Raw genomic sequence first — 57,671 nt, 5'->3', positions numbered from 1 at the left:
GAAATTGCTGCCAAACTTGCAGCTGATAATGCTGTTGGACTTGTGGCATGTAGTCAGGCAATGGGACAATCGATCAGAGAAGATATAGGGGCTTTGTTTGCTAAATATCACCTTACCAAAGCAGCCATCGGCCTTAAAATTCTACATTTGACTAAGAAAAAGGGCTGGTTGATTCCTCCACCTCTTCTTGTCAAAAGACCTGAATCCGTTAAGGCGTAATCCTACTCACTCTTCAGCTTCTTATAAAAGAAGGCCTGCAATCACTCGCGGGCCTTCTTTTGCTTGTCCTACTACGACCTTTATTGGAATATGTTATCTATATAAAGGAGGAGGACAACATTAACGTATTTATAGGTTATATGATTCTAGGATTATCCCTCTCGGCACCTCTCGGACCCATTAATGCAGCACAGCTGGACAAGGGACTCCGCGGAGGATTTATGCCTGCCTGGATAGTTGGTTTAGGGGCGGTTAGTGCCGATATCATCTATATGCTGCTTGTTTATTTTGGCCTCATTCATCTGCTGGATGCTCCGTTTGTTAAAGTGTTTTTATGGTTGTTCGGATTCTTTGTCCTCGTCTATTCAGGTGTAAACAGCATTAAAAATACAAGAGAAATTTCAGGGATTGAGATGAGGGGAAACGATGTCTCACTGTCCAAATCTTATCTTTCGGGATTTCTGATGTCCTTGTTTAATCCCCTCTCCATCCTTTTTTGGCTGGGTATATACGGCTCAATATTAGCTAAGGTGGTTAGCGAGTATCCAATGCAGCAGTTATTGATCTACAGTGGAGCGATCGTCCTCGGGATTTTACTCTGGGATGTAGTCATGGCTGCCGCCTCCAGCCTCTTTCGTAAATTTCTAACTGTTCGGGTATTGAAGGCGATCTCCGTTCTGTCAGGTCTGTCGCTGATTGGCTTTGGTTTTTATTTTGGTGTACAGGCTGCCCGACTTCTCTTTTTTCATTAAACCTTGTTTTTTCGCATCCTGATGCCCTTAATCCGAAATTCAGGACCGCCCGGTAAAGAATGATATTCATTGGACTGTTCGTCCGTACTGTGATCCTTAACAGAACCGCCATTCTTGTTATGGTTATGTTGAACAATCCAATCACTCAACGCAATCAGTGAAACAATTAACAGACTGATGTAGAGGCCTGGACGACTGAGCGCGTGAAATAGCGTACCTGCTACAGCAGTAGCGATCAGCACTAAGCCCAGCCAGCGTTTCACCCCATTTAGAAGACTGGGCTTAAGCAGCTTGCGGGAGGAGAGCAATATAAAGGACCAGTTATAGAGGATCATCAGTCCGGCAGCAGTTGTAATGTATTCGTATACTTTTCCTGGCAACCACAATGACATCATAATGGCACCCCCTAAACCTCCAGCTATTAAACAAAGGGCAAAAAACGGATATTTATCCTTCCATTTCTTCGAAAAAACCTTGGGTGCATCCCCTTCCTGTGAAAGAGTGATCATCATCGAGGTAATGGCATAAAGCGAAGCTGTCATCGTGGAGAACCCAGCTATGATCAACACCCCGTTAAACAAATGCGGAACAAAGGTCAGATGGTCGCTGCTGAGCGCGAGCACAAAAGGACTTTCTTTTGGATTAAAAGCTCTAAGCGGCACCATGATTACTGCAAGCCCGATTGATAGAACATACACCGTAGCCAGTCCCAGCAACATCACCTTTCCTGCTTTTGGAGCTTCCTCAGGTTTCTTTAGCCTGTAGGACATAATTCCCAGCACCTCAATGCCACCATAGGCATAAAAAGCAAAAATAAAGGCAGACCACAACCCGATACCTCCAGATGGAAACAACGCTTTAAACCCAAGTGGAACTTTCGGTGAGAACTTAGAACCTCCGATCCAACCCGTCAGAAGTACGGCAGCAATAACAAGGAACATTAGTATAGCCGCCACTTTAATGATGGCCAGAATATTTTCAACCCTGTCAAAGCCCTTATTGCCAAAAAACACAATCAACAGGCTCACAACAGCGTAACCGGCAGCAAACACCCACATCGGTACGGCCGGGAACCAAAATCGTGAGAATATGGACAATGCTGTGAGCTGACTTCCCATAATCAACAGTTCCGAAAACCAATATACCCAGCCGCTCCCGAACCCTGCCCAATTTCCAAATGCTTTTTTTGCATAGGATCGAAATGAACCCTGCTCCGGATCTTCCGCTGTCATCTGAGCCAGTGCATCAAATACGACATATGTTCCAATAGCAGCTAAAATGTAGGCTAGCAGCACTGCTGGCCCTCCCATAGAAATTGCTAGACCTGAACCCAAAAAGTACCCGGTTCCTATAGTGCCAGCAATGCCTAACAAGCTTAGTTGCCACCATTTCAGTTTATCTTCTTCTTCAGTTTTACTGGAAGGTTGCTTCATGAATTCCGTCCTCATCCTGATTAGAATTTGAGATGTCTCTCATCTCTAGAATTCCCTTCAGGCGGGTCCCTTATTTACAGGAATCATAATAAGTAAGCTTCCTGACCAGAAAGGCTGACAGGCTTATAGTTATTCATACCGGGCGCTGTTCTTTTAAGAATAGCTAGGATACCCAAACGTGCTTCTACAATCATTTATCTCACTCCTAAATACTCCAAACCGTATCCAGTAGCTCGTCCACTGCTTGAATTCTGGTCACAGAGGGTGTTTGTATTAAATTCCCTCTGACCATAACCATAGCTACATCAGACAAAGCTTTTATGTTCTCCAATGGGTTTTGCTCCATCATGATTAAATCCGCATATTTGCCAACTTCTATTGTCCCTGTCTGGTGATCGATTCCCAAAATCTCTGCATTTGATTTGGTTACTAGTTCAATAACCTGACTTGCGTTCAGCTTTGTTTGTCGCATGAAATGATCAAGCTCACGCCAAAGATCATAGTGGGTTACATAGGACATAGCGGCATCCGTGCCCACACCATTTTGATATCATGTTCTATAGCCTGCTGTAGCCCTTTTAACATAGAGCCATACACAAGCCGGGCATCTTCCTTAACGGTTGTATTCAACTTTGTCAGGCTCGGATCTAATTTCGCACTGGGATAAGCTGCTTGTAAAGTAGGGATCACAGCGGTGTAGCCCTTTAAGGCTCTGGGATTATTTTTGTACAGCCTGATCATTTCCTCATCCATCTCCGCGCCGTGTTCAATAGTATCCACCCCACCCTTTAATGCAACTCTTACACCTTCGGTACTTTCTGCATGTGCCGCCACACGCATCCCAATTTTATGAGCTTCCTCGCAAATGGCAGCCACCTCTTCTTCCGTCATTTGCAAGCGGCCTGCTTCTCCGACCCTTTTGGCATCGGTAACCCCGCCAGTTACACATATTTTGATTAGGTCCACTCCGTTTTTTACATTGATTCTTACATTTCTTCTCCCTTCCCATGGTGAATCACCGACCAAAGCCAAATAAGGTGCACCGTGGCCATCCGTTACGCTCAGGAAATACCCGGACACCAAAAGATTAGGTCCAATAAATTGATTTGCCTTAATCTCATCCCTCAAAAGAACATCAGTATAAAAAAATTCACCTACGCTACGCATCGTTGTTACTCCGGAATGCAGTGCGGTTAGGGCATTTTTTTTCATCCGTTTCTTCAACACGTTTCTGCCCAGTCTCGTATCCAAAATATGATGAAACGCAAAATTCAGCAGCCCTTCACTGGCAGATAGCGTAAAAGGCTTCCCATCGGCAAAAAGATGAACATGCGCGTTGATGAGACCGGGCATCACATATTTCCCCGAACAATCGATCGTTTGGTAATGGTTCGGAACAGTTACAGCGCTTGCTTTCCCGATCTCTTGAATCAACCCGTTTTCCTGAATCAAAATAGTCATATGGGTATCTGTTCCTTTTATTGCATCTCCATATATAACATTGCAGTCCTTAAACGCATAACCTATCTTCATCGTAGCTTCCCCCGTTTCATGATTACACCTTTCAATAGTGAATTCATTATTCAATATTGGATTAAAAAAATAGGGACCCTCGTAGATGCTTAATGTGCATATCCACTTAGTTGTCCCTCATTGCAGCGTTGTGCGCCAGTTCCACCCCACACCTAAATTCGGCGCATTGACGTTATTCGTTTAAGCTTTTTAGTCCATACAGCCAGTATAAGCTTAATGCCTCAAAAATCCGTTTCCGGCTATCGGCGCTCATCTCGTGCTTTAATAAATCCAGAATCATATTGATGACATTGTTCGCGATGATCTTCAGCAGAATCATATTTTCTTCGGTTCCGATTTCGTATCTTTTATAATGATCCTTAATATAGGGCCTTTTAGTTTCGATCATCAGATCGATCAGCTCGTTTTTGGCATTGCTATATACGGTCCCTTTATTCTTTTCAAAAATAATAACAATCTGCCTGCTGTACTGGGTTAATATAGTTATTTGCTCTTGAACGATAGCTGATTTTTTCTCATTATTAACATCATCAAAAAAAGTCTGGTTATCGATGCGAATATTTTCCACTAACACATTCTTCAAATAGTCCACTAAAGACGGCGGAACAACTGAATAGAACAACTCTTTTTTATTTTTAAAATAAGTATAAATATTTCCAACAGAAATTTGAATTTCATCGGCAATATCATTCATTTTGGCATCAGAGAAGCCTTTTTGGAAAAATACCTTTAAAGCGGCGGATTCAATTTCCTGTTTCACTTCATCTTTTTTAGACTGCATATTGCCCCTCACCTTTAATAATGAATTGATAATTCACTATTAAAAATAATTCAAAAGATTGAATTTGTCAAACCACATTCGTGATTCAGCCATTACAATATCTCGATATAGCCTTCTGTTCCATGCACACGAATTCGTTGCCCGTCTTTTATCAATTTGGTAGCATTCTCCACTCCGACAACTGCTGGCAAGCCATATTCACGCGCAATAACTGCCCCATGGGTCATTAGTCCACCAACTTCAGTAACTAGGCCTTTTACAGATACAAACAATGGAGTCCAGCTAGGGTCAGTAAATAAGGTAACTAATATATCTCCGTTTTCTAGATCAGCATCCTCCATGTTTAAGATGACACGCGCACGTCCCTCTATAACACCGGCAGAAACCGCTAAACCTACAATAGCTTCAGTTGGGAGGTTTTCTCGTTTATACTTCCCCGCAATGATTTCACCTTCAGACGTAATAACACGTGGTGGAGTTAGTTTTTCAAATAATTTGTACTCTTCTTTGCGTTTGCTGATGATCTGGTAATCCAATTTATTTGTGCTTGCAACTTCGCATAGTTCTCCAAAAGTGAGATAGTATATATCTTCTTTTTCAGGAATAACTCCCGATTGTATTAGTTGTTCAGCTTCTTTCAGTAAAGCTTGTTTATAAACGAAGTAGCGATTAACCATACCGTATTTGGGGTATTCCCTATACCCGCTGAAATTCCGGATGAGATCAATCATTCGTTTTGTTTCATTCGCTTTTTGTTCACCATCGGGTAATTGCTTCAATCGATCTAATAGCTCTTGTTCTTTTTTCAAAGCTTCCTGTCGACCTTGCTCAAATTTCCGATGGCCAGCATTAGGTTTAAAGTTTTTGATATTACTGAGAATCATGGGGACAAGTGTAGTTGGTTTTTCGCTCCAACGAGTTCTTGTAAGATCGATTTCTCCGGTACATCGCATTCCGTATTTACTGAGATAGTCATAGAAAGCGTCTTGGGTTTCCTGCCCACCCTCAAAACTAACCAGTTCATTTAAGAAATTATCATCTTTAACCTGCTGTAAATAATCAATGACTTCCGGATATGGCCGAATCACATCAGCGAGATTGAGTAGCGCCAGACCCATTTCTGAAGTAATATTGCCCTGTACAGATTGAGAAAGCGTATCCGCTGCGTTTTTTTCACCTAACCACTCATTTATTTTTTCATTGATCCATGCTGAGGCATCCATAGCCGCCATAATCACACGCATACTTTGTGGGTTGAATAGAATCTTCTTTAATTGCTGCATATCTTCCAGAATAAAATCAAACAACTCCGCCCCTGATTTGGTTTGAATGATTTGTTGCAACTCTTCTATCGAGGCTTGGTTGCTCTTAATGAGGTCAGAAACGATTGTCGGATCATTTTCCAGTTCTACTTGAGAATCACTAGGTGGCAGGCTTGTATTGCTCTTACTCGGAGTAGAAGCCTTTTCATTATCTGCCGAAAATTTTATAAAATCTTCTCGCTCTACGATGGTTATGAGTGCGTCTTTTATGAGGGGATCAGATTTACCTAAGGCTTCTATGATCATTTCTCTGCTGCCAGGTGAAGCAAGACTTGATGTGACATCAACAAACAATCTTCCGCCAGCTGTACGCATAGGTGCAGGAGTCGTTAACAGGTAAAAAGCCAATCCCAGCGGTTTCATGGGATCTGTCATCATTTGTTGATGACCAACAGATACATAAACGTGGTTTTCTTGATCATTCGCTTCAGGGATGGGGAATAAAGTCGTGATCGGCCGACTCTGGACGATATAAAATGTATCCTCGGCCAAACACCATTCGATATCTTGTGGGCAACCAAAATAAGCTTCAATCTGTCTGCCTATCCTTGCTAATTGTAAAATTTGTTGTTCAGTAAGTGTTTGAGTCTCTTGCTGATCGAGTTCGATCTGCCGGGTCTCTGTTCCGCCTTCTTTTAGTCCGTAAATAGCCAATTTTTTGGTTGCTATTCTCTTATCGACAATTTTCTCTTGCTGTACTTTATAACCATCGGCAGATACCAAGCCAGAGACCAGAGCTTCGCCAAGTCCAAAACTGGCATCGATGGATAGCAGTTTTCGGTTAGAAGTAATCGGATCAGCGGTAAATAAAATCCCTGAAGCCTGTGGAAAAACCATCCTTTGAACGATAACGGATAAATAAACTTGACTGTGGCCAAATCCATTTTGCATGCGGTAGATTACGGCACGATCCGTAAATAGAGAAGCCCAACATTTGCTGATATGCTGAAGGATTGCTTCTATGCCGATGATATTTAAATAGGTATCTTGTTGACCTGCAAAAGAGGCATGTGGTAAATCTTCAGCGGTCGCACTAGAACGCACTGCATAAGCATGTTCATCACCCAGCTGGGTGAGATAGTGAGAAACTGCCTTCACAACATCGGAAGGAATTTCTGCTTCCACAATGATTTGCCGAATCTTCTTACTGATTTCACCGATTTGATCCCGATCTTCTACTTTTAGCATAGTTAGTTGATCCAACAAAGCATGATACGTTTGGTTCTGTTCGAGGGCTTGGTGATATCCTACTGTTGTAATACAGAATCCTTCTGGTACTTGTATTCCTTCTATTTGTGATAGTTTCCCTAAATTTAACCCTTTTCCGCCAACGAGCAAAAGCTGTGTATTGTCCACTTCCTGAAAACCGAGAACTAAAGAACGCATTTATTATCGCTCCTAACTATTAAATTGAGAAAAAAATTGACAAGAATTTAACGGTATGATAATATAAATATATAAGATGCAATTATTATGCCTAACTATAGAATTTCAGTCGTGAGTTGATTATATCATCGTGTCTTTTCATATGCAATATATAAGAATCTGATGAGATAAATCAGGTTCTTTTTTTGATTTCAGCTATCATTAGTGTTAAAGCAAATAAACCGTAGCCCCTCAAGTGGCCTACGGTTTATTTGCTTTAATATTAGAATGACGTAATAGGGTATATTATAATCCCTTCACTTCAAACTCATAGATCCGCGCTGCCGTATCGGCTCCCTGCGTAGGTTTGAGAATCAATAATTTTACATAGCGGGCTTTTACTAACGCAATTGAATCAGTCGACTCGGCAGCCGAGTTTCCTTGGACGTTGACGACATCCGTCCAGTTCGTTCCGTCGCTGCTGACCTGAATCGTATAATCACTGGTATTAAAACCGGACCACTCTCCTCCGCTCTCAGCATGCTTGATGACAAAAGCGCTGAGTTGATGTTCGGCGCCGAGGTCGACTTGAAGCCAATGGGGCAGATTGCCAATTGCGCACCATTTACTGTTATCCGTCACTTTACCATCTACGGCGTTAGGTGCCCCTTCCTTTTCCCCGCAGGCATGATCGGCTGTTGCAGTTTTACCAAGTGCCAGATTTTTCACTGCTCCAGCTTCCTTACTCACTGTGATGAGCTCTTTTTTCGTAATTGTGTCTTGGCCCGAGCTGTTAGTTGCAGTCAGTGTCACACTATAAACGCCTTCCTGAGCGAACGTCACAACTGGGTTCTTTGATGTGCTGACCGCGGGGCTTCCGCTTTCGAAGGTCCATGACCATCCTTCTGTCACTTCAGTCGACAGGTCGGTGAAGTTTACGCTCTCGCCTGGAGCGACTAGGGTTTGATCAGTTTTGAACTCCGCAGTCGGCTTTGGATAATCCGGCCAGCTGATCTTCACGCTAGAGGATTGACCTTGCTCGTATCTTCCATTGACGGCAACAACCTTCAATACTGTGATAGTTTCTTTGTCTATTCTTCGCATCTCAGGAACGTAAAACACATGATTTGGTGTTGCACCTATGAACATCTCACTGCCATCTGGAAGCACTCGATAGATTTCGTATTGCTTGACCTGTTGGTCAAGCTGTTTCCACTGTAATCTGGCATCTCCATAAATACCATTGCGAAAATCAGTTTGAGTGACCTTAAGATCGCGAACCGCGGGTAGTGGTTTGATCGGGTCATTAGCATTTTGAATGGAGAGCTGGCCAATTTGAATGTTGTAATTATTAACCTCATTCTTAGAATCAAAATACAGTGACAACGCTACGATCCGTTTCCCTTTGTATGGGGTCAAATTCAATGTTTCAGTTGTCCAGTCTGGCGATGTCTTATCCTTCACATTAAGGAAGATATTTTGATCGGGCTGATCTGCGAATGCAAGACCAACCTTCAGGCTTGGCTTATTTTGTGTTTTGTACGTAATAGACAGCTTTGTGCTTGCTTCGATCTTAAGGTCGGTCTTGTAGAGCTTCAAATGTGTCGCATTGTTAGGGTTCAGCACGCCTGATACCTTCAACGAACTGCCGCCGTAATAGGCATCGGACCAATCGAGCACTGGTGAAAGCGGGGTACCTTTGCTGTCTGCAATCCAGCGCCAGGAGGGAAGAATATCCTGCAGACTCCGGTTGTTCCAGCCTTTATCCCGCACCTGCTTCCCTCTTACAAAATATTTCTGTCCGCTTCCCGTGTTGAAGTTGGTGGTGAAAGGCAGCTCATTGATTGGTGATGATTCGATCACATCGTTAGCGATACCTTTCCAGGCTTGATCACTCGAGGTGTTACTCGGATTCCCGTTTGGACCCACCCAGAATTTATTCTCGCGTACGAAGAAATCTTCCATACTCTCTGCGCTGTTAAAAGCCCAATCGGGGCGGTAAATACCAAGGGAAGTAACGGCAGGATCTTTATCCGGAAACAACAGATTCCAGTTCACCTTTGTATCGTAACCCTTGGCTTCGACATCGATGCCTGCATACAAGTCATATGGACTTCTGCCCAAGCTTCTAGCCTTCTCTGCCGAGCTTTTAAGATCCTTCCACCAAAAGTTCAGGAACATATTGTCTGTAATTTGCTTTTTATTGTCTTGCAGGAACATCGAATTCTTGTCGTTAAGTGCATTTTGCCAACTGATACTGCCCTCATTGGTCATGGAATCATACCATACGATGTGCATAGAATTTGACTTGTGTGATTCCAGATAACTTAGGAAAGCTTTCATTTGCTGTGCGTCGGCCGGCGTTCCGCCCTCAGTCTCCTGGTTAATAAACCAGCCGTCAAATCCGTAATGGCTCGCAACCTGGATCAACTTGTCAGCAGCAGGAAAGGAGCCGTCACTATTCTGCTGAAGCATCTGCTTGACCCATTCATACTTCCCGCCATATACGGTTGGTGGAAAGAACACCGTTCCGATGATCGGCACGCCATTTTTATGAGCCGCGTCGATCGTATCAGCGCTTGGAGGTACGATGATCCCTTCGCCCGCGGAACCACCCCAATAGACCAGCTTGTCAACATATTGCCAATAGGTAAATGTGTTAGCTTCGAATTTGCTTGAACCCTGCGATGGAACTCCGCTTGTTCCCGGGTTCAGTGCTGATAAAGCCATGACTTTTGGCGCTTTGGTTGCATGAGCGTTGACTCCATCTGCTACAAAACGGTCCTGCAGCGGGACTGTGCTCCGGTTAAATGCCGCATCCGGGTCGGATGCCGGACTCCACTGAAGCAATTGCTCCGGAAACCAATAGGATGAATAAGGCTGTTTCGCGAACGCAGTTGTGGATAAGGCTGCGCACATCACAAGTAAGAATATAAAACCTGCCCCAATCTTTTTCATGCCATACTCCTCCAATCGATTGATTAAATGATTGCGCTTACATTTTATCAAGTTGGACAAAGCTATAGATAGTGGATTAATGGCAAGTTCAGGTGCATTTATTACAGGTCGTCAGCCTAGGCTATAATCCCAGTGGGGAATTTGCTCCTTGAAATTTGATATTTATATACAAAAAGCCGCAATTATGCGGCTATTAAATGTATAGGATAAGGTAAAGCGTTCAGTTATTACACTTTTAGGTTTAAAAGAAAATGCCGTGTGTCCTGATAAGCCTCTGTCCAGCCCATCTTAGCATAGAATCGAAGTCCATCGAGTCCCTTAAAATAATAGGCACCGATTAGCCGCTCCTCAAAATTCGGGGTCACTATTCTAGCTTTCTTTTGATAATTTTGATATGTGTTAATGACATCACACCAAGGCATATGCTTGTCGAGAACCGCAAGGTCTATGAGAGAATCGCCATACATGCAATTTCCATCAATAATGCCGGTTATCCGTGTTCCGTTGGACAACATATTCCACTGTTGAAAATCTCCGTGAATAAAGCTTCTATTAGATTCATTATAGGGTACATAGGTCATCAAACGACTATAGATTTCTTCGTATACGTCTCTTTCCAAGCAAGACGTGCGGAAGAGTTCATGCCAATTCTCCCAGAATGTCCCCGTCTGATCTTCCGCATTTACGGCAATGACGAAGTCTTTCCAAGATGAATAGGAACCATTGCCGTCAGGTCCGATCCAACCATAACCGTTAGTTCCCCCAATATCCGCTTCGGCTATTCTTGTTAAAATGCCGATAATTTCTGGCATCAGACGGGTTTGTTCCTCTGCTGTACAATCGGATAGATTGCGACCTTCCATTCGCTCCATGATCAAATAGGTTAACTGATTAGTCCTCCCTAACCCCAAACATTTTGGGAAAGGGATACCTTGGTCGAGTAGCAAATTAGATACAAATTGTTCGGTCTCATATGCTCGTTCCAAATCGCTGAATTTCACAACATAGTCTTTTCCTTCTAAAATAAAAGAAAACACGTTGCTTATATTGCCGCCAGACAACGGTGTAATCTCAGCCGCTCCCTGTCCAAGATGATTCCACAGTACTTTTTCAATTTCACTCATGGTCAATTCCGGTTTTTCGTAAGCCATATTTACTCCAACTCCTGCTTATTTGAGTCTACATATGAATTTATCCGCAGCATATCAAAAACACCCTCATCCTAAATATCTCGTTTCTCATACTCAAAGGGTTCATCACATGAGTAAATTTCATGGAAAAATCCTACATATGGGATATCGTCTTCTAGACATTTTATACGATATGACAGCTCTTCATCGCATTCCGGGTCTTCACCATTGTTCCGCATTACCTCGAATGCATCAACGATGTTTTCCATGAGGGTTACTTGGATAAACAATGGCAATGTGTCTAACATCGAATCTTCGATCCTGGTCTCGGATCTGTAGCCATCAAGGACTGTTTTAAAATAATCATCCATAAACTGTTTGCGTTTATCAGTGTCTTGTTCAAATTGTATCCAGCCCACTCCAAGTGTCCAGAGATTTGCCAGGTCATACATATACCAACAAAAGCAGGAGTTATCGAAATCAAAAACAGTTATTTGCCCTGTATCAAAATCGATCATATAATTCCCATCGCAGTAATCAAAATGAACCATCCCAAAAGACTCGTGATTCCTGTCCATCCCTTCTAAGGTTGTTAAGAGATCTACCAGTTTCTCTTTCAACAGAGATAACGAGTCAGGTATTAGCTTATCTATATAATCGGCATTGTATTTATCAAAAAAATAATACCGGGAATGGACAGGTGTATAACCCTTCGATAATTGATGCATTTTTCCAAGAACTTTGCCACAGTTATAATAGTATTCCGTAATAGGAACGCCTTCCCGATACTGATAATTATTTTCCGCGAGCATACCCCCCTTGGCCTTTTCAAACAAGCAGACAAAAAAGGTATGATTATTAAGAGTTATCGTTTCCAGCAGATTCCCCTTCTGGGAGTTGACCACATTCGAAACACTGCCTCCATGCTCGTACAAATACCTGATATATTCCACTTCACCCAAAATATCTTCTCGGCTTCTGTCACTTAAGAAGGCAATTCTGATTATTTTTGCTTCAGAATCAGCTTTATCACAGTTATATGCGACATTCCGTCCTCCTTCATGTGCATTGATAAGCCTGATTTCATAACCTTCCAATCCGTACAATTCATTCACTAATGGAAGTAAGTGTGTATCAGCGATTTTAATAACCTCGTTATAATTCAGAATATCTCTCCTCTCAACTTCTTCAATATATGGATAGTTTACCAGCTCCAGCTGATAAACTGGATGGAGAAAACAACTATAACTGAACTATCCTGCTTCATTAGGTCATCGTTCCTAGGTACACACGAATTAAAATATCTTGGTCATGGTTACCGAATCCAGCCCCATAAAGTGTCAAACCACCAACATTAACAGCCTTCTCGTCAACTGCGAACCGAAGCGTCCAGAATTGTTCCCGTAGCAAAATATCTGCGACAGTAATGTCCGACATCCTTTCTTCATCAATAAATGTGCCCGAAGTGTCAATGCGGAGCGTCTTCAATAACCCGTATTGATTTACATTCCGATGCCACCAATCCGGAGTATATATGCCTCGTGCCGCTCTTCCAAAGTCTGCCGGACTGGTCCAAGTTCCAAGCTTCACACCGTTAAATAAGAACTCAATATCCGAAGGCCAATGATCTTTCAAGCCTGGCGCTTCAGAAGCAATTTCCATTGAAATCTCGATGGCCTCGGGCATTTGACCGGGAAGTAAGTAGTTAGGCGTTTTGTACTCTACGTAACCTCTCCCAAACCACAAAATGCCGGCGTTGACCCGCTCGGGATCGAGAAAATAGCGGGGATCGTCCCAAACCCCAATCTCTTTCTCTTGTGTCCCAAGACCACATGTAGGATGGACATCAAACGAGGTATAATGACCGACTGAAATGCTCTGCTCTCTGATCCTCGGAGTTTGAGTGGCAGTGGGGAGTTCGATTTCAACTCTTTTTTGTTTAAGGAAGCACATTTTGTGTGTTCCTCCGTTTAGGCGTATCCTGTGACTTCCTGTAAGTCCAGCTTGTTCGAGCTTTCGGATATGCATAGTAACTATGGAAGGGCTAAGCTCTAACTTAGCCGCGATCTCCTTCACATTCATTTCATTATCTGCAATGAGGCTCATAATCCTCCATCTGACTTCGCTTGCCAGCGCTTCATACAACGACATGAATTTTGCTTCGCCGTTTGCTTTGATCATCATCATAATCACCTGACCTGTGCTTATTGAAATTACATATATATTAATTTAATAAATATAACGTATATCTTCAACCCCGATTCATTGAAAACCTATAAGCAATAGTGTTTAATTTTCTTAGTAGTTAAATATATTGAATTCTTATTTATATGAATTTATTAATGAGGTGGAGAAATGAAATACAATAACCCGGTCATCAAAGGGTTTTATCCTGATCCCAGCGCATGTAAAGTTGAAGACACTTATTATTTGGTCTGCAGTTCCTTTCAGTATTTTCCCGGTGTTCCGATTTTTGAAAGCAAAGATTTAATTAATTGGACCCAAATCGGTCATTGCTTAACCCGAAAGAACCAGATTCAACTGGATACTGTGGACAGCTCCGGTGGTGTATTCGCCCCCACCCTGCGGTACAATAATGGACGATTCTACATGACGACCACTAATGACACTCTGCGCCAGAACTTCTATGTCTGGACTGACAATATTTACGGCGAATGGTCTGATCCGATTAATGTAGATCAAGGCGGTATTGATCCGGATTTGTATTTTGAAGACGGCAAAACGTATTTCATGAGTAATGGGACAGACGATTACGGAGTTAATGGTATAGTCCAATGTGAAATTGAAATTGAAACTGGGCAGAAGCTGTCGTCAAGCCGTTCAATCTGGCAAGGATCCGGTGGGCGTTATTTGGAGAGTCCTCATTTATACAAAATTAATGGACAATACTATCTACTAGCTGCTGAGGGTGGAACCGAATATGGGCATATGGTTACTTATGCAAGGGGCAATTCTCCTACTGGCCCATTCGAAGCCTACCCGCATAACCCCGTATTGACTAATCGAAATTTAGGCGGTTACGAGCTTCAGGGAGTTGGACATGGAGATTTGGTACAAGACCATGAGGGGGATTGGTGGCTGTTACATCTTGGATTCCGGCAGACTGGCCAGTATCTTACCTATCACCATTTGGGGCGCGAGGTTTTTCTAACTCCGATTACCTTTGGCGAGGATGGATGGTTTACAGCAGGTCATGAAGGTACCACACTTATAAGTTTTGAGACTGATCGTATTGCGGACACAGTCATTCAGCAGGAGAAAAGAGTCTTTACGTTCGAGAACACAGATTGGAATTTAGACTGGTGTTACCTGCGTCACCCGGTTACAGAAAATTATCGGTTAGAAGCTGATAAAATAAAGCTTAAAGGAACTGCAGTTACGTTAGATATCCCGGCTACTCCGACATTTATTGGTATTCGTCAAAAAGATTTTAACGCAATTATTTCGTGCCAAGTCAGCCTTACGAATGGTGAAGCCGGAATTACACTTTACATGGACGAAAATCACCATTATGATTTGGCCTTGCGTAAACATCCAGAGGGTTATGAGATTATCGAACGGCTGAATATCGGAGATATCAAATCCATTGAAAAAACAAAAAATATAGGTCAGTGCAACCATGCTTCATTAGTTGTCAAAAGCAGTCCAACGCATTATCAATTTTATATCCAGGTAGACGGTATTGAGATCTTACTCGGAGCTGCGCAAACCAAATATCTATCCTCTGAAATAGCCGGAGGATTCACAGGTGTGCTTATTGGTTTGTACGCCACTGGAGAAGATCAAGATTATAATGCGATATTCACAAGCTTTAGCTGCCTTTATTCTTAAACCTTCAAATTAAAATGAACTGTTCAAGGCTAAGGGTCTTATAAATAAAAGAGGGGTTAACCCCTTAATTATGGTTAACCCCTCTTTTATCAAAACCAACAAGATCCTAAGAAAAATTAGATATCCAGCTTCCTTGTACTTAACGCTTTTACCATTACAGGATCTCTATGTGAAAAGAACAAGCTCTCTTTTGTGTCTAACAGCGCAATTTGTTCTATATCCTCTGAGTTTAATTCAAAGTCAAAGATATTAAAGTTTTCAATTATTCTTTCTTTCCGGACAGACTTTGGAATCACAACAACTCCTCTTTGCGTCAACCAGCGTAAAACCACTTGGGCAACAGATTTATTATATTTTTGAGCTATTGATACTAAAACTTCGTTCTGAAACATGTTGTTTTTACCTTCAGCAAATGGACCCCATGATTCAATCTGAACATTGTTTTCTTTCATGAATGCAGCACTTTCAATTTGTTGGCAGAATGGATGTGTCTCAACTTGATTAACTGCAGGAGTTACTTCATTATGAATAATCAAATCAATCAGACGATCGTTCTGGAAGTTACTTACGCCAATCGCTCTGATTTTTCCTTCACGGTACAATTCCTCCAGCGCCCGCCAAGAACCATGCACATCGCCAAATGGCTGATGAATTAAATACAAATCCAAATAATCAAGTTGCAATCTTGAAAGGGATTTTTCAAATGCTTCCTTTGTACGTTCGTATCCTGTATCTTGAACCCATAATTTCGTAGTAATAAATAGATCCTCTCTTGGTACTCCACTCCGTTTGAGGGCTCTTCCCACCGCTTCTTCGTTTAGGTATGAGGCTGCGGTATCTATCAGTCGATAACCTGACATGATCGCATCGTAAACAGCTTGTTCACATTCAGCTTCATCATGAATTTGAAAAACCCCAAAACCAAGTATCGGCATTTCAACACCATTGTTCAAAATAACTTTTTGCATAAAAAATCCTCCTATTAGTTGATGATATAGCTCTATTTAAAAGTGTGAACTATCAATATCCAGTTTTGACAAAGCTTCATTTAGACTATCTACATCTTCCTTTGTTAATTTGAGATCAGCTCCATATAGGTTTTCTTCTAATCTGTTTAATTTTGTAGTGCCTGGAATTGGAATGATATATGGTTTTTGAGCTAATTCCCACGCGAGTACGACTTGAGCTGGTGTTGCATTTTTGCTTTTTGCAACTTGAGTAATTAAATCTAATAACACTTGATTATGATCAATCACATCAGGTTTGAATCTTCCCATGAAACTTCGATAGTCACCTTCATCATATTTGGTTTCCTTGGTATATTTACCACTTAAGAAACCATTTCCTAATGGACTGTAAGCGATAAAAGCAATTCCTAACTCTTCACAAAGCTCAAACAACTCTTTTTCCGGTTCACGCCACATCATGGAGTACTGATTTTGGGTTGCAGTAATCGAACATACAGCATGTGCACGTTTCATATAATCAATCGGTGCATTAGAGACTCCCCATGTTTTAATCTTCCCTTCAGCTATTAAATCTTTCATTGTTTCTGCGACAGCTTCAGGTTCGACATTCGGATCCACTCGGTGCTGATAATATAAATCAATGCAATTGACCTCCAACCTTTTTAATGAGCCTTCTATTTGTTCACGAATAGAATCTGGTGTGCTATTCAAAATAAGTTGAGGTTGACCGTCTACAGCTTCTTGTCCTAAAATTCCAAATTTAGTTGCAATCACAACTTGATCTCTTAGTGGTGCAAGGGCTTCGCCTACTAATTCCTCATTGGAATCTCCATAAAAAGCAGCAGTATCAAAGAAATTACATCCTAGTTCAACTGCTCTGCGAATTAATTTAACCATTTCATTACGATCGGCTGGCTTTCCATAGGCATGATCCATTCCCATACAGCCAAGCCCTATTGCCGAAACTTCCAAGCCACTATTTCCTAATTTACGCATTTGCATCTGTGATCTTCCTTTCGCATGAAGTTCAGTCAAAGTTCAACGTTCAAGTAAGCTGCATTATTGTTCAGCACGTTAATCCAGCTAAATTAGTTTGGGTACTATTTTAGTATGCAACAATTTTTCACAAAACAGATATCATAATAGTATTAAATCATTGCCTATTCCTCTCATTTCATTGAATCCTCCCTATGTATGAGTCACTTTATATCGACTACAAGGATTTCAAACCAAATCTTAAGATTAGATAAATATTGATTCTGCTCCCTTTAAAACAAATTCCCCACAGGTAATAATGGATACAAACCTACTATTGGAGTGAACAGTAATGATTAACATACTCGTAGTTGAAGATGATAAGCATGTAAGAAGACTTCTTGAAGCTGTTCTGAAACGCGAAGGATATGATGTTGTAACTGCTGAAGACGGAGTTAAAGCTTTGGAGGTCCTTGATTCACAGCATATTGATCTAATCATTCTGGATATCATGATGCCTAATATGGATGGTTATGAATTCGCCAAGGAAGTAAGAGATGCCGATAGCTTGGTCCCCATTCTTATGGCTACAGCAAAACAGCTGCCTGAAGATAAGAAAAAGGGGTTCCGGATTGGAACTGATGATTATATGACCAAACCCATTGATACCGAAGAAATGCTGCTCAGAATCCAAGCACTGCTTCGCCGTTCGCAAATCGCAAGTGCCCGTAAATTAGTAGTGGGTAAAGTGATCCTTGATTATGACGCATTGACAGTAACCCGGGAGGACGAGAAACAAACGCTTCCGCAAAAAGAATTCTATTTGTTGTATAAGTTGTTGTCCTATCCTGAACGGATTTTCACGCGCATCCAGCTTATGGACGAGATATGGGGCATGGAAAGTGAAAGTACGGATACAACCGTTAATGTGCACATCAATCGCCTGCGGAAACGGTTTGACGCTTATCCAGAGTTTGAACTGGTTTCCGTCAGAGGTCTTGGATACAAGGCGGTGCGAAGCCAGTGAGCAAAATAAGTAACAAGCTCAGCAACAGAATCAGCCTTCCCATCTATTTTTCTCTTATCATATTTTTCATCTTTCTTATTACCGTTGTGATTACAGGACTACTCTTCTTTCTCGCACAGGTTTTTGGTTTGTTGAACGAAGAGCTTGCCCAGGATGGATTCGTACTACCCATAATGGTATTAATCGCTTGTACAATTATCGGTACCACGATATCAGCCATCACAAGCCGGAAAATGGTAAAATCCATCCGGATATTTATAGAGGCCACAGAGCGTCTTGCCAGTGGTGACTTCTCCATGCGGCTCCAGCTCAAAAGCCCGCCAGAGTTTGAAATTCTATCAGAGAACTTTAACCGTATGGCTGAAGAGCTTGGGGGTATCGAAATTCTGCGAACTGATTTTGTAAACAATTTTTCCCATGAATTCAAAACACCGATTGTATCTATTAAAGGGTTTGCTGAAGTCTTAAAGAATGATGATCTTACTAAAGAGGAACGTGATGAATATCTAGATATTGTCATTGAGGAATCGACCAGACTTGCCTCCCTTGCTTCGAATGTACTGGAGCTGACGCAGGTTGAGACGCAAAAGATTCTGACAAACAAAATGCGGTTTAATGTTGGGGAACAAATTCGCCAGTCTGTGCTTTTACTGGCTGCCAAATTTGAGAAGAAGCACCTGAAGCTGAATGTTAATATTCAGGATTATGAACTCTCCGGCAATAAAGAGCTTTTAAATCAGGTTTGGTTAAATTTATTGGATAACGCGATCAAATTCACTCCTGAGCATGGTGAAATTGAAGTTAAGATGAAGAAAAACGAAGATAACCTGGTGATTCTAGTTCATGACTGCGGAAGCGGTATTCATCCTGAGGCTCTTCCCAAGATATTCGATAAATTTTATCAGCAGGATACTTCCCACTCGACTGCAGGCAATGGACTTGGATTAGCAATTGTTAAAAAAATCATTCATCTACACCATGGAACCATTTCTTGCGAAAGCATTCCATTACAAGGAACCACATTTACAGTTACGATTCCGATTGGAATGTAGTGCGAGCCCTGGAGAACCTCATCGTTCTTTCAGGGTTTTTTTATTTTTCAGAAAAGTTAACTTTCAGTTTATCTTCTTTCGTTATCATTTAAGCAACGCCACATAAAGGAGTCAGATGTATGGTAACTATACTTAAGTACTTAAAACCGAAGGAATGGGCCCTAATCGGTATCAGCATCCTATTCATTGTCACACAGGTATGGCTGGATCTGGAATTGCCCGGTTATATGAGCGAGATTACTCGTCTTGTACAGATACCAGGGAGTGAAATGAGCGAAATCATTGCAGCCGGAGGCTGGATGTTGCTCTGTGCCCTCGGCAGCTTAGCCACATCAATTATAGTGGCAGGGATCGCCGCTAAAATTGCCGCCAACTTCTCTTCAAGATTACGCTCCAAATTGTTTGATAAGGTACAGTCTTTCTCTATGGAAGAAATCAACAACTTCTCTACAGCTAGTTTAATTACCCGTTCAACAAATGACATTACACAAGTGCAAATGCTGATTGTCATCGGTCTGCAACTGCTGGTGAAGGCTCCCATCCTTGCCGTTTGGGCAATGCTCAAAATTACAGGCAAGAGTTGGCAGTGGTCGCTTGCTACCGGTGTCGCCATTGGGGTATTGATTCTTATTGTCGGCATAGTGATCGTGCTAGTGCTTCCGAAATTCCAAAAATTGCAGCAACTGACTGATAATCTTAATCGTGTTGCAAGAGAGAATCTTACCGGCCTTCGTGTCATTCGTGCGTATAATGCGGAAAGTTACCAGGAAGATAAATTTAGCGTAGCCAACAGCGAGCTTACCCGAACGAATTTATTCGCCAATAATGTACTGTCCATGATGATGCCAAGTATTTCTCTGATTATGAGCGGTTTAAGTCTCGCAATATATTGGATTGGTGCTATTTTGATTCAAAATGCCAATGGTACGGCGAAGATGGGCTTATTTTCAGATATGATTGTCTTCTCATCCTATGCGATGCAGGTGGTTATGGCATTCATGATGCTGATCATGATTTTTATCCTGATGCCTCGTGCCCATGTATCCGCTAAAAGAATCAATGAAGTGCTGGATACTAAGCCAAGCTTAGAGAACGGATCACTTACTTCCTCCAAGGCAAATCGGTTGGGTGAGGTCGAATTCAAAAATGTCAGCTTTAAATATCCGGATGCAGAAGAATACGTTATTGAAGATATCAGCTTTACGGTGAAAAAAGGAGAAACTGTAGCCTTCATCGGTTCAACCGGATGCGGAAAAAGTACCGTCGTGAACCTGATTCCTCGCTTTTATGATGCTACAGCAGGTGAAGTGTTGGTGGATGGAATTAATGTTAACCAATATGAGCAAACTGCACTGCGCAATAAAATGGGATATGTATCTCAGAAAGCGATTTTGTTTGGCGGCACGGTGAGCTCTAATGTTGCTTTTGGCGATAATGGCAGTGATCTGTCCTCTGATGTTGTTGATGCCATTTACACCTCTCAAGCTTCAGATTTTGTTGAAAAGATGGAAGGAAGCTACGAGGCTCATGTCTCTCAAGGCGGTACGAACTTGTCTGGCGGTCAAAAACAACGTCTTTCCATTGCCCGAGCCATTGCCCGTCGTCCTGAAATATTAATCTTCGACGATTCCTTCTCAGCGCTTGATTATAAGACGGATCGCAAATTGCGAAGTGAATTGAAGAAAAAATCCAGCGGTACAACGATACTAATCGTTGCCCAACGGATCGGTACAATCAAAGATGCAGACAAAATCATTGTACTGGAAGCCGGACGAATGGCAGGCATGGGAACACATGATGAATTGATGCAGACCTGTGATGTCTACCAAGAGATTGCTTACTCACAACTTTCAAAGGAGGAGCTAGCTTAATGAACAAAAGCAAAGAGCAACTCAACACGTGGAGCAAACTTCTCCACTATTGCAGAAAATATATCCCTGTAGTTCTTATAGCTATTATTAGTGCAGCAATCGGTACGGTTCTGACTCTGCTTGGACCGGATAAGCTTTCGGAGATGACAGACTTGATCACGGCCGGCCTCGTCACCGGAATTGATATGGAAGCAGTAACTTCTATCGGCCTTTTCCTTGTATTTATCTATATCCTTAGCGCTGTGTTATCTTTGGTACAAGGATTAATTATGTCCGCAGTTACGCAAAAGGTCTCCAAAAACTTAAGAGCCGATCTCTCACGCAAAATGAACAAACTTCCGATCTCTTATTATAATAATTCTACAACCGGTGACATCCTGTCCCGGGTTACCAACGATGTGGATACGATCGGGCAAGCTTTAAACCAAAGCGTAGGCACATTGGTAACTGCCCTTGCCCTCTTTACGGGATCCATCATCATGATGTTCAAAACAAATGTAATCATGACTATTACGGCGGTAGTTGCAACTATCATTGGCTTTGGCCTCATAGCGGCAATTATGAAAAAATCCCAAAAGTATTTTCAAAGTCAGCAAGAATACTTAGGGAAAATCAATGGCCATGTGGAGGAAGTATATACAGGACATACTGTAGTGAAAGCCTACAATGGTGAATCACAAATGCGCAATACATTTGAATCCCTGAATATGAATCTCAAAGATAGTGCATTTAAAGCGCAGTTCCTCTCCGGTCTTATGATGCCGATTATGATGTTTATAGGCAATCTAGGTTTTGTGGCCGTTTGTGTAGTTGGTGCTGTACTTGCTATGAACGGAACGATATCCTTTGGGGTCATTGTAGCCTTTATACTGTATGTCCGTTACTTTACACAACCGCTCTCTCAGATTGCTCAAGCCGCACAAAGTCTGCAATCGGCTTCCGCGGCAAGCAAACGTGTATTTGAGTTCCTCGATGCTGACGAAATGGACAATGAAAGTCATAAAGAAAGACATCTTAAAACTGCTGTGGGCAAAGTTGATTTTGAACATGTGCAATTTGCTTATGAAAATTCAGATAAACTTGTGATTAAAGATTTTTCTGCAGAGATTAAGCCTGGGCAAAAAATTGCTATAGTCGGCCCTACCGGCGCAGGTAAAACTACACTGATAAATCTTCTAATACGGTTTAATGAATTAAAGGGCGGAGAGATTTATATTGATGATACCCCCATCAGCAGCTTAACAAGAGAAAACATCCATGATCTATTCTGTATGGTCTTGCAGGACACCTGGCTTTTTGAGGGCACTATCAGGGAAAATCTGGTGTACAACAAAACAGGTGTAACCGATAAAGAAGTTGAAGATGCTTGTAAGTCGGTAGGCTTGCATCATTTCATTCAGACCTTAAGTGCCGGTTATAATACCATACTAAATGACAAAGTTAATTTATCCACAGGCCAAAAGCAACAGCTTACGATCGCCCGCGCGATGCTCAAAAATGCCCCAATGCTCATCCTCGATGAAGCTACAAGCTCAGTCGATACAAGAACAGAGCTCTTGATTCAGCAGGCAATGGATAAGCTCATGGAGGGAAGAACCTCTTTTGTTATTGCGCATAGACTCTCAACCATTAAGAACGCCGATGTGATTCTGGTTCTGAAGGAAGGCGATATCCTGGAAAGCGGCAGCCACGAAGAACTACTTGCCAAAAATGGTTTTTATGCGGAGCTTTATAATAGCCAATTCGACCAAGCCTCTTAAAGCCTAGTTGACACTGTGAATTATATAACGAAAGTCAAAAGGACCTACTCATTGTTCTTATCCAGAACAATGAGTAGGTCCTTTATTTGCTATGAACACATATCATCTACTGGCAAGGAATTCATCAAGCTGTTTTTGCTTTTCAGCAATGACTTTATCTAGGCCAGCCGATTTTTGGGCGGCGATAAATTTCGGCAATTCTTTGTCCAGATCAACCGAGCCGGTCTCAAGCATCTTTTGATATTCTCTTAGAACGTTTGCTAGTGCTCCGACTTCGGATTTGACTGGCTCGCTGTCAAAGGTGAAGCCCAGTGCCGGCGATGATTTAGCGCCTTCGTTGAACTTTTTGAACTGCTCCCACTTGTCTGGAGCTTCCGAACTCCAGACATAGTTCAGGAATTGATTTCCCAGCTCCCAAGCGACGCCCGGTGCGTACTGTCCTGACTTCTCCGTCTGCGTCATAACATTACCATTAAGTGTAAAGTGTGTACCTTCAATACCGAAGTTAAGCAGATTAATAATTTCTTGATCTGTATGAAGCAGGTTAATCAGCATCATGGCGCGTTCCGGGTTCTTAGACGTTGATGAGATGGCTAACATGGCGCCGGTAGTCTCCGATGTGGCGACCGTTTTACCTGTTAAAGTAATTTGTGCAAGCTTGCCATCAAGTCCTGTCGCGGATGCGATTTCTTCTGCTTTGCCTGGCTTAAGAGGCTCTACAGTGGAGAATACGTTGCCAGTCTTATAAGCATCAAGGGATGACGTTTGGGAAGTGGCCGCATCTTTGTTAAGATACCCCTTCTGGAAGAAATCACGGGTTACTTTTAATGCATTTAAGTATTGGGGATACTCTTCGGCCGGTTTGACTGTCGCTTCCGTGCCATTCTTATCGATAGCGCCAGGTATCGTCGTATCACCTAAAAAATCCAATTCCACAAAGGAGTGAGAGGCGAACGTGCCACCCGTTGTATACAGCGGATACATGGTTGGCTTCTTCTCTTTAACGATCTTATAAACAGCATCTAAATCTTCGATTTTTTGCACTTTACTCATGTCGATGCCGAGTTCATCGGCAATGTCCTTCCGGTACACAATGCCCCCTGACGATGCCAATTCTTTATTAGTAGGGACTGCATAATTTTTGCCGCCGATTTTGGAGCCATCTAGAAAAGCTGGATCCAAGCTATCCTTAATGCCCTGGCCATACTGATCGAGCAAGGGACCGAGATCTAAGTAAGCACCTTTGGCAACGTTCTTTGCATACCCGTTCCATGAGGCTGTAAATAGAATGTCTACGGGCTCTCGAGAAGCGATGATGAGGTTAGTCTTATCATCCCATGCTCCCCAATCGATTGGTGCGATATCTACCGTCGCGTTGATTTTTTCGGTCAAGATCTTGTTCAGCGCTTCCTCGACGATAGCCTCGTCCGCCTGTGGAGCTCCTTCGTAGACCAGCTTTAGTTTATAGGGCTCCAGCTTCGAGGGCTCATTGGATGTGTTATCGGTGGTTGAGTTCGCTGATGAGCTCGGTGTGGCGCCTTCTTTTCCGGCATTATCCGGTGTAGCGTTGTTCGAGTTGTTTGAATTGCCGCAAGCCGTAGTGGCTAATGCTGAAATAAGCATCAGTGTGAGAAGCAGTGAAGCCTTGCTTTTCGTATCCTTCATTTTCAAGTAATCCCCCCATAAAATAAAATGATATGCTAAACCATATACTGGTTTTAGCCGTTTCCGTGCCCACGTAAGTGATCGGCAATCTTAGCCTTTAACGGAGCCTACTGTCAGGCCTCTGATAAAGTATTTCTGGAAGAACGGGTAAGCAAATACGATAGGTCCAACACCTACAACCACCATCGCCATACGCACGGTTTCACTTGGGAAGTTGATCATTCCGCCAGCTCGGGTAATTTCAGCCATCGCGTTCGGGTTACTGGATAAGTACTGGATGTTGACCATCATCTTGTAAAGAAAGTACTGCACGGATATATTGTGGTTGTCTGTAATAAACATTAGGCTTAGGAACCAGTCGTTCCAGTATGTCAGTGTTTGGAACAGTGCAACGGTTGCTAGAACCGGCAGAGATAATGGCAATACAATTCGGATAAATATCCGTAGCTCCCCTGCCCCATCTATTTTTGCTGACTCCAGCACAGCTTCAGGTACGGTCTCCTTAAAGAAAGTGCGCATGATCAGTACCCAGAATGCGGACATGATCAGCGGCATGATCAGTGCCCAAAGTGTATCTTTTAATTCCAGCATCTGTACGTATACCAAGTACCAAGGGACTAAGCCGCCGGAAATCAGCATCGTTAGAAAAACAAAAAATGTAAAATACTTTGCCTGCGGAAAATTATTCCGTGAAATGGGGTACGCATACAGAGCTATTATGATGACACTTAGTATCGTACCTATCACCGTGACGGTTAGTGAGATTCCATAGGAATGAACGATTTGACTGATATCTTTCATTAGGAATCGATAGGCTGCCAGATTGAAATTTTCGGGCATAAATCGATATCCGTGTGTCATAACGGACTGCTCATCGGAGAACGATACCGAAAGAATCAGCAAAAGCGGTAGGATACAGAGCGCCGAATAGATGACAAAGAAGATGTTGATGAGGGTTGACGCCCATCCCGACAGCTGATTCTTTGGATTGGACCCAGATAAGGATTTACTCATTGTATTGGTCATAAGGGCTCCTCTCTTAGAACAGCGCGTTCTCTCGGTTAAAGCGGCGAACGACCCAATTAGATACAAAAACCAAGATGAAACCAACGACTGATTGGAACAGGCCTGCTGCTGAGGAAAGTCCGATATCCCCAACGGTCAGGAAGGTGCGGTAGACATAGGTATCGATAACGTTTGTCACAGGGAACAATGCCCCCGATTCACGTGGCACTTGGAAGAATAGGCCAAAGTCGGCATTGAAGATCCGGCCAACCTGCAGCAAAGTCATAATCGTGAGGACAGGCATGATCAAGGGAATCGTGATTTTCTTGATCTGCTGCCACTTGTTTGCCCCATCAATTGTCGCGGCTTCGTAGTACTCCTCGTCGATACCAATGATTGCTGCCATGTACACAACCGTGTAGTACCCCATGTTTTTCCACGTGTTAATGATCGGCAAAACGATCGGCCACACTTCTTTCGTGAAGTACCAGCGTACGGAATCAAGACCAAGCGCCGGCAGCAACGTGCCGTTGAAGTATCCTCGCTCGTCGCTCATGAACCCATACACTAAGTACGAGATGACGATCATCGACAGGAAGTATGGCAGGAACATGATCGTTTGGTGTAGCTTCGAGAGGAAGCGGTTCTTCATCTCGTTAAGCATCAAGGCGAACCCTAGAGGAAGCGCCATGTTCAATACAATAAACAGCGAATTATAAAGCAATGTGTTGCGAATGATGATGTACGAATCCTTCGAGGCAAACAAATATTCGAAATTCTTCATCCCTGTCCATGGGCTTCCCAGGATTCCGTCCTGGTAATTGATTGTTTTAAAGGCAATAACGATCCCGAACAAAGGGATGTAGTTATTTATTACAAGCAGAACGATTCCCGGCAGCATCATTGCGTAGAACATCCAGTAAGTACGAAGATTCTTCACGATGGAAAAATTACGTACAGTACGTATTGGTTTCTTATTTGTAGGAAGCGGCATAGCTTTCAATAGAGTTGTTGCACTCCTTTCACTGTCTTACACACTCCCCACACCGTTGTTTAGGCGGTAATGGGGAGTTCAGGTTTTCACTATTGAGCCGTAACGTCAATTGTGACGTTACTTATTGAGGTTCTGTTCCCCACTGAAGAGCGCCTGCGATATAGCCAGTTGTATGGCTCCAATCGGTGTAAGTCGAATCGGTCGGATCGAAGGAGTAATCTCCCGTCTGCGTGTAGTTCGTCCAATCGGTCTTGTTCACGCGGATCTGAAGCTCAATGCTGGCTCCAGCTGCCAAACTTCCGGCTCCGCTCGTAAAGCCGATTTCCAGATAATGATCAGCTCCTGTCAAAGGAGCCGGCAACTTGACGAAGTCGCCAGTTACGTTGCTACTGCCGACAGTGGACCAATCGCACCAGAAATTCTGGTCCTTCTCCCCATCGATCGTGTAATAATAATGAAGCTTCACGTCGGACAGATTGATGGCAGTGGTACCGGTGTTCTTCAGCTTTATCCGTGGGCTCAACGAATTGCTCGTTGCCGTAACAGGAGAATTGTACTGCTGCACTTTGATAGATCCACTTTCGGCAGTGGGGGTATCGACCACGGAGACCTCAAGATTCGCACTTGCTCCTGCGCTAAAGTTGAACGTCAGCGTCGTTGTTCCCACCGGTTGGGCAGCCAGATATGCCTTCTGAATCGTCACTGTCGTGCCTGATACGGTGTAGTCCGTACCAGCAACTAGGGCAGTCGTGCCATTATTAATGCCGATGAGTGTGTTATCGTTCAGCGTCAAGGTCACCGGAATGTCGGTCTGATTCGCGATTTGCTTGTCAAAGGCAGCGGTCGTCGGACTGATCGTCGAGTTAATAACCGACGAATCGTTCACAGCAACGGATAGCGTAGCAGATGAACCGGCGTTAAACAGGAAAGTGAGGTTCGCCTTGCCGATTGGCTGCTGCGCGAGATAGCTCTTGTGTAGAGTGACCGTGTTGCCCGAAACGGTATAGTCCGTGTCCACAACGAGAGATGTCGTACCGTTCTTAATGTCGGTGAGCGTGTTGCCGTTCAACGTTAGAGTCACCGGAATATCAGCTTGATTTGCTGTTTTCTTATCAAAGGCAGCAGTCGTTGGACTAATGGTCGAGTTGCTGCTATTTCCGGTTGCGAATGCGGCAATGAATACCAACCCTGAATTCCAATAAACGGTATGTTCATTTGTAGTCCATTCTTGGAAGTTATCGGTATAGTTTTTGGCTGCAAATCTTGATATCTGGTTTCCTACGGTTATGTCGTTGGAGTATTTATTCGGTCCTCCGACAAGATATCCCTTAGGTACACCAGGTAATCCATCTGTTCTATACATGATGCTGAACGGATATTTCACGCTGTTATCGCCGTAACCTGATACAAAAGATACGCCTACCGGGTTCTGGCCAAGAATCCAGTCTAACTGACTATTGTTAATCTCATTAATGATAGCGCGGTTGCTCTCAAAAGTTCCCAGTAACTTCGTACCGATGATCATTTCCATCGGTGTGTCCGCAACCTGCATGGTGATTCCCCAATAGTAGTTACCATCTTTTATGATGCTTTTCCAAGGGCTATCGTTATATCTGCTCACTTTGTCATTGAACCATTGCTGGAATTTATCCGAATACCAGCTTAAGACTCCGGAGTCCGGATTAGCGGCTTTCAGATAACTGAAGAAGCCTGTATTCCAGGTGTTTGCCCAACCACTGGCGAAATCAAGGGTATCCTCAAAAAATATTCCCATATCGGTGTAATTCGCCAGGAAATAATCATTGTATTCGGCATCGCCGGTCGATCGGTACAGGGAGCCTGCAGCCCACAGACGATTCGAAGCGTCATCCGTCACATCGTAAGGCCATCTGCCCGTGTTAGGCGTCCGAATATTTTCCGGATGTGCTTCCAGGTACCCCCATGCGTCTATTGCCGCATCCAAGCAACTTTGGGCAAAAGCCGGATCAATATTCTGATAAATTAAGTAGGCATGTGCCAATACACCGGCTGCGGTAGCTGTATCGGCGGTCGTTTTGATATCAGTCCGCGAGCTTACCGTATCCTTATCGATAATTTCTCTGTCTACCATATTGTCGTCATCCTGAAAGGTCACTCGCGCATAGAAACCGCCAGTTGCAGCATCCTGCATTTTGAGCATCCATTCCAGTTCCCACCTTGCCTCATCCAGGATGTCGGGAATGCCGTTTCCGCTCTCAGGAATATTAAATTGATTGTCTGTAAATTTCTCCGGCATCATTTCATAGGCCCAGAAGAGATCCGACAAGGCTTTGGCTCCTGCGTTAACGTACTTGCCTTTATCGCCCGCATCGTACCATCCCTTGGAAACATCTTTTTTGATGGAAGGGTTGGACATTAAAGGTACTGCGGTGTCAGGAGTAAAATCTGTTCTTTGATAATTTTGAGTGTATGGGCTGGTAATATTAATCCCGGTTCTCTGGTAATAGAAGTATCTCGTTACGTCATTTAAAAAGGGTTCATAGATTTCGTTAGCTTCGCCGATAGTGAACTTGGGCGAATTCTGAAGACCCTGCACTGAAACATAATATTTTCCCGGAATCGTTAAATTTGTGAAATCGGCGGTAAAAATACGCTCCCCGCTATCGATAGCATCATAATTTTTGGTGAGTACAAGCGTTCCGGAGTAAGCTGTCGAATTATTTGTGGCGTTAATAATGTTAAACGTAGTACCTGCATCGACCGTGAGCACATCCTCAAAACCGGTTACAAGCGCTTGCTTTACTCCATCTACGGGATACCCTAATTGATTGACCTTGATGGGGGCGTACTCTTTCTCCTTATCGGGAGACGTAACCCTAATGTCATTAAGCCACACTTTTAAAGGTTGAAAACCATTATTCTTGATGGATAATGCATCTATGGAAGATACATCAATTCCTTGGGAGACCTGAATTAGATCCTTTAACGGGATCTTCACATGGGTCCAACTTGTAGTAATGTTGACGTAGTTGTTAATGTTTACTGTAGTGGTAATTTCATTGCCGGCAGCTCTTTCGAATACCCGGTCTTTGAAGCCCAGTAAAAAGGACTCTCCGCCCGCATTTCCTTTGATATTAAACTCAAGGAATCCATTTGGATGGTAAGAGGTAAAGTCATATGCTTTCCAGCCGGCAACCGTAATTAAAGCGTTGTACCAGGAAGGACTGGTAGGCGTCTTCGCATTCAACAATAATGAAGGCAATCCATTGTACATTGCTGTAGAATCAATGGGAAGCTTGCTGTTCTCCGTCTCCAATCCAAACCCGCTATCTCCTGCCCAGCCGTCGGATATATTACTGAATATTTGGTAATCTAGTAAGTCTCTCCACCCTGCAGGCGCTTCTGGGGTTGCCGCATTAGTCTTGATCGGATTTGAAAAAAAGATAGTCACAAACATAGTTAATGCCAGAAACACGCTTACTTTTTTCCTCATTACCTCTCCTCCTAAAAAGTTTTGTGAGCATAAACTGCTTCGCTCCGCTTCATACAAAAATCAGTTCGAAAGTTTACACTTAGTTAGTGAGAGTTACTCTATGATTAACTTCGTATACCATCACCTCTTTTTTTGAAAACGCTTTCTAATAAAATCATTTTAATTCACGAAGTTAATCCTGTTATATAGAAGAAATAAAGGAACATAGAAGAAAACAAGCCACAATATTATGGCTTGTTTTCCATGTACCAATTATTTACTTCTCTCGTGATTACGTCGCCGCCATTCTTGTAAAATTGGGCTACGAACTCATCAAAGTAGGAGATCGGCTTCTCGCCATAAATGATGCTCAGATAACTCTCCGTTGCGAGTTTCTGCAGGAACACTCCGTGTTTCTCCATCCCGTCCGTTAAAGGTCCGTGGTATCGGTTTGGGATTTCGAGTCCCTGCTCGGCAATCGCCACCCCAGCCGCCGTAAGTTGAGCCGAATTTAAACCTTTAATGGCTTGTTCGATCGGCGTCGTCACTATGGCTTCCGAATTTTCAGATAATTTTCTGATTGCATCCGCATTCATATAAGGCAAGGCTGGAGCGCCACCTGTCAGCGGATAGAGCATCCAGCGCATATCCATTGAAGACCCGTCCGCAAGCGGCCACTTATCATTTGGCACGCCTTCAGTCGCGAAATTGACAGTAATGACCTTGTCGTTCATGATCACATAATCGTAACCTTCGTGAAACCCTTTTGCGAATCGGGGATCGAAGTACGGGTCATCCGGGCCGAAATTTTTGGCAAGCAATTTGTTATAATAAGCGAACCAGGCTTCCATATTCGTGAAATCCTTGCTGAACACCGTGTAGATACCGTACAACGGCTTTTGTGCCTTGCCCTTTAACCCATCTGGTCCGGCAGGAAGGGGGTAAGCCTGCCAAGCCGCTTCGGGATCGACCTTCACTGTATCGCCGAGCGGCCAGGCTCCCATCCAAAACGGGCCGAACATGACACCGGCCATTCCGTTAACCGCCAGTTCGGACGCTTGGCTCGGGTCCTGCATGCCTGCATCCCTGTCCATATAGCCCTTCGCCATCCAGGATGCCATCGTTTCCAGGTATTTCTTAGCATCCGGGTGTACGGCGCCAAAGATCAAGCTGCCCTTCTCGTCTTCATTCCAGAACAGTTTGATGTCAGACGTGCTAATCATCTGCCTTGAAAAAGCTCCGGCAATCGCATCTGTCTGCCCCATCCAGCTCCAGGGACCTTCCTTCAGCGGAACCGCTAGACCAACTTCGTCATCTTCGCCATTCCCATTAGGATCTTGTTCAGAAAATGCCTTCAGCACGTTCTCCAACTCACTTATCGTCGTAGGCGGGTTCAGCGACAGTTTCTCAAGCCAATCCTTACGGATCCACATGACCGTTCCCTCATCTCCTGCACTAAAACGGGGAAGTCCATATATCTTGCCGTCTTTGGTCACTTCTGCCATGGTATAAGCGTACTTCTCCAGCGCTTCTTTTAGCTTAGGATGAGCATACTTCTCGATGGCATCATCCAGCGGAAGCAACTTGTCGGCTTTGAGCAGATACTTCAGGATGTCTCCTTCAGCGCTAAGGGTGTCCGGCAGCTTGCCATTCACAGCCAGCGCGAGCCGAATTTTGGTATCTGCATCTTCGAACTTGCTGACAATCCAATCAAACTTCGTGACGATTCCCAGATTATCTTCCATCCAGCGGGTATGCACGTTGTCTGTAAGGCTTTCATCTGGCTTGAATGCGTTAGGCCGATTCTCGTCTACGATTCCTGTTGTGATCGTTATAGGCGGATCGTATTTAAAGTCCCATACCGGCTTCTTTTCCCCATTGGATGTACTATTCTGTGCCGTTTTCCCTGTGCTACTTAAACAGCCGGAAACTAGCAGCACTCCGCTCAGAACTGCCCATAGAAAGATGGCCTTTCTTTTTTGCTTCTTCACCGGCCCAATCCCTCCATTCCCGATCGGTATCTGTCCCTGAATTCCTGCGGCGTCACCTGATAATAGTCACGGAATTTCCGAATAAACCAGTTAGTATTGGGATAGCCAATGCTTTCACCAATATGGTAGATTTTATTATTTGTATGCTTGAGCATCTCGCAGGCTTTGAGCATACGCTGCTCGTAAATATATTGGGATACGGTAGTGCCTGTACACTGCTTAAAGATTTTTGACAGATGGTTAGGATGTACGAAGACGCGTTTGGCCAGCAAAGTAAGTGACAAGTCCTTGTCCAGCTCCTTCTGGATGTAGAGTTGCGTCTTCCGGACGATCACCTGGCTGTGGTCCTCGGTCTCCTCCCCTAGCTTATCGCGAAGTGTGCGTAGTAAGTCGAGCGCCCAGCTTTCCAGCTGCGACGCGTGCAGCATTGCTTTTCCTTTTACGAAAGCCGATTGCTCAGGAGTGAGCATTTGGGCCAGCGTCCTGCCACTGCGATTCGCGATATACTGGAAGGCATTGGAGAGAAAGAAAAAGACGTCGCGCATGAGGTAAGGTGAACCTGTATGCATAAGCGGTGACACGAACGCTCGGATCTTAGCTTCCGCCGCTTCCCATTGCTCCGTTTCCAAAAGATGTGTCAGCAGAGGCGTTTCATAGAGCTTGCGCATAAGACGCGCTTCCTCTTCATTCCGCTCTGGCACCTGCCCATCCGAAAAACTGTCACTATCCAATCGTGATTTAGCTGTCATATAACTAGCTTGCAGTTCTTCCGGGAATAGACAGTCGGTTTCTCCTACAGAAATTTCACCTTTAAGCAAACGCTGTACTTCTTTCTTTAATCGCTCTATCCGCTCAAGCACCCATTCCGGTTCGGGTGGTGCTCCTGATAGGTCGTATACCAGAGCGAGCAGGTTTCCTTCATCATCCGCAGCCGACCAGCAGTCATAGCGGTCCATCAGCAATTCTTCCAGCATGTTTGTTATCGCGAACCGGATCAGTGACTGCGAATAGAGATCTTGTCCGTCGAAAGGGGAACCCAACCGGACAAGGCACATCGAGACATGACCTGGTATTGGAAGAGGGAGGTCAAACAGCTTTAACTTCTCCGCAAGCGCCTTGCCATTCAGATTTCCGCTGAGCACTTTGAGCAACAACCCTGCTTTCAGTTCTGCACTATTGTCTCGGTAGATACGGAAGCCCTGTTCGATTGATCGCTCCTGCTCAAGCTGCTTAATGATCCGGCCCATTGCCGTAAGTAGCTGCTCGTCCTTCGCGGGCTTCATCAGGTAATCGAGCGCTTGCAGCTCAATCGCTTTTCGGGCGTAATCGAAGTCCGCATAACCTGTGAGCAGCAGGCACTTCAGCCCTGGAATACGAAGCCTGGCCTGTTCGATCAGTTCCAAGCCGTTCATGCGTGGCATACGGATATCCGTCATAAGGATGTCAATGGGGAAGGAGTCTATCAGAGCAAGTGCCTCGCTCGCGCTGTAAGCCTTCCAAACGCGGGAGATACCAAGTGTCTCCCATGGAATCGTATCTGCCAGACTGTCCGCATAATGTTTCTCGTCATCAACTACAAGCAGGCTATTCAATGCTCTTCCTCCTTCGTTTCTTCTTTCATCCCCTGTCTCCAAATCAGCCTCACGTTTAGACCACCCAGTCTGGACGGGCAAAACTCAATTTGAGCGTCTGAACCGAAGTTGCCTTGCAGTCTTTGATATACGTTCCAAAGACCGCAGCCTGCATATTCGCTGGCCGGAATATGAAGCTCCATTTGCAGTTGGTCCATCCGTTCTTTATTTAATCCTTTTCCGTTATCCACCACTTCCAAGTGCAATTGGTCTTCATTGACGTAAACTCTAATTTCAACCCGGCCTGGATATTCGACGTTCTCAAGTCCATGCACGATCGCATTCTCCACGATTGGTTGGATAAGAAGCCGGGGAATTCGCAGCTCCGCCAACTCTTCAGGCAGTTCGATGCTGTAGGACAGTGTCTCATTGCGAAGCCGTAGAATCTCGAGGTGAATGCGCACGAACGCCAGTTCTTCACCCAGGCTGACTCCTTGATTATCCATTCGCGTCGTATACCGGTAATAGTCGGCCAGATGATACGCCATGTCTATAACTGCCCGATTCTTTCCCATTTTGGTCATATTAATGATGAAACCCAAACAATTGTACAGAAAATGAGGATGGATCTGTGCTTGTAGCTGTTTTAGCGTGGCATCGCGCGCAAGGATACGCGATTGTAGGACATTCTCGATGAGATCTTGGATCTGCGTCGCCATCTCGTTAAAGTTCTGCATCAGGAACGTGAATTCATTGTTTGATTTCTTCGGTAGCCGGTACGCGTAATCGCCCTCCTTAATCCGCTGCACCGCACGCACAAGTTGGAAGATAGGTCGATGTACGTTCCAGTACAAAGCAGACGCGGCGGTAATACAGGATAGGAGCAAAATAATCGAAGAAGCTCCAAATAATAACCTCTGTTGCTTGATAGGTCCGATAATCTGGTTAAGTGGAACAGAATCGACGAGATGCCACTCAAGAATATTGGAATAATAATAGGTAATCAGATAAGGCCTGTCGTCGAAGGAATGAATTAAAAAACTTGAATCCCGGCTATTGATCCTGTCGCCTAATTCCGCGATAATTTGGTCCATCTTGGGCCCATCTGCGGATCGGCTGGCGATGATGGCATGTCCTTCTTTGTAAAAAAACGGGTTGTCAGAGTGACCAGATTTGTAGGTATCAAGCAAATTTTCAAAGCTCCACTTGTAGAGGTTAATGCGAACGGCAACATCCAGATCGTCCGGACGGGCTGGTTTGTAACCCGTAGTGACATAAGTTCGAGTAAAACCGGAGCCAATCTCCAAATCTTCGCTGTAGCTCCACCCTAGCGAAAATCGGCTATCAAACTCTTTAAGGTCATATTCATAGGAGGGGGAAGAAGAAATACTATCGTCTCGTTGCGGGAAATAGACGGTCACGTCATTGCGCCAGTTGCCCGATGCGCTGGCCAGTGACAGCTTCTCTTGGATCAGCAGCCTTGTCTTCATTAGGGAATAATCGCTCATGTTGAGGTTGTAAAGGTATTCCAGCACGTTCGTGTCAACGAGCATAGGTGCGGAGACTAAGTCGAACTTCTCAATGCTGGCATCCAGTTGTGCCACGAAAAGCTCCATCCGGTTCAGGCTGGCTTTGATAAGCTCCTCCTGTATGACGTTGATGCTCTTAGAGGTAGAATAATAGTACAGCGCCACGACCGGAGTTAGCAGAATCAGCAACAACACTAACATTTTCTGAAAAATATTAAATTTGATCCGCATGGGATTTCCATCCTTGTTTTGTAATTACACCTCAACCTGTATTTTACAATGGATAGAAAGCGTTTTCTATACAAATTCTTTGCGTTTCAGCAAATTAAAATAACCTCATTCCCAATGAACTCTACTTAGGAATGAGGCTGCGTTAAAATTTGAAGGCATTATCAACCGTTATTTTAGGACTCCCCAAAAAGAATCTCCGCATTAAATATCTTGCGATCCTGCTATTTCCCATCAGTTTCATGCAGGCTAGCGAGAATTTTTTAACCCCTTTAGGGGATTTAACGGTCATGCTGATTATCAACTGTTGAGCAAAATGCACAAAACGAATTTCCCGATTACGAATGGGCTGCAAACGATCTAAACACTTGTATTCATGATTTGGCTCTAATTTTGATGCAACAATAAGTTCAGCAGCGACCAGCGCTGTTTCAAAAGCCAAGGACAATCCGATAGCTCCGAGTGGTGAGGAACAATGTGCAGAATCACCGATTAGAATACAACCCTTATTATGCCAATTGTCCACCATGAAAGTCTCTGATTGGATAGAAACAAACGATTTGAAATCAATGATCTTTTCAATGTCTTCTTTAAGCTCGGGAAAGGCCTTTATGAATTCAAGCTTTAATGGTTCGATGCCTTTGCTTTTTATGGAATTCCATTGGTCTTTCTTCATTGTAAAACCTATCTGCACACAATCAGAGGAATAAGGAAGCCCGATGAAGTTACTAAAATCAGACAATCTGAAAAGGAGTTTTTGATTTAGCTTGAACTCATTAGTCGATATTTTGCACCAGATTAAATCAAAATCTTCTTTTTTATACTTAAAAGAAAAATCGCTTGTCTTCCTAACCGTGGACATCCGTCCATCCGCTCCGACTACTAAAGAAGCATGGATCGCAGTCATTTGTCCATCTACTAAGGCGTTTACTCCGACTGTTCGATTTGCACTTTTAATAGTTGAAGTGACCTTTGCGTTAAAAATGAGCTCAAAATTACTATAATCCTTTGCCAGATCATAAAGAAAAGTTAACAGGACGGATTGTTTTATTTTAATTGCGTAAGGTCCCTCCGGCATTTCTTTTTCATAATCAATTTGAGTGATATATTTCTTATTATTCCATATTTCAGCATTAAATAATTTTATATGCTCATACTTTTCAAGACGCTGTTCCAGATTCAACTCTTTCATGAGCCTTACAAATCGAGGCTGAAGAACTTCTCCTCTGAACTTGCGATTAAAGCTTGTTTGACTTTCCAGTACGGTAACTCTAATTCCGTTTTTGGCTAACAGCAGCCCTAGAAAGAGACCAGAAGGTCCACCACCAACAATGCAAATCTCCGTTTCTTTATTCATTCCTATCACTCTGTGGGTAAAGTAGCAGCCCGTTCATTTTTCACTACTGGAACCCTAGCCGATAATCTAAGAAAAAGAGAGATTAAAAAACCTAATAAAAGAATAGAACCTAATATAGTAAAGGATAACGAATAATTTTCTGTTTTTAGTAATTTCAAAGCTAATATCGGGCCTGTGCTAGCGCCTAGGAATAGAATAAATGCATTGAATGAAATCGCAGACCCTCTTGCATTTCCCCCTAATTGACTGACGATTGAGATGATAACGGGAGTTACCAGCGCGATACCAGCCACAAATACAACGCTCATTAGGACAAGAAGTGGCAGGTTCGTACTAAAACCTAGAGCAAGCAACCCAATTGCAGCTAAAGCTAAGCCTCCCCTTAGAACAGCGGCCATTCCAAGTTTTTGAGCAATTCTTCCGGAAAAGGGTGATAAAAGCATCCCCGCGATTCCAAATGCACGAATATAAAGGATATCCTGTGAGGAAAGACCAAACTTAGCTGAGCTTAAATAACTTCCCAAAACGGTGTACATGCCAACTAAAGTTAATAGAAGCATAAAGGTTATCGCAAAAGCCAAAAGCAATTGTGATTGTTTTAGCAGAATTGTCATTTGTTTAAACTTCCGCAGAACATTTTCTTTCGGTCTTTGCATTTCATCTTTAGGAAGGAACCTCATTACTATCACTGAAGTAATACCATACACAATTCCCAAAATAAAGAAAATAGCACGCCAGCCAAGAGCTTCGTTAACAATCCCACTAAAAACCTGGCCTACTATACCTGCCATTAACAGTCCTGAGCTTATAAATCCAACGGCTGTTAGTCTTTTATGAGGCGGGAACATCTCCCCTGCATACACTAGCGCAATAGGTGCAAAAGCAGCAGCCACTAAGCCTTGCACTCCTCTGAGCATAATAAGCCCGTAAAAACTATCCACAAATCCTAATGCAAGCGTAACTACGGTTAACCCAATAATGCTGGCTACTAAAAATACTTTACGTCCATATCTGTCTGAAAAAGGTCCATACAAAAGACAGCCCAGAGCATAACAAAGAGAAAATGAACTCCCAATCCAAGCCGCCTCACTCGAGCTAATCTGAAAGGCATGTGAAAATACTTCGGATAATGGAATTGTAATATACATGCTAGTTAAAATAACTAATCCACACCAAAATAAAATAATCGTCATTAATGAATAGTTCTTATTGTAATTCTGAACGTCTATCGTCTGATTCATAAAGTAAATATCCCCCGGTTTACTATTAATTTGCAACAGTGATGCCTTCCAAGACATGGATCAACAAATCGTTTATGTAATCCGCATCCGGAATTTGTTTATAGATGAGAATTTGAAAGTATATGGGACCATAAAGCAGATCTAAAGTTATATCAAGGTTGATTGCTGGTTTCAATTCTCCCATATCTATGGCTGCTTGGAGTAATTGTTTGGCTTCATTTCTTTTTGTCATTAAAAACAATACGTAAAAATCTTTCGCGATTTCTTCGCTCTCTGTAACTATAGTTAAAGTGGATTTCCCGATTTTGCTATTGAGGATACGAGCTAAAGCTTCAAGCTGTTGTTTGAAGTTATCCTGAATGGATTTATTACTATCAAATTCAAACTCTGATTCTACGGTCATTAGAAAAGCGTCCAGTACAAGACGCGCTTTATTTTCCCACCATCTATAGATGGTTGTTTTGCCTACTCCAGCTTGTGCTGCAATCGCCTCAATCGTTAAAGTTGAATAACTGTTGGATTCTAACATTTCAAGTGTTGCAGTAAGAATCTCTTTTTTACTTCGAGGTTCTTTGTTTTTCACGTTCATATTCATTTCACCTCCTAGATGTTATTTAAGTTATTAAAAGGATGTAATTATAGAACGATACGTATCGTTTCATTTGTTACACTATCTTATATCATTTTCATAAAATTTAAAATAGTTAATTTGAAAATTATTATTTTCTGGATTTAGGCATGCGGTAGATGACGAAAAATAACTTGCGCATACAAAAATTAACGCTTCGGAATGGTCCGAAGCGTTAGTTTTCGTGGATATTTGCAATTAAGGATTCGATGACTGATTAAATATGTGCGATATGTACAATATGATCCTTTTTATTTAAATTTTCACATATAAATCATGGATATCAAAGCTAAGTTAATCATTGTTTTTTCTTTGTTCTTTTTCTCTTGATTTTATCAACTATAAACATAATAAAAATAATAACAAAAATAATTACGATAATTATACCTACTGGTGATTCGAAAAAAATGAGCATGAAAAATAGTAATACCGTCTCCCAAAATGACCAGTCAAAATCAACCATAGGTTCCACCTTTCTAATAATCTTGGCGAAGTGATTAAATTTTAATGTTCGTGGGATTTGTCCCGAGAGTAATACTTGTAAGCGCTCCTATTCTATCTTATCAAGAGTCCCAGGCCACTCATTACATAAGGACGAACAATGTCCACAAGTAAATCGGTCTGATCAGCCTCCCCCTCAATTAACCAAGAAAATGCAGCGCCATAGATCGCTGAACCTGTCATTGCTGAAATGATCTTTGTATGTTGGCGGTCTGCAATATCGTATTTATCCCCTCTCAGAAATATGTTTTCAATGATTTGCTGCAGCATATTTTTCACTTTCTCATCCACCAGCTTAGCAATGGATTTGGAATCCATTCTGCATTTCTGATAAAAATCAACGATGTACTGATGAGTCAACAAGATCAGCTGGTTACATATTTCATCTGAAAACTCCCGTGCATTTATTACTTGTTCAGGAATCATTTGATGAAAAGACTGTTCTGTAAATTCATTGAGTAAAGCATATTTATCTTCATAATGAGCATAAAAAGTAGCCCGGTTTATCGTAGCTTTCTGTGAGATATCTTTTATTGTCATTGAATCAAATCCTTTAGTCTGTAAAAGATTTCTGAAAGCTTCTCTTATTAACAGGCGAGTCCGTATTACTCTCGGATCTTCTTGATGTACCATCTGAATATCCCCTTTCTAAAACATCAATTATCGGAATTTGTTGTCTATGCAACTCTTTTCTTACACTGACGGTTGTAAGCATAAACTTGCCATACTATTATCTTATCAAACAGATGTTGCTTAAACAATCAGTGACTAGTTAGTAGGAAGGAATGATAATAGTGAATATAAAACAAAATAGACTTCTAATATTTGGCGCTGGCGTAATTGGCAGTTTATACGCTCTTAGATTTGCACAATCGGGGTTTGACGTCACTTTACTGGCTCGGGGAAAAAGGCTGGATGAACTTAAGCGGAAGGGTTTGAGATACAACGACAACGGAAGGATAAAGCAACTATCCATTAAGACGGTCGAAAAGCTTGCAGATGATGACATCTATGATTTTATCTTTGTTCCTGTACGATATGATCAGGCAGAATCTGCCCTGTCTGCGATCAAAAATAATCAGAGCAAAACAATAATTACACTGACCAACACTATTGGTTATAATTCCTGGCTAGAGATCGTAGGTGATCGGTTACTTCCAGGTTTCCCTGGTGCAGGTGGAGACATTAAAGAGGATATTTTATACGCTCAATTTGGTTCCAAAACTTATTTTGGTGAAATAAATGGACAAACGACCGAAAGAGTTAAGGAGCTTGCTTTGATATTCGAAACAGCTGAAATGCATTATGAAATACAAAAAGATATTCAAGCATTTCATGTTTCACATGCTGCACTCGCTGCAGTCAACAAGCATTTTTATACGAATGAAGGAATGGTAGATATTGAGACAGCAATAAGTGAAAGCATTCTTAGCAAAGTAGCTACAGATATCAAACAAAATCTTCACTTGGTAGAGCAAGCTGGAATCCCTGTAATCCCGACCGAAACGAAGTCAATGGGAGAATTGATGGAAGAAGAGATTATATCCCGGTATCGGCAGATGCTGAGTGATGAATTTATCATTGATGTTAAGTTTGGAAACCAAGCTATCAGCAGAAAAGCAGAAATAATGTTATTGGATGAAAAGTTTCATGAGAAGTTTTCGTTTTTGTCCAAGCAAATTTTTCCATAAAAGTTATCAAATGAGTTCATAGCCCATATTACTTAATACTAAAACAACGTAAATATGGAGGTGTTAGATTGCCACTGAATCAAGATCAGCAGATCTTTCAACAAAGTACAACAACTCAAAACTGGGGAAATATTCAGGGACAGACCTTAGTTGCGGGCCAGGGTAGCTTGAGAAGAGGAATGAACTATAAGTTAGGCGCACAGGCTATGGCACAAATCAATAATTTATTAAATAAATGGGCTGAATTAAAAATATTGGGGAGTGCCGAAGTTTCACTTCTTCTCCAAGTACAGATACAAACGCCCCTGGATCTATTCGACGAAGCCGGGCTAGCTGGACGACTTCAAGCCGTTCTTAAAGCGGCGGTAGCGGCTGGATTAAGCATGAATATGACCGTTAAAGAGTTATTGAAAATCCTGAAGAATAAACCGTCAGGAAATGGTTTATCCGGTGAATTGATTGAGCTATTGTTAGAAGAATCAGAGCTCGAAGGTTATTTGTACGCCCAATTTGCGGTTGGTTTTATGGCGTATGCCAATTTTGTTATGCTTGGTAATTTACATAAGACAGCTACTCTAGGGGAATCTGGATTCCAATTTGTCTATGAGGCGGGAATGGGATTTATTGCGGGGGGTGGCTATAGAGGTGGCATCAATTTTAAATTCCCCGATCCTGCAAAACTGGTCAATCGTTATGGGAACGGCTTAATTGAGGGCATTGTTAATAAAGCTATTGACACACAGCAGGAACAAGCATTAATGCTCGGTACTATGCTGAGGATAGGAGTGAAATCAGCCTATGAGGTCAGTAGACAATTAAATGAAGGTACCGGGAGCAATACCGAAAAACTAGCGCAAACCGTTCTTACATTTATTGGGGGGCAATTCCAATCGTTGTTCTTCTTGACTATGAATGTGTTCTTTAAGGAAGAGATTCTTCGTTTAATTGGCCTTTCTTCTTTACCAGCTGAACAAACCACAGAAGTCATTCAAACCCTGAAAGGTTTTAATTCTTTTCAGTTAGTGCCGGATAACCATGAAATCTTTGTTCGTTTAGATTCATTATCAGCATTAATTCAAAACGAACAGCTTAAGAAGGAGTTTGTCCGAAGTATTTCTGCTTTGTGGGTATCAGCTTTGTTGCTCCCCCTTGCAGTGGAAGCGGCAGATAAAGCAACCATCCCTACTTTTACGGCACAATTGTCTTACCAACCTCCTCCCGCTGTCAAAAGTGCAATTAATACAGATTTGAACCGTCCGTCTGACACAAATTTGAACCAGGGTGATCTTCTTTCATTTCAACTTGATAAACCTTTGACGATTGCCATTCAACATGTAGATAGCGTTCGGGAGATAGCAGCAATTCTGAAACCTGCCGTTTCAGGAACTGCCCAAGATGCAATGAAGTTCTTATTTAGTCCCTCATTTCCTTCGACTACAGGGGAAAACTCTTATAGATCAACGCTTGGAGCCATAAACCAAGCTTTCGATCATTATGTGGATACGGAAATAAGTGCTAGAAAAACTGCAATCTCGAACACTTTGGCTGGCGAGGAAGAGATTAAGATACTGTTTGAGCAAGCCCTGATTCCCTGCATACAACTGACTTCTGATGTTCTGATTCCAGAGATCGTTAATGGATTTCAAAATTTTGATATGAAAACTATGCAAGAAGCATTATCCAGCGTATTACTCACAATGCTTGGAAGAAGCGTTATTCATGTCATGGACGGAATTCAGACTTCAGTTAATGAACAAATCGAGGGTCTTCTTCGCGAAGCTGCAGGTCAGGCTGCAAATGTTCTTGGACCACTTGGAGCTCAAGATATTTTAAAGAAACCGTTGGAGGCAGCTGTTAAAATTATTGCGGAAATGGTAGCGCCTTTGACACCTGAAGCACAAGAACAGCTTTTTGAAAATGCTCTAAACATATTTACTCCAATAAAAGGTAACGCCGTGGACTTCGCCAACCATTTGCAAAGCGATCCGATGTGGATGCCTCAAATGGCTGAAATAGAAGCAATAGCCAAAATATTGATAAATCATTTAACTGATCATATGATTCAATTCGCTCTAAAACTGATTCCAGCGTTGTTTCAAGCCTTGATCGATGAACTACTCGCCATAATCGAACACTGGCTAAATGAAATAGCCAAGATATTAAATACTATTACCGATTTCATAACTAAGCTGATGCAAGAAAAACTAATGAAAGAACTGATTGAACCGGTAATGGAAATCGCTGAAAAAGCCGCTGACATATTAACGTTTAACATTTTTTCTCTAATCGGTGCCGGTAAAGTAAAAGATGAATTTTTCAAAGGGTTAAGAGGAGCAGTCGAAGCTATAATTCAAGAAGCAATCATCCCTCCTGTTGTTATGACAGTGAAAGAAATCAAGTTCAATCCTCGTAAGCTCGTGGATCTTTGCCGAGACGTTTCCGACTTTACTTTTACAAAATTTTCTGAGATTTTTAACGATTATATTTTTGGGGAGATCCAGAATCAACTTGAAAAAGGTTTAAATATGAAAAATTTCAAATTGGATATTAAAGTCCCGGTTTCTTTTTCGATTGACTTACCATGGCCTTTAGGGTCACAATCCTTTTCTCATACGTTTAGACTTACAGATGTCCTCATTCCGTCATCAATCGTTTTGGACATTGTAATGAATTTAATACGTAACAATCTAAAATTAGGAGGAACATCTGAGTATCTTTTCCAAATGGTTGTAGCAACTATCGATAATTTAAAAAAAGTAGATCAATATAAATTGGATATGGCAGATGCTTTGAAAAAGTATAGTAATTAAAGGAATATTCAAGATTCCATTCCCCTTATATTGCATTTTATAATACAAAAAAGGCAACCAGTCATCCCTGTTTTTTCGGCGACTGGTTGCCTAAATTTGTTATTTTTTGTCCCTGTTCTATTCCTTAACGACTACGGTCATTTCTTTGCTACGTGTGATCCCGCTGCTGTTCGCCAGCTCAGCCAGATTCATCGTGATTTTGAAGCTGCCGTCACCGTCCCAATTATCATTTCCGAAAGCAAAAAGAGCTGGAGCCAAGTGAACTTGGCTCCAGCTCTTTTGTGGTGCTTACAATTCCATTACTCTGTAAATTAAAGCAGCGGCTTCCGCACGTGTGGTCAGGCTCAGTGGTCTGAAGGTACCGTCGGTATAACCGTTGACAATTCCTGTCTCCCGCAGGTACTCAACCGCATCCATCGCGTAAGAACCGATTTGATTCTCATCGGCAAAAGTTGCTGCCTTGCCGGAGATATCCGACTGGAGAGCAGTTAAGCTCAGAGCGCGAAACAGAATAACAGCCATTTCTTGGCGGGAAATAGGTTCTTTTGCGGCAAATACGCCTTCGCTACGTCCGTTAACAAGCTTTAGCGCCTGAGCTGTTGAGACAGCTTGGTAATACCAAGCATTTGAACTCACATCTTTGAAAGTACTGCTACTCTCGGCTTGAAGTTCTAGCGCTGATACTAACAGTTGAACAAATTCCGCTCTTGTAATTTGCCGGGCAGGCTCGAATTTGCCCCCGCCTGTGCCATGAATAAGATCACGGGAAGCCAAAGTTTCCAAGATGACTGTGGAGCCTGAATCAACATCGGAGAAGTGGATATTTGCATTAGCTGCAGCATAGAGTCCAAAATCCCTTGTTGTAAACGTTGTTTTGCCTGTTCCTGATACGTATTTGGAGTTTTTGACCACTTCGGCCACTCCCTCACCGGTAACAGAGTAGACGATGGCTTGATGTGGGACTTCATCAGGGTTTAATTCATATCCAAATGATACCTTCATTGCCGCAGAAGGGCTTAATGTTTCTTTGGACTTACCGTCAACCGTCATTGAGATCCGGAACAAAGCATGCGTTTTCCATTTCTCTTGTAAGGCAACTGGAAGGGTTGACGCATCAACAAAATGGATAGATAGCTCCAACTGCCGGGCACCCTCTGGAATATTCTCACCTAAAGTGTTAATTGGAAGTGTTATTGTGGCAGCACCTGCTTTTACAGTTAGGGAAGTAACATTATCTTTTAGTTCGGGAATGGGCACTTGAAAAGCCACACCACTGGCAGTCGCATCCTCTTCAGCAAGCTCAAGTACTAAAGCTCCATCTTGCACTCCCTTCATCGCTTTTTGGAGTTCTCCTGTGGGAAGCTGTGCAATTTTCATTCCTTCAGCACCGGGTGAACCCTGAATGCGAATACGGCCCGCTGAAATTATATTCACTGGATTAACTATTTTTCCTCCACTACTCTCATTTGTGTTGCCACTATTATTGCTGCCGGACGAATTGCCGGGCGTATCTGTTCCCCCACCTTCTTCACTCCGCACTACATTCAAAGTGTATGTCTTAGTTGTTATGCCGTTCGCAGCGGTAACTTTAACATCGATTCTGTTATCTCCTACCTTAAGCTCACTTCCGCCTGTTACCGTCAATTTGGCTTCTGCATCAGAAGGTGTCCCAGTTACAGCCACCGCTGTCTTGGAAAAGGGCACATTTATTGTATAGGTCAGTTTCTTACGGTCAAACCCAGGGATGTCTGTACCGTCCATACTCAAAACGCTCAAATCGGCATTATCACTCAGTGGGGTCTCTTCTTCACCTTCTACGTTCATAAACTGGAAGGTGCGGAAAAGTGAGGCGTCCTTCGCAGCGCCAATGCCTGATCCCCATTCAATATATCCTTTTCGACCCGCGCCATCATTATCGTTAACCAGCATGGAGAAGCTTAAGATATCGCTCGCCGCTGGACGGATCGGGCTTATTTCGCTCCAAGGTAGTGCCAATGCATATGATGTAACCTTGGTCGCCTCATCTCTGGTCACACTTAAAGTTCCCTTAGTCAACACTCCGGTAGCTGCACCTTTCATAGACAGCCAACGATATATTTGCGGCCCCTCTGGGGTTTGCGAGATTCCGTATTCATACCAGGATTGACTATCGCCCGGTACACCGGGAGCAAGACTGAACTGAATACTGTCATTTTGCCAAATATTAATCCCGGCGGCATTATGGCTGAATACATCATCGCGGATATCGGCGGTCAAATAAATGTGTTCTTCATCCCAGCGTAGTTGCGCTGTTCCACTAAGATCATCCGCACCCTTATATCCGTTGAGCAAAGGGGTTCCGTCCGCAAGATCAATCAGAGCTGGACTTCGTGTATCGGACTGATGCTGCATCCGGTTAATATCTATGTTTTGCTTGAGGTGAACTGTCTCATAACCTTCAAGGTCAACTGTCAACGCAAGAGGATATTTAACCCCTTCAGAGAATCCCGGCAGTGGAATTGAATAAGTAAATCCACTATTTGGGGCAATTTCAGACAATTGCGATTCACTACCGCTGATCTGACCAGTCTCTTCCCCTAGGGTCCAGGAAATCTTTTTAATTCTCAGAGGATCCACACTGGAACTGTTCGTAAATTGAAGTTGTAGCGACATGCCGCCGTTATTACCATCTGTAATATGAGGAGCAATTTTTAAACCTTGAAAATATAGTCGCAGATCATCTACAGGGGCTTCTGGAAGCGTAGCAGGATCAAGTCCGGGTCCATTATAAGCTCCAATATTCGGTGGAGTTGCTGCTGAAACGGGATTGCCCCAGTAGTCCCGCCCACCGTTGTCTGCAATGACAGCACCGGCCCCAAGTGCAGGAGACCCCTCTCTCAGCTTGTAACCGTCCACTGTATTCCAGCCCATTCCGGCGGTGCCCTGAGCAACTAAGAGTGGATTTGCTGTGATAGGATTGGTATTTTCCGGCTCGCTTACTGGATGGTTGCCATATAATAGATTATGGTCGAAGCTACCGTTCACCCCTGGCAGATTATAACCTCCTTGACCAAGGTTGTAGACCAGATTGTTCCTAAAAGAATATGGAGCGTTAATATTTCCTGCGTCATCCCATTCATGATCGATAATTTTGGTGTTTTGCCCAGCTCCGATATAGATAGTATTGTTATAGATTTGTGTATCTGGCGTAACCCCGCCTGCAAAATTAAACGTATGCGTTAGATCATTCTGGCTGATGTTGTATCTGACTACATTGTTAGAGGAGCCTGTCAGCACGCCTGGAGTCAAACGGGCATCGACAAAAAGCATGAATCCGCCTTTGTTGCCATGGCTGTAATTATATTGAACCACACTGTCCATCGTATCGATATCCAGATTGAAGCCTTGACCATCTCCCTCTGGTTTGTTCGTGTTAAAAGACTCATTGAACTGGACGATATTATTCTTGCCGCGAGTCGGCCAAATTGCGGCAGATCCGTTAAACTCGCCTTCTTCGGAATAATTTCCGCCTTCCTCCGCTATGTTATGCTCAATCACCGCTCCATCCGCACCGAAGGTGAGAATACCGTCGCTGTCGGCTTGTTTGACATAATTTCCACGGATCGTAACATTGACCGTAGCATAGTCTGCTCCGTTAAAACGCTGATCCCATACCACAATACCGGTCCGGCCTATCCGTTCCACTGTATTGCCCTCGATCCATACCCCATCGAACTTGTCCGTGCCCGTCGTTCCGCCCACATATACGGAGATACCTCCAAACGCATGTGGGCCACCTTCGGCTCCGGAAACCGTTGGATAACGGAAACTGCTTGATACATCATGGACATAGTTATCCTGAATGCGGATATTACTTAATGTTCCTCCATTAGCATTCTCCACCATAATACCTTCCCGGTAAACACTTCCCCTCTCGGAAGCATAATTAGTGACCTCAAGATCCCGAATCACCCAGTTCGAAGCGTTACGTAGGTATACAGCTGCTCCGGCCATGCCTCCACCGTTGATAATCGGTTTGCTTCCACTCCCATAGGCAGATATTGTAATCGGTTCTTCATCTGTGCCGCTGCCCTTAGGATATAATTGTTCGTTCCAGATTCCACCCTTCTTTAACAAAATACGATCCCCAGCTTCAAAGGTAGTCTGATTCACTACAGAGAAGGTCTTCCAGGCAGTCTCCGGTGTTTTTCCATCGTTGTTGTCGCTGCCTGCAAATGAATCCACATAATATTCTCCGTCTCCACCGCTGCTCCCTCCATCTCCAGGCAAGCGGTTGGATAAAGTGACCGATCCTAGTTGCATCAGCCAGGGTGCGGAATCACCGCTAAGCTCGATTTTTAAATAATGAATGCCGGAAGGTATCCCTTGTGCCGGAGTATAATTCGTCCCAGTCCAAGCCGCATCACCAGTGGCCTGTGGAGGTTCATGAACAACAGAAAGTTCTGTCCAAGTGGATGCATCCGCCGAACCATAGAACTTGATAGTCCCACTAGACCCGGCAAAGGAATGCATGCGGGCTGTGAAATGTTGCAGATTATGCAAATGGTACACGAGTGATTCTGCTGAGTCTGCTGTTCTCACCGCACGAGAATGATCTCCACCAAAAAAAGCGGGATTACTTGTATCTAAAGACCAATTTGTACTGTGTGCATAAAGCTGTGCAATGTCGTCAAGCTCATCAACAATCGTTTGTGGTGCAAGCGACAGATTGGAGAGTGTAAGGTGCCCAAGCTGCATCAGCCAGGTATCGAGGTCACCACTGACTTCAATTTTGAGATAATTGACACCATCCGGCAGCGCCCCCGAGGGTGTATATATTGTTCCGTACCAGCCAGAACCGGTTGCGGTGGGACTGTCGTTGATGGCTGGAAGCTCCGTCCAGATATCTGCATCTGGCGATCCGTAGAACTTGATAACAGCCGTGGAACCAGAGAAATAATACGCTTGAAGCGTAAACGACTGAACTCCAGTCAAAGGGTAAATGGCATAGCCAGTCTCCGTGGAGGTTCTGACCAGCCGGGCTGCATCTCCTCCGAAAAATTGAGGATTACTACTGTCAATCAGCCAGTTCTCGGACCTGTGTTCCGCTGCCGGTAGGGTTGAGAAATCATCGGCATTCGTCTCTTCAGCATGGGCAGAAACGCCCATTACGGGAAGCAGCGCTGTGAAGATCAGCACCATTATAAGCAGTGATTTTGCGAGTTTTTTGAACATTATTGTATTATTCCCCCTTGAACATTTATTGGATGGTATGGTTTGCGAGATCTTCAGCCATCGGGTAATTCCATTCCACGACAGCTTCGGACAGCTTTTCGTCCACAATGGATCTATACTTCTGCTGCGCCAAATTCAGTGCGATGGCATCCTTCACATGATCGAACGGCTGAATAGCTGCATCATCTGCCGACAGGCAGTAAAGTAGGTGGATAGCCCCATTTTCAGTAAACAAACCGCTAAACTCTCCCGGCGCCAGTTGCTCTGCGGTAAGCAATACCTTTGGATTTTCCAGAGCTGCTGTTCGCCGTGAAGCACTTGTTATTTTCACCTCGCCAACGTTTACGCCAAACTCTTTTGCCTGGTCTTGGAAGCCTGTGCCTGAAGAATCTGTTGCTGCTGTCGCTGTTGCTATTGCATGGAGCTTTTCCATTCTTTCTAAGGCTTTTTGCTGATCTTTGTACTCTGTTTCTGGGCCAAAGGGAAGCGTTGCCCATTCCAGACGAATCGTTCCCGGCAGAGAATATTTCGCAATTAGATTTGCTGCATATTCCAATTTCACCTGTTCGTCTGAAATCACGATACTTCCGTTACTGCGCATGGCCTCAATCGTGGCATCCTCAAGGTTGCTCATGTAATAACTGAAATAGGCCTGCGCCTCCAGATGAAGAGGACCATACACCACCTCCTTATTCGCTGCTGCCTGACTCCGCCGATTATTCTCGCGCTCCATCTCCTTGAGAAAACCTTCAAAACTGATATCCGTTACGACTCCTGCTTCTTGAGCAAGCTGTAGCTCCATCCGCTTCGTCAAAAGCTGAGTTTGAGCTGTATTGATCCATTTCTGCATTGGATTTTCGCCGGAATAGTAGGCAGACCAGAAGTCTTTTGAATAGTCGGCGTTGTAAGTTTGTTTAAAATAATCAACAATCAGTGCCCGATTCATTTGAAGATGCCAGTTGAACTCCGCTGCTGTGGCCTCCTGCCCGTTAAGGGTCAGAAGCATTTCTTCTGCTTGTGGAGCTTGCAACTTCTTCGCACCAATCAGCAGCAGGCTTCCTGCTAACAGAGCGGTCAGAATAACGATTAGCTGATTTCTTTTGGAATGAAGTTTTAGAGTCATAAGTTATTTCCTCCTCTCTCATCCTCGATGTTAAGCGCTTTCATTATCTTCGATATTAGACATGTTCACCTTGAAATAACAGGCGAGAAAGCTGCGAAATGGTTTGCCATTTCACGATTTGACTGTAAAGCCCAGTTTTCGCCCCATAAAAAATGCTGCGGAGAATAGAGAAGTTACGTATTCGAACGTGGAATGTTGTACAATGTGCAGGAATTCAGCGCGTTTGTCGGGATTGAGCAGCAGATTGTTGTATATCAAGCATGATATCCATGCAATTACGGGATCAGAGTGATTTATAGAAAAGTCGATTTGCAATCATCACTGATTCAGTGTGTTCCTCAATTTTTTTGATTGTAAAATCATCTAATAAAAACAAAGACAGTCCGGAATTTTCCAGACTGCCTTGCATTGTTCTTAAGACTGATCTGTGCCCGAAAACATACAGAAATTCAAGGCTCCACCTTTGACAATCTCGTCATGTGACAGAGAGTGGTGCTCCCATAGCGATCCGTTCCAGTGGACGGATTTACTGTACACATTGGCGGGGCTGTTGTTCTCTGCTTCAATGATCCATTGCTGCCCATTTTCAAGCTGAATAGTTACCTTATCAAAAAGCGGGCTGCCGAGCACATATTCAGGAATTCCGGGACTTAAAGGGTACAGGCCGATGGCGCTCCAAATAAACCAAGCACCCATGCTGCCGTTATCTTCGTCTCCGGGTAAACCATCCATCTGGCTGCTGAACAGTTCGGCCATGGTTTTGCGGACCCAATATTGCGTTTTGGACAGCACACCCAGTCTGGCAAATATATAAGGAATGTGGAAGCTCGGCTGATTGCTGATGGCAAACTGCCCCAGATCGGCGGAGGCCATTTCTGACATTTCGTGTATTTCCAAACCATAGGATCCCACTTTAAATACCGGTTCCTCGGTCATCAACTGATCCAGACGCTGGACAAAAGCCTCTTCACCACCCATCAGCCCGGCTAGTCCCGGGAAGTCGTGGGGCACTGCCCAGCTCCCCTGCCAAGCCCCGCCTTCACAAAACGGATTACCCCACTCCAGAGGATCAAATACTTCCTGCCAAGTACCGTCCTCATTGCGACCTCTCATAAACCCAACTGTCAGATCAAACAGCAGCTTATAATTCTGTGCCCGAGCCATAAAACGCTCATAATCATCCATTTTGCCAAGTGTTTTGGCCATCTGCGCAATACAGAAATCTCCGTATACATAATCCAACGTGTTGCTTACACTTTCATGGAAACGGTCATGCGGCAGATAACCATGCTGCAAGTACAATTCAAGGCCCCTTCTGCCCAGCTTCTCGTCCACTGATGGACGATCTGCATGCTTCAGAAGACCTTCATACAGTACCTCTGTATCAAATCCGCCGATGCCCTTAACCACGGCATCCGCAGCTGCGGCATCAATCAGTGTGCCGGGCATGGCACTGCGCTCCCCTGGTGACAGCCACTTTGGCAGCCAGCCGCTCTCCTTGTATGCCAATGTCCACGCCTGCATAATCTCACCCAATAAAGATGGGAATAGGATACTGTATAAAGGAAGGCTGGTTCGGTATACATCCCACAGCCCGATATCCGAATACATCGGACCCTGGCAGATGCTGCCGTTAAAGGGGCTGTAATGGATCTGCTCGTTCTGCTCATTATATTCATGCCACGTTCTCGGGAACAGGCAGATTCGGTACATGCAGCTGTAAAAGGTGCGGAGGTTCTCTTCATCTGCGCTTTCAGCAACAATGCGCCCCAACCGTTCTTCCCAGCTTGCCTTTGCTCTATTCAAGATCTCTCCGAAGCTGTCTTCCCCAATCTCTCGGTTCAGATTAAGCAGCGCCTGCTCTCCGCTAATAAAGGAAGTCCCGCACTTCACTCCCACTATGCCAGATTCCGGTGCAGCTATTCCTACGTAAGCGCCCAGTCGTTCGCCAGTCCCTTCATGGGTCTCCAGTGGCTGATAATCTCCGTTAAAGATTCCCGACTCCTCCATGTGAAAATCCCTATCGAACTGGAACACGAAATACATCGCGAAATTATCGGGCACCCCGGCGGTATGGCCTCTTGTGTAGCCGGTGATTCTACGTTTATCCGGCTGGAAGGTGAGATGTGACTCACCTTTCAGAGGTGCTATAATAAGCCTGTTCTGCTGCCTCTCAGCGAAAGTTATTCTTATCGCTGCACAACGTTCGGTTGGAGTCAGCTCCAGCCGGGTGCGGTAACGTTGAAGAAACACATCGAAATAGTGAGGGGACACTTGCATCTCTTCCGTTTTGAAGGAAGAAGAACGTGAACCGGGACTGAGGAGCAGTGGACCTGTCTGCGGCAACAGGGTCAGATGCCCATAATCTCCGATCCACGGGCTGGGCTGATGGGTCAGCCGGATGCCCTCTAGGTGGCGATGGCGCGGGTGGAAGAACCAGGTTCCACCTGCTTCATAGGTTTGCGGGCACCAAGCCGCCATACCAAATGGCATCGCTGTAAGTGGCAGTGTATTGCCATGTGAATACCGGAAATCTGACTCCGTTCCCTGTAATGGATTTACATAATCTAACCAACCCAAATAGATACACTCCTTTAGCCAGTTTTCACCGGCTCTATATTCTCCGCTCTTTACTGATACCGGTTAAGATAATCGGAATACTTGAACATCTCCAGCTTCCACCCGCACAGTCAGTTTTGTAGTTGTGGGTTTCAATAGATTCATTGGTTGAATTTCAGCGCTGCCATCATCAAACCACGGTTCGACAGAAGTATAAACAATACCCAGCGTAACGTCAGCCTTAACCGCCATATCCCCTTCATTATGAACAAAAAGAAATGCCCCTCGGTCCTGCTCACCTTCCCACTCGGAGAGATCCGCGCGGACACCGCCGCTTGCTTGTACATACGGCTGCAGCTTTAGTTCCTTCTGTAATAGATCCCGCACCAGCTGAAGCGTTCCGGGATGTCCATCCTGCCAGTAGGCAGCCGCAAGCAAGGTACCGAACCATACGGCACGCCCGTTGCCATAAGCGGCGGTAGTCAACACAGGCATGCGGTCCTCGGCAAATTCAGCCAGTACCTTCACATGGCTTTCCAGCTCGATATCCGATTTGTAATAGGATCCGTGCGCCGTATCGTCTGCTGCCGATTCCTCCGCCTTGCTATGCTCCATAATATTCCGCAACGGAATCGCTGTCCGTGATTCGAACGCAACCTGATGATAGCTGTGATCCAGGTTCTCAGCGGAATGAATCCAAGTCTCACGGACCCCGAACACCTGGTCAAATCCATAACCGGGCACCGTATAGCTGTGGCAGCCATTCTCTGCCTGAAGTGCACCGAACGAGCATTCCGAAATCAAGATCCCGCCCTTTTCCACCCACTGGCGTAGGATGTCACACAGTTTGCGGTTCAAATATAGAGGATAAGGCATCCACAAGCAGTGGTATTGCTCCAGTGTCTTCACGTTAACATCCGTCTCATGCAGAAATTCAACTTTATAATTGAGCTCATGCAGTAGTTTATGGGCGCCTTGTAAGGAATCGTTGTAGGTGTCCAGATGATCATGTGCCGCAAAGTTAGCAACCTGGTTCTGCGGACTGAACAGAATGGCAATCCCGTCTCCGCGCCGTTTTGCATGCATCAGCTCTTGCTTATTGTTTTGCACCAGCTTATTTAGATGAGCCATATCCTTGTACCATGGGGTTGGACTTCCGTCCAAATATACACTGCCCCATGCAGGGGCCTCCTGTCCCAATATCTCTGGTCTGTACTGCCAGAACAAATATCCCGTGATGCCACGAGCGAGCGGGGTCAGAATATGCCGTTTCATTTCCCGCAGTTCCGGCTGACGCGGCTTCATTGCAGTATTGCCTGGCAAAGCATGAATCTCCGAATTGATAATGGGTTTACCTTTGGCGGCAGAGATCAGTAGATCAGCAGACCAGGCCGAGGACCCAAGGCTATTGCCTGTCAAGTCACAGGGCTCAGCCAGCTTGAAGTCGTCCGAACCCGCTGTAATCATATTAAAGATAGGGGCGGGCACAGTGTGGGCCATAACAGGATGCAAAAGATCCAGTGACTTCACTATATCTACCCGGCTCCGCAGCTCATCCGTTAAAGTACCGGACATGAACAGGCGCCAGTCCACCAGATCATTAAATACGCCTTGTCCACGCGGTGCCTCTACTTCCTCCCAGCTCCCGTAAGTCCGCTGCCATGATTCATTGAGGGCTTCCAAAGTAACATATTTATTTTTTAGCCATTCTTGGAACACCCACAGCGATTGCTCGCAATAACACACCTGGTTGTCAAAAGACAACTTGCGCTTGATTCCTGTGGTTAGTTCAGGCTCATTCCATAAATCCCAGACCCAGAGCGCCGGATGATCCTTAAAAGTCTTCACCGTCTCCGCCAGAAACTTTGCCTTTTCTTCGGCGGCAGCTGGATGATGATAACAGGGCCCCGGCGCTCCGCCGATCTGGCGGCAGTTAATCGCCCTTGGTTCCAGAATGGAACCGTCCGCTGTAACCATTTTGGAATCAGGATATTTTTTATAGAACCAGGCCGGCGCCACGTCGAAAATTACATTCAAAATGACCTTCAAACCATTCCTCTGCGCAATATCCATTAGCTCCTGAATATCATCGAAATGATAGGTCCCTTCTTTGGACACACTCGCGCGCCATTGTACCCAATATTTCACACAATTGAAGCCCTGTCCGGCAATATTGCTTAGGTCTTGTTCCCATTGATCACGGAAGGGGGTCGGGGAACGGTAATATTGAAACCCAAATGGAATAAATGAATCTTGCATCTAGTGTACTCCTCCTACAACGTTCAATTTCGATCTCTCTATGTTTATAAAAGCGCTTACTGCTCTTTTACGCTTAAAGTCTATCACAGTGGATTTTGCAAAAGTTAGGATGGAATCCTATGAAACGGTTTGCGAAGCTGTTGAAATGTTTGATCCTTACGCTACGTGGCAGTCACTGCGCAGAGTCACCGGGGAATATACTGCGAAATCGTTTGCGATCCTGACAACCTCAGAAATTATACCTCCTCTTTAAGAGGTTTCATGTTTATAATGGCTGTAAGACATATTAGAAACTACTTCGAGGTGAAGCCAATGTTGAAAGCGCTTGTAGTGGATGACGAATATCTGGTCCGCATGGGCATCACCCAGACCATAGACTGGGCAGAATACAACGTCGAGATCATAGGAGAAGCCAGCAATGGCGAGGAAGGATTGGAGCTTGCCCTAGTGCACCGTCCAGATGTGATCATTACCGATATTCGTATGCCGTATATGAACGGTCTTGAGCTCATCGAAAAAATACGGGAACAGGACATGCTCGTAGGGATTGTCGTGCTCAGCGGTTATGACGAATTTCAATATGCGCAGGCTGCTTTGCGTTATGGCGCCTCCACCTATTTGCTAAAGCCCATTAATATAGAAGAACTTGCAAATACAGTTCGAAGCGTCGGGGATGAAATCCTTGGCAAAAAGCAACTCTCCAAGCGGTATTCACAGCTTAATGAGGAATTGGCCTCGATCTCCAAGCAGTTCTGGCAGGATTTGCTGCATGACCAACTGCATGACGAAGAGTTTATTTCAAATAAGATAAAATTACTGGAACTGCAATTGGAACCTGGAAAAGCTATCCTACCGCTGTCCATTACCTTTCCTCCTGATAACGGCCTTCAAGGAAATACTGTAGGCAAAGCGCTGGAGGATGCAGCGGCGACTATTCTGGAAGCGCATTCTTTTGAGCAACTGTGTCTATTCCGGGACAGCCATCTGGAGTGGGTTATGATCCTTCGGACCGGGGAACCAGAGCTGGCCGGAGATTCTGCACGAAAATTGGGCAAACAACTATCTGAATGGAGCCAACAGCACTTCGGCCAGGCCTTAAGCGTCGGCATAGGTAAACCTGCGGGAGAATGGAACGGGATCGTAGATTCATACCGGCAGGCTGTACTTGCTGCGCAGCGTGCCCTTTCTGGCATTGAACGTGTGCTGTATGCTGAAGAAGAGGCTGGGGCTCGGTGCCGGCGTGAAATCAGGGACGCACTCGCTTTTATTCGGGAGCACTATGCCGGAAACATTACCGTTGAGATGGTTGCTGCGGCGGTCTTCGTCAGTCCAACCCATTTGATGCATCTATTCCGTAAAGATCTGAACAAAACCTTTTACGAATGTCTGACGGAATACCGTATCGAGGAAGCCAAACGTATGCTGCGCAATCCGAAGTATCGGGTGTACGAGGTTGGCAATCAGGTCGGCTTCACCGACTCCAAATATTTTAGCCAGATCTTCAAAAAAATGACGGGCATCCCGCCGAGTGAATATGCAAAAACCTATGGGTAAGCGGAGACTAGCCAACCGGATGGATTCCTGGATGAGGCGGTTCAAGATCAAAAGCCGGATTGTTGTTGTTCTGTTAGCAGGACTGTCTCTGCATCTGGTGCTGATGCTCGTTATTTTCAATTTTTATTCCTATACCTACCTGCAAAAGGATCTGTACCGCCATATCGTTCAGACTCAGCGCCAAATTGGGCTTAGCGTGGAGCTCATGGTCGATGACATTCAAATGTTGTTTCTGCGGTTTCTGGTGAACAGTGATATCTACCAAATCATCAATAATGATTCCCTGCCGTCAGCTGATAAGGAATCGCGAATCGGAGCTATCATCGACGGTATGCTGGCCCAGAACGACCTGGTGGGTAACGTGATTATCAGCACCAACGATAATATGCTTTATTCTTACCAGTCTAAGGAGCAGATGCTGGAGGTGCCTGAAGCCCTGTTCATCAAACGAATTCAGGAGAGCAGCATGCCTGTTGTCGGTGAGATCAAACGGGATGGAGAAGGCAATGCGTATATTCCATTCGGCCAGCAGTTCCGCAATTTCAATACAGGGCAAAATATCGGGGTCGTGATCATTTATGTCAGGGAGGCTGCTTTGGCGGACCTGTATTCCTCCAGCTTCACTGGCATCGGCTACTCCTTCCTGACTTCCGACAATCGGATTATTTCTCACCCCGACAAACGGCTCTTGGGCAATTTTTTGGAGGAAAACGCCCCTCTTCGCCCAGGTAAAAAAGAAGGCTATCGTACCTGGTCAGATAACGGAAATTCCTACATCATTGCTACTTATCCTTTGAATCCCCGGTTGGAGACACTTGGGGTCAGCTGGGAATTCACCAGTGTGATTTCCAATCACAAACTGCTCTCGGGAATCGCCAAAGGCAATCAAAATGCGCTTCTGTTCGCCAGTGTTACCTTTATTGTGCTGCTGATTTTTTCCTTCTATCTGGCAGCCAAAATCACCCGTCCACTGCTGAACTTGAAGAAGAAGCTGAGCCTGTTTGGCAAAAAAGATCTGGCCGCTGTTTATGAACAGCGCGGTCAGGTTGATGAGATTTTTCAGCTTGAGAACAGCTACTATCAGATGGTGGAGCGGATCAGCCAATTAATGCTGGAGAAAGATGAGGAGAAAGAAAAGCAACGGAAAGCTGAGCTGACCGCACTTCAATCACAGATCAATCCCCATTTTCTCTACAACACACTGGATGCAATTGCCTGGATTGCCCGACTGAAGAAGCAGCCCGATATCGAACGGCTGATTTCTTCATTAGCTACCTTTTTTCGAATCAGCCTGCATAAAGG

Annotated in this window: 38 protein-coding genes (2 of these 38 only partly in view); 11 read left to right on the top strand and 27 right to left on the bottom strand. The window is 43.9% G+C overall.

From position 1 onward, the window contains the following. Together MHI25_RS15970 and MHI25_RS15965 are read left to right on the top strand one after the other, a co-directional pair. Positions 1 to 219, top strand: the end of a protein-coding gene (locus tag MHI25_RS15970) for a DUF3231 family protein (RefSeq protein WP_036677170.1). 303 nt of this gene lie to the left of the window's left edge; the window shows 219 of its 522 coding nt (coding positions 304-522); its start codon lies beyond the left edge, outside the window; its stop codon occupies positions 217 to 219. A 119-nt stretch (positions 220 to 338) separates the two neighbouring features. Beyond that, positions 339 to 971 (top strand): LysE family transporter, encoded by a 633-nt coding sequence (locus MHI25_RS15965; protein WP_076303795.1) that lies wholly within the window; start codon positions 339 to 341, stop codon positions 969 to 971. On the opposite strand, the gene MHI25_RS15960 is transcribed toward MHI25_RS15965, so the two are convergent. From MHI25_RS15960 to MHI25_RS15920, 9 genes are all read right to left on the bottom strand, one after another. Continuing rightward, on the bottom strand, positions 968 to 2,404 hold the full coding sequence (locus MHI25_RS15960; protein WP_340393549.1) for an amino acid permease: 1,437 nt from the start codon (positions 2,402 to 2,404) through the stop codon (positions 968 to 970). The two genes, MHI25_RS15965 and MHI25_RS15960, sit on opposite strands and share 4 nt — an antisense overlap. Before the next feature lie 205 nt (positions 2,405 to 2,609). Further along, positions 2,610 to 2,924, bottom strand: a complete 315-nt coding sequence (locus MHI25_RS15955) for an amidohydrolase family protein (RefSeq protein ID WP_340393548.1) — start codon at positions 2,922 to 2,924, stop codon at positions 2,610 to 2,612. After that, positions 2,912 to 3,937, bottom strand: coding sequence for an amidohydrolase family protein (locus MHI25_RS15950; RefSeq protein WP_340393545.1), 1,026 nt, complete (start codon positions 3,935 to 3,937; stop codon positions 2,912 to 2,914). Before MHI25_RS15950 ends, MHI25_RS15955 begins: the two co-directional genes overlap by 13 nt. A gap of 172 nt (positions 3,938 to 4,109) precedes the next feature. After that, positions 4,110 to 4,718: a TetR/AcrR family transcriptional regulator gene (locus tag MHI25_RS15945; RefSeq protein ID WP_340393542.1), complete on the bottom strand. Its 609-nt coding sequence runs from the start codon at positions 4,716 to 4,718 to the stop codon at positions 4,110 to 4,112. A gap of 92 nt (positions 4,719 to 4,810) precedes the next feature. Next, on the bottom strand, positions 4,811 to 7,426 hold the full coding sequence (ppsA, locus tag MHI25_RS15940; protein WP_340393540.1) for a phosphoenolpyruvate synthase: 2,616 nt from the start codon (positions 7,424 to 7,426) through the stop codon (positions 4,811 to 4,813). A gap of 285 nt (positions 7,427 to 7,711) precedes the next feature. Next, positions 7,712 to 10,363, bottom strand: a complete 2,652-nt coding sequence (locus MHI25_RS15935; protein WP_340393539.1) for a discoidin domain-containing protein — start codon at positions 10,361 to 10,363, stop codon at positions 7,712 to 7,714. A gap of 227 nt (positions 10,364 to 10,590) precedes the next feature. Continuing rightward, positions 10,591 to 11,514, bottom strand: a complete 924-nt coding sequence (locus MHI25_RS15930; protein ID WP_340393537.1) for an aminoglycoside phosphotransferase family protein — start codon at positions 11,512 to 11,514, stop codon at positions 10,591 to 10,593. Between the two features lie 71 nt (positions 11,515 to 11,585). Continuing rightward, complete coding sequence (locus MHI25_RS15925; RefSeq protein ID WP_340395685.1) at positions 11,586 to 12,659, bottom strand: phosphotransferase; 1,074 nt, start codon at positions 12,657 to 12,659, stop codon at positions 11,586 to 11,588. A gap of 100 nt (positions 12,660 to 12,759) precedes the next feature. Further along, entirely contained in the window at positions 12,760 to 13,674 is a 915-nt protein-coding gene (locus MHI25_RS15920) for an ArsR family transcriptional regulator (protein ID WP_340393536.1), read from the bottom strand. A 174-nt stretch (positions 13,675 to 13,848) separates the two neighbouring features. On the opposite strand from MHI25_RS15920, the gene MHI25_RS15915 reads away from it, so the two are divergent. Continuing rightward, complete coding sequence (locus MHI25_RS15915) at positions 13,849 to 15,345, top strand: glycoside hydrolase family 43 protein (protein ID WP_076190317.1); 1,497 nt, start codon at positions 13,849 to 13,851, stop codon at positions 15,343 to 15,345. Between the two features lie 116 nt (positions 15,346 to 15,461). Here the strand turns inward: MHI25_RS15915 and MHI25_RS15910 are convergent, their stop codons facing one another. Both MHI25_RS15910 and MHI25_RS15905 read right to left on the bottom strand, forming a co-directional pair. Next, on the bottom strand, positions 15,462 to 16,313 hold the full coding sequence (locus tag MHI25_RS15910; protein ID WP_076281834.1) for an aldo/keto reductase: 852 nt from the start codon (positions 16,311 to 16,313) through the stop codon (positions 15,462 to 15,464). Positions 16,314 to 16,349: 36 nt separating this feature from the next. Then, entirely contained in the window at positions 16,350 to 17,315 is a 966-nt protein-coding gene (locus MHI25_RS15905) for an aldo/keto reductase (protein WP_076303711.1), read from the bottom strand. Positions 17,316 to 17,640: 325 nt separating this feature from the next. Here MHI25_RS15905 and MHI25_RS15900 point away from each other — a divergent pair, with 325 nt between their 5' ends. The 4 genes from MHI25_RS15900 (at position 17,641) to MHI25_RS15885 (ending at position 22,998) form a co-directional block, all read left to right on the top strand. Then, entirely contained in the window at positions 17,641 to 18,315 is a 675-nt protein-coding gene (locus MHI25_RS15900; protein WP_036677195.1) for a response regulator transcription factor, read from the top strand. Further along, on the top strand, positions 18,312 to 19,367 hold the full coding sequence (locus MHI25_RS15895) for a HAMP domain-containing sensor histidine kinase (protein WP_081383288.1): 1,056 nt from the start codon (positions 18,312 to 18,314) through the stop codon (positions 19,365 to 19,367). The genes MHI25_RS15900 and MHI25_RS15895 overlap by 4 nt, the downstream gene beginning before the upstream one ends. A 119-nt stretch (positions 19,368 to 19,486) precedes the next feature. Further along, positions 19,487 to 21,238, top strand: a complete 1,752-nt coding sequence (locus MHI25_RS15890; protein ID WP_076130605.1) for an ABC transporter ATP-binding protein — start codon at positions 19,487 to 19,489, stop codon at positions 21,236 to 21,238. Then, positions 21,238 to 22,998, top strand: a complete 1,761-nt coding sequence (locus tag MHI25_RS15885) for an ABC transporter ATP-binding protein (protein ID WP_036677200.1) — start codon at positions 21,238 to 21,240, stop codon at positions 22,996 to 22,998. The genes MHI25_RS15890 and MHI25_RS15885 overlap by 1 nt, the downstream gene beginning before the upstream one ends. A 102-nt stretch (positions 22,999 to 23,100) precedes the next feature. On the opposite strand, the gene MHI25_RS15880 is transcribed toward MHI25_RS15885, so the two are convergent. The 11 genes from MHI25_RS15880 to MHI25_RS15830 form a co-directional block, all read right to left on the bottom strand. Continuing rightward, positions 23,101 to 24,663 carry an ABC transporter substrate-binding protein gene (locus MHI25_RS15880; RefSeq protein WP_076309449.1) on the bottom strand — a complete coding sequence of 521 codons (1,563 nt, stop codon included), beginning with the start codon at positions 24,661 to 24,663 and terminating at the stop codon, positions 23,101 to 23,103. A 90-nt stretch (positions 24,664 to 24,753) separates the two neighbouring features. Continuing rightward, positions 24,754 to 25,689, bottom strand: coding sequence for a carbohydrate ABC transporter permease (locus MHI25_RS15875; RefSeq protein ID WP_081383287.1), 936 nt, complete (start codon positions 25,687 to 25,689; stop codon positions 24,754 to 24,756). A gap of 13 nt (positions 25,690 to 25,702) precedes the next feature. Beyond that, positions 25,703 to 26,662 (bottom strand): ABC transporter permease subunit, encoded by a 960-nt coding sequence (locus tag MHI25_RS15870; protein ID WP_340395684.1) that lies wholly within the window; start codon positions 26,660 to 26,662, stop codon positions 25,703 to 25,705. Between the two features lie 121 nt (positions 26,663 to 26,783). Next, a complete protein-coding gene (locus MHI25_RS15865) occupies positions 26,784 to 30,134 on the bottom strand; it encodes a glycoside hydrolase family 9 protein (RefSeq protein ID WP_076184974.1) in 3,351 nt (1,116 codons plus the stop codon). Between the two features lie 227 nt (positions 30,135 to 30,361). Then, positions 30,362 to 32,104, bottom strand: coding sequence for an extracellular solute-binding protein (locus MHI25_RS15860; RefSeq protein ID WP_076302101.1), 1,743 nt, complete (start codon positions 32,102 to 32,104; stop codon positions 30,362 to 30,364). Further along, positions 32,101 to 33,696 (bottom strand): response regulator, encoded by a 1,596-nt coding sequence (locus MHI25_RS15855; RefSeq protein WP_340393533.1) that lies wholly within the window; start codon positions 33,694 to 33,696, stop codon positions 32,101 to 32,103. Before MHI25_RS15855 ends, MHI25_RS15860 begins: the two co-directional genes overlap by 4 nt. After that, on the bottom strand, positions 33,693 to 35,435 hold the full coding sequence (locus MHI25_RS15850) for a histidine kinase (RefSeq protein WP_340393530.1): 1,743 nt from the start codon (positions 35,433 to 35,435) through the stop codon (positions 33,693 to 33,695). Before MHI25_RS15850 ends, MHI25_RS15855 begins: the two co-directional genes overlap by 4 nt. Positions 35,436 to 35,577: 142 nt before the next feature. Then, complete coding sequence (locus MHI25_RS15845) at positions 35,578 to 36,789, bottom strand: FAD-dependent monooxygenase (RefSeq protein WP_076184978.1); 1,212 nt, start codon at positions 36,787 to 36,789, stop codon at positions 35,578 to 35,580. A 5-nt stretch (positions 36,790 to 36,794) separates the two neighbouring features. Continuing rightward, entirely contained in the window at positions 36,795 to 38,030 is a 1,236-nt protein-coding gene (locus tag MHI25_RS15840; RefSeq protein WP_248548298.1) for an MFS transporter, read from the bottom strand. 25 nt (positions 38,031 to 38,055) lie between these two features. Next, positions 38,056 to 38,619, bottom strand: a complete 564-nt coding sequence (locus MHI25_RS15835; RefSeq protein ID WP_248548297.1) for a TetR/AcrR family transcriptional regulator — start codon at positions 38,617 to 38,619, stop codon at positions 38,056 to 38,058. A gap of 594 nt (positions 38,620 to 39,213) precedes the next feature. Next, positions 39,214 to 39,792: a TetR/AcrR family transcriptional regulator gene (locus MHI25_RS15830; protein ID WP_340393524.1), complete on the bottom strand. Its 579-nt coding sequence runs from the start codon at positions 39,790 to 39,792 to the stop codon at positions 39,214 to 39,216. 161 nt (positions 39,793 to 39,953) lie between these two features. On the opposite strand from MHI25_RS15830, the gene MHI25_RS15825 reads away from it, so the two are divergent. After that, entirely contained in the window at positions 39,954 to 40,850 is an 897-nt protein-coding gene (locus MHI25_RS15825) for a 2-dehydropantoate 2-reductase N-terminal domain-containing protein (protein WP_340393523.1), read from the top strand. A 68-nt stretch (positions 40,851 to 40,918) separates the two neighbouring features. Beyond that, entirely contained in the window at positions 40,919 to 43,660 is a 2,742-nt protein-coding gene (locus tag MHI25_RS15820) for a hypothetical protein (RefSeq protein WP_340393521.1), read from the top strand. A 117-nt stretch (positions 43,661 to 43,777) separates the two neighbouring features. Here the strand turns inward: MHI25_RS15820 and MHI25_RS15815 are convergent, their stop codons facing one another. The 5 genes from MHI25_RS15815 to MHI25_RS15795 form a co-directional block, all read right to left on the bottom strand. Beyond that, entirely contained in the window at positions 43,778 to 43,918 is a 141-nt protein-coding gene (locus MHI25_RS15815) for a hypothetical protein (protein WP_179086266.1), read from the bottom strand. A 30-nt stretch (positions 43,919 to 43,948) separates the two neighbouring features. Next, positions 43,949 to 48,874, bottom strand: coding sequence for an S-layer homology domain-containing protein (locus MHI25_RS15810; RefSeq protein ID WP_340393518.1), 4,926 nt, complete (start codon positions 48,872 to 48,874; stop codon positions 43,949 to 43,951). Between the two features lie 25 nt (positions 48,875 to 48,899). Then, positions 48,900 to 49,997: a hypothetical protein gene (locus MHI25_RS15805; RefSeq protein WP_076184648.1), complete on the bottom strand. Its 1,098-nt coding sequence runs from the start codon at positions 49,995 to 49,997 to the stop codon at positions 48,900 to 48,902. A 414-nt stretch (positions 49,998 to 50,411) separates the two neighbouring features. Continuing rightward, positions 50,412 to 52,577, bottom strand: coding sequence for a GH92 family glycosyl hydrolase (locus MHI25_RS15800; protein WP_340393516.1), 2,166 nt, complete (start codon positions 52,575 to 52,577; stop codon positions 50,412 to 50,414). Between the two features lie 63 nt (positions 52,578 to 52,640). Beyond that, a complete protein-coding gene (locus MHI25_RS15795) occupies positions 52,641 to 54,815 on the bottom strand; it encodes an alpha-amylase family protein (RefSeq protein WP_340393514.1) in 2,175 nt (724 codons plus the stop codon). Positions 54,816 to 55,085: 270 nt separating this feature from the next. On the opposite strand from MHI25_RS15795, the gene MHI25_RS15790 reads away from it, so the two are divergent. Together MHI25_RS15790 and MHI25_RS15785 are read left to right on the top strand one after the other, a co-directional pair. Next, complete coding sequence (locus MHI25_RS15790) at positions 55,086 to 56,369, top strand: response regulator (RefSeq protein WP_076218693.1); 1,284 nt, start codon at positions 55,086 to 55,088, stop codon at positions 56,367 to 56,369. Positions 56,370 to 56,400: 31 nt separating this feature from the next. Continuing rightward, positions 56,401 to 57,671: the 5' portion of a sensor histidine kinase gene (locus MHI25_RS15785; RefSeq protein ID WP_340393512.1), read on the top strand. 457 nt of this gene lie beyond the right edge of the window; only the first 1,271 of its 1,728 coding nucleotides appear in the window; its start codon is at positions 56,401 to 56,403; the stop codon falls past the right edge of the window.

The sequence above is a fragment of the Paenibacillus sp. FSL E2-0177 genome (assembly GCF_037992975.1).
Lineage (GTDB): Bacteria > Bacillota > Bacilli > Paenibacillales > Paenibacillaceae > Paenibacillus_AQ > Paenibacillus_AQ odorifer.
Note: the sequence above shows the minus strand (reverse complement) of the source record. Positions and strands in the feature narration are given on the sequence as shown.

Excerpts from the sequence above, each read along its gene's own strand:
- MHI25_RS15840 (WP_248548298.1), bottom strand. The coding sequence starts at position 38,030 with ATGAATCAGACGATAGACGTTCAGAATTACAATAAGAACTATTCATTA.
- MHI25_RS15955 (WP_340393548.1), bottom strand. The coding sequence starts at position 2,924 with ATGTCCTATGTAACCCACTATGATCTTTGGCGTGAGCTTGATCATTTC.
- MHI25_RS15865 (WP_076184974.1), bottom strand. The coding sequence starts at position 30,134 with ATGAGGAAAAAAGTAAGCGTGTTTCTGGCATTAACTATGTTTGTGACT.
- MHI25_RS15930 (WP_340393537.1), bottom strand. The coding sequence starts at position 11,514 with ATGGCTTACGAAAAACCGGAATTGACCATGAGTGAAATTGAAAAAGTA.
- MHI25_RS15885 (WP_036677200.1), top strand. The coding sequence starts at position 21,238 with ATGAACAAAAGCAAAGAGCAACTCAACACGTGGAGCAAACTTCTCCAC.
- MHI25_RS15950 (WP_340393545.1), bottom strand. The coding sequence starts at position 3,937 with ATGAAGATAGGTTATGCGTTTAAGGACTGCAATGTTATATATGGAGAT.
- MHI25_RS15915 (WP_076190317.1), top strand. The coding sequence starts at position 13,849 with ATGAAATACAATAACCCGGTCATCAAAGGGTTTTATCCTGATCCCAGC.
- MHI25_RS15880 (WP_076309449.1), bottom strand. The coding sequence starts at position 24,663 with ATGAAGGATACGAAAAGCAAGGCTTCACTGCTTCTCACACTGATGCTT.
- MHI25_RS15890 (WP_076130605.1), top strand. The coding sequence starts at position 19,487 with ATGGTAACTATACTTAAGTACTTAAAACCGAAGGAATGGGCCCTAATC.
- MHI25_RS15910 (WP_076281834.1), bottom strand. The coding sequence starts at position 16,313 with ATGCAAAAAGTTATTTTGAACAATGGTGTTGAAATGCCGATACTTGGT.
- MHI25_RS15810 (WP_340393518.1), bottom strand. The coding sequence starts at position 48,874 with ATGTTCAAAAAACTCGCAAAATCACTGCTTATAATGGTGCTGATCTTC.
- MHI25_RS15960 (WP_340393549.1), bottom strand. The coding sequence starts at position 2,404 with ATGAAGCAACCTTCCAGTAAAACTGAAGAAGAAGATAAACTGAAATGG.
- MHI25_RS15845 (WP_076184978.1), bottom strand. The coding sequence starts at position 36,789 with ATGAATAAAGAAACGGAGATTTGCATTGTTGGTGGTGGACCTTCTGGT.
- MHI25_RS15835 (WP_248548297.1), bottom strand. The coding sequence starts at position 38,619 with ATGAACGTGAAAAACAAAGAACCTCGAAGTAAAAAAGAGATTCTTACT.
- MHI25_RS15935 (WP_340393539.1), bottom strand. The coding sequence starts at position 10,363 with ATGAAAAAGATTGGGGCAGGTTTTATATTCTTACTTGTGATGTGCGCA.
- MHI25_RS15900 (WP_036677195.1), top strand. The coding sequence starts at position 17,641 with ATGATTAACATACTCGTAGTTGAAGATGATAAGCATGTAAGAAGACTT.
- MHI25_RS15805 (WP_076184648.1), bottom strand. The coding sequence starts at position 49,997 with ATGACTCTAAAACTTCATTCCAAAAGAAATCAGCTAATCGTTATTCTG.
- MHI25_RS15830 (WP_340393524.1), bottom strand. The coding sequence starts at position 39,792 with ATGGTACATCAAGAAGATCCGAGAGTAATACGGACTCGCCTGTTAATA.
- MHI25_RS15905 (WP_076303711.1), bottom strand. The coding sequence starts at position 17,315 with ATGCAAATGCGTAAATTAGGAAATAGTGGCTTGGAAGTTTCGGCAATA.
- MHI25_RS15945 (WP_340393542.1), bottom strand. The coding sequence starts at position 4,718 with ATGCAGTCTAAAAAAGATGAAGTGAAACAGGAAATTGAATCCGCCGCT.
- MHI25_RS15920 (WP_340393536.1), bottom strand. The coding sequence starts at position 13,674 with ATGATCAAAGCAAACGGCGAAGCAAAATTCATGTCGTTGTATGAAGCG.
- ppsA (WP_340393540.1), bottom strand. The coding sequence starts at position 7,426 with ATGCGTTCTTTAGTTCTCGGTTTTCAGGAAGTGGACAATACACAGCTT.
- MHI25_RS15850 (WP_340393530.1), bottom strand. The coding sequence starts at position 35,435 with ATGCGGATCAAATTTAATATTTTTCAGAAAATGTTAGTGTTGTTGCTG.
- MHI25_RS15790 (WP_076218693.1), top strand. The coding sequence starts at position 55,086 with ATGGCTGTAAGACATATTAGAAACTACTTCGAGGTGAAGCCAATGTTG.
- MHI25_RS15875 (WP_081383287.1), bottom strand. The coding sequence starts at position 25,689 with ATGACCAATACAATGAGTAAATCCTTATCTGGGTCCAATCCAAAGAAT.
- MHI25_RS15795 (WP_340393514.1), bottom strand. The coding sequence starts at position 54,815 with ATGCAAGATTCATTTATTCCATTTGGGTTTCAATATTACCGTTCCCCG.
- MHI25_RS15870 (WP_340395684.1), bottom strand. The coding sequence starts at position 26,662 with ATGCCGCTTCCTACAAATAAGAAACCAATACGTACTGTACGTAATTTT.